The sequence below is a fragment of the Streptomyces sp. NPDC033131 genome (genome assembly GCF_055578365.1).
Genome location: NZ_JBVIPA010000012.1, coordinates 114,462 through 169,039, shown reverse-complemented (window position 1 = coordinate 169,039; position 54,578 = coordinate 114,462). Strand labels below are relative to the sequence as shown.

The 54,578-nt window shown below is 70.5% G+C and carries 51 protein-coding genes and 4 pseudogenes (1 of these 55 only partly in view); 24 read left to right on the top strand and 31 right to left on the bottom strand.

Features of this window, described 5'->3' with window-relative positions; all coding sequences use genetic code 11:
• Positions 1-1,045, top strand: the 3' portion of a protein-coding gene (locus ACZ5XS_RS18000; RefSeq protein WP_468652314.1) for an endonuclease NucS domain-containing protein. The gene continues 575 nt to the left of window position 1, outside the view; only the last 1,045 of its 1,620 coding nucleotides appear in the window; its start codon lies beyond the left edge, outside the window; the stop codon is at positions 1,043-1,045.
• 118 nt (positions 1,046-1,163) lie between these two features.
• Positions 1,164-1,316 carry a transposase gene (locus ACZ5XS_RS17995; protein WP_468652313.1) on the top strand — a complete coding sequence of 51 codons (153 nt, stop codon included), beginning with the start codon at positions 1,164-1,166 and terminating at the stop codon, positions 1,314-1,316.
• A gap of 471 nt (positions 1,317-1,787) precedes the next feature.
• Here the strand turns inward: ACZ5XS_RS17995 and ACZ5XS_RS17990 are convergent, their stop codons facing one another.
• Both ACZ5XS_RS17990 and ACZ5XS_RS17985 read right to left on the bottom strand, forming a co-directional pair.
• A complete protein-coding gene (locus ACZ5XS_RS17990) occupies positions 1,788-2,003 on the bottom strand; it encodes a DUF397 domain-containing protein (RefSeq protein ID WP_468652312.1) in 216 nt (71 codons plus the stop codon).
• Positions 2,000-2,926 carry a helix-turn-helix domain-containing protein gene (locus ACZ5XS_RS17985; protein ID WP_468652311.1) on the bottom strand — a complete coding sequence of 309 codons (927 nt, stop codon included), beginning with the start codon at positions 2,924-2,926 and terminating at the stop codon, positions 2,000-2,002. The genes ACZ5XS_RS17990 and ACZ5XS_RS17985 overlap by 4 nt, the downstream gene beginning before the upstream one ends.
• Positions 2,927-3,073: 147 nt before the next feature.
• Between ACZ5XS_RS17985 and ACZ5XS_RS17980 the strand changes: the two genes are divergently transcribed.
• Positions 3,074-3,613 carry an ATP-binding protein gene (locus tag ACZ5XS_RS17980; RefSeq protein ID WP_468652310.1) on the top strand — a complete coding sequence of 180 codons (540 nt, stop codon included), beginning with the start codon at positions 3,074-3,076 and terminating at the stop codon, positions 3,611-3,613.
• A 164-nt stretch (positions 3,614-3,777) separates the two neighbouring features.
• On the opposite strand, the gene ACZ5XS_RS17975 is transcribed toward ACZ5XS_RS17980, so the two are convergent.
• Entirely contained in the window at positions 3,778-4,089 is a 312-nt protein-coding gene (locus ACZ5XS_RS17975; protein ID WP_468652308.1) for a hypothetical protein, read from the bottom strand.
• Positions 4,089-4,629 (bottom strand): annotated as a pseudogene (locus ACZ5XS_RS17970) (hypothetical protein); the annotation flags it as partial. The gene ACZ5XS_RS17975 and the pseudogene ACZ5XS_RS17970, both read right to left, overlap by 1 nt.
• 649 nt (positions 4,630-5,278) lie before the next feature.
• Between ACZ5XS_RS17970 and ACZ5XS_RS17965 the strand changes: the two are divergent.
• On the top strand, positions 5,279-6,304 hold the full coding sequence (locus ACZ5XS_RS17965; RefSeq protein ID WP_468652306.1) for a hypothetical protein: 1,026 nt from the start codon (positions 5,279-5,281) through the stop codon (positions 6,302-6,304).
• 246 nt (positions 6,305-6,550) lie between these two features.
• On the opposite strand, the gene ACZ5XS_RS17960 is transcribed toward ACZ5XS_RS17965, so the two are convergent.
• Together ACZ5XS_RS17960 and ACZ5XS_RS17955 are read right to left on the bottom strand one after the other, a co-directional pair.
• On the bottom strand, positions 6,551-7,612 hold the full coding sequence (locus ACZ5XS_RS17960) for a sugar ABC transporter substrate-binding protein (protein WP_468652420.1): 1,062 nt from the start codon (positions 7,610-7,612) through the stop codon (positions 6,551-6,553).
• A 471-nt stretch (positions 7,613-8,083) separates the two neighbouring features.
• A complete protein-coding gene (locus ACZ5XS_RS17955; protein WP_217240641.1) occupies positions 8,084-8,497 on the bottom strand; it encodes a VOC family protein in 414 nt (137 codons plus the stop codon).
• Between the two features lie 254 nt (positions 8,498-8,751).
• Between ACZ5XS_RS17955 and ACZ5XS_RS17950 the strand changes: the two are divergent.
• Positions 8,752-9,605, top strand: a pseudogene (locus ACZ5XS_RS17950) (NAD(P)-binding protein).
• Here the strand turns inward: ACZ5XS_RS17950 and ACZ5XS_RS17945 are convergent.
• Positions 9,602-9,997, bottom strand: coding sequence for a MazG-like family protein (locus ACZ5XS_RS17945; protein ID WP_468652304.1), 396 nt, complete (start codon positions 9,995-9,997; stop codon positions 9,602-9,604). The pseudogene ACZ5XS_RS17950 and the gene ACZ5XS_RS17945 overlap by 4 nt on opposite strands.
• A gap of 53 nt (positions 9,998-10,050) precedes the next feature.
• Positions 10,051-10,608, bottom strand: a complete 558-nt coding sequence (locus tag ACZ5XS_RS17940) for a DoxX family protein (protein WP_468652303.1) — start codon at positions 10,606-10,608, stop codon at positions 10,051-10,053.
• Positions 10,609-10,750: 142 nt separating this feature from the next.
• Between ACZ5XS_RS17940 and ACZ5XS_RS17935 the strand changes: the two genes are divergently transcribed.
• Together ACZ5XS_RS17935 and ACZ5XS_RS17930 are read left to right on the top strand one after the other, a co-directional pair.
• Positions 10,751-11,077 (top strand): nuclear transport factor 2 family protein, encoded by a 327-nt coding sequence (locus tag ACZ5XS_RS17935; RefSeq protein WP_468652302.1) that lies wholly within the window; start codon positions 10,751-10,753, stop codon positions 11,075-11,077.
• A 95-nt stretch (positions 11,078-11,172) separates the two neighbouring features.
• On the top strand, positions 11,173-12,189 hold the full coding sequence (locus ACZ5XS_RS17930; RefSeq protein ID WP_468652300.1) for an aldo/keto reductase: 1,017 nt from the start codon (positions 11,173-11,175) through the stop codon (positions 12,187-12,189).
• 237 nt (positions 12,190-12,426) lie between these two features.
• Here the strand turns inward: ACZ5XS_RS17930 and ACZ5XS_RS17925 are convergent, their stop codons facing one another.
• On the bottom strand, positions 12,427-13,215 hold the full coding sequence (locus ACZ5XS_RS17925; protein WP_468652298.1) for an SDR family oxidoreductase: 789 nt from the start codon (positions 13,213-13,215) through the stop codon (positions 12,427-12,429).
• Between the two features lie 145 nt (positions 13,216-13,360).
• Here ACZ5XS_RS17925 and ACZ5XS_RS17920 point away from each other — a divergent pair, with 145 nt between their 5' ends.
• On the top strand, positions 13,361-15,001 hold the full coding sequence (locus tag ACZ5XS_RS17920; protein WP_468652296.1) for an alkaline phosphatase D family protein: 1,641 nt from the start codon (positions 13,361-13,363) through the stop codon (positions 14,999-15,001).
• Here the strand turns inward: ACZ5XS_RS17920 and ACZ5XS_RS17915 are convergent.
• Positions 14,988-16,028: a Gfo/Idh/MocA family protein gene (locus ACZ5XS_RS17915; RefSeq protein ID WP_468652294.1), complete on the bottom strand. Its 1,041-nt coding sequence runs from the start codon at positions 16,026-16,028 to the stop codon at positions 14,988-14,990. The two genes, ACZ5XS_RS17920 and ACZ5XS_RS17915, sit on opposite strands and share 14 nt — an antisense overlap.
• A gap of 87 nt (positions 16,029-16,115) precedes the next feature.
• On the opposite strand from ACZ5XS_RS17915, the gene ACZ5XS_RS17910 reads away from it, so the two are divergent.
• The 4 genes from ACZ5XS_RS17910 to ACZ5XS_RS17895 all read left to right on the top strand — a co-directional run bounded on the left by ACZ5XS_RS17910 (position 16,116) and on the right by ACZ5XS_RS17895 (position 20,426).
• Positions 16,116-17,411, top strand: coding sequence for a multidrug effflux MFS transporter (locus tag ACZ5XS_RS17910; protein WP_468652292.1), 1,296 nt, complete (start codon positions 16,116-16,118; stop codon positions 17,409-17,411).
• A complete protein-coding gene (locus ACZ5XS_RS17905; RefSeq protein ID WP_468652290.1) occupies positions 17,363-18,538 on the top strand; it encodes a serine hydrolase domain-containing protein in 1,176 nt (391 codons plus the stop codon). Before ACZ5XS_RS17910 ends, ACZ5XS_RS17905 begins: the two co-directional genes overlap by 49 nt.
• A gap of 75 nt (positions 18,539-18,613) precedes the next feature.
• The gene (locus ACZ5XS_RS17900) at positions 18,614-19,597 is read left to right on the top strand and encodes a small ribosomal subunit Rsm22 family protein (protein WP_468652288.1); all 984 of its coding nucleotides are present in this window, start codon (positions 18,614-18,616) and stop codon (positions 19,595-19,597) included.
• A 211-nt stretch (positions 19,598-19,808) separates the two neighbouring features.
• Positions 19,809-20,426, top strand: coding sequence for a TetR/AcrR family transcriptional regulator (locus ACZ5XS_RS17895; protein WP_468652287.1), 618 nt, complete (start codon positions 19,809-19,811; stop codon positions 20,424-20,426).
• Here the strand turns inward: ACZ5XS_RS17895 and ACZ5XS_RS17890 are convergent.
• Entirely contained in the window at positions 20,396-21,262 is an 867-nt protein-coding gene (locus ACZ5XS_RS17890; RefSeq protein ID WP_468652285.1) for a glycerophosphodiester phosphodiesterase, read from the bottom strand. The genes ACZ5XS_RS17895 and ACZ5XS_RS17890 overlap by 31 nt on opposite strands.
• A 170-nt stretch (positions 21,263-21,432) precedes the next feature.
• Between ACZ5XS_RS17890 and ACZ5XS_RS17885 the strand changes: the two genes are divergently transcribed.
• Together ACZ5XS_RS17885 and ACZ5XS_RS17880 are read left to right on the top strand one after the other, a co-directional pair.
• On the top strand, positions 21,433-22,167 hold the full coding sequence (locus tag ACZ5XS_RS17885; RefSeq protein ID WP_468652284.1) for a bifunctional DNA primase/polymerase: 735 nt from the start codon (positions 21,433-21,435) through the stop codon (positions 22,165-22,167).
• A gap of 41 nt (positions 22,168-22,208) precedes the next feature.
• Positions 22,209-22,853 (top strand): CatB-related O-acetyltransferase, encoded by a 645-nt coding sequence (locus ACZ5XS_RS17880; protein WP_468652282.1) that lies wholly within the window; start codon positions 22,209-22,211, stop codon positions 22,851-22,853.
• 15 nt (positions 22,854-22,868) lie between these two features.
• Here ACZ5XS_RS17880 and ACZ5XS_RS17875 read toward each other — a convergent pair whose 3' ends face one another.
• The 5 genes and pseudogenes from ACZ5XS_RS17875 to ACZ5XS_RS17855 form a co-directional block, all read right to left on the bottom strand.
• Positions 22,869-23,870, bottom strand: a complete 1,002-nt coding sequence (locus ACZ5XS_RS17875; RefSeq protein ID WP_468652280.1) for an SCO2278 family lipoprotein — start codon at positions 23,868-23,870, stop codon at positions 22,869-22,871.
• Positions 23,830-24,702, bottom strand: a complete 873-nt coding sequence (gene efeU, locus ACZ5XS_RS17870; protein WP_468652279.1) for an iron uptake transporter permease EfeU — start codon at positions 24,700-24,702, stop codon at positions 23,830-23,832. The genes ACZ5XS_RS17875 and efeU overlap by 41 nt, the downstream gene beginning before the upstream one ends.
• Before the next feature lie 3 nt (positions 24,703-24,705).
• Positions 24,706-25,959, bottom strand: a complete 1,254-nt coding sequence (gene efeB / locus ACZ5XS_RS17865) for an iron uptake transporter deferrochelatase/peroxidase subunit (protein WP_468652277.1) — start codon at positions 25,957-25,959, stop codon at positions 24,706-24,708.
• A 9-nt stretch (positions 25,960-25,968) separates the two neighbouring features.
• The gene (gene efeO / locus ACZ5XS_RS17860; RefSeq protein ID WP_468652275.1) at positions 25,969-27,111 is read right to left on the bottom strand and encodes an iron uptake system protein EfeO; all 1,143 of its coding nucleotides are present in this window, start codon (positions 27,109-27,111) and stop codon (positions 25,969-25,971) included.
• Between the two features lie 187 nt (positions 27,112-27,298).
• Positions 27,299-27,693 (bottom strand): annotated as a pseudogene (locus ACZ5XS_RS17855) (ATP-binding cassette domain-containing protein); the annotation flags it as partial.
• 101 nt (positions 27,694-27,794) lie between these two features.
• Between ACZ5XS_RS17855 and ACZ5XS_RS17850 the strand changes: the two are divergent.
• Positions 27,795-28,439: a PhzF family phenazine biosynthesis protein gene (locus ACZ5XS_RS17850; protein WP_468652273.1), complete on the top strand. Its 645-nt coding sequence runs from the start codon at positions 27,795-27,797 to the stop codon at positions 28,437-28,439.
• A gap of 3 nt (positions 28,440-28,442) precedes the next feature.
• Here the strand turns inward: ACZ5XS_RS17850 and ACZ5XS_RS17845 are convergent, their stop codons facing one another.
• Positions 28,443-29,090, bottom strand: a complete 648-nt coding sequence (locus ACZ5XS_RS17845) for a biliverdin-producing heme oxygenase (protein ID WP_468652271.1) — start codon at positions 29,088-29,090, stop codon at positions 28,443-28,445.
• Positions 29,091-29,272: 182 nt separating this feature from the next.
• Positions 29,273-30,130 (bottom strand): type I methionyl aminopeptidase, encoded by an 858-nt coding sequence (gene map / locus ACZ5XS_RS17840; RefSeq protein ID WP_468652269.1) that lies wholly within the window; start codon positions 30,128-30,130, stop codon positions 29,273-29,275.
• Positions 30,131-30,188: 58 nt separating this feature from the next.
• Between map and ACZ5XS_RS17835 the strand changes: the two genes are divergently transcribed.
• Entirely contained in the window at positions 30,189-30,419 is a 231-nt protein-coding gene (locus ACZ5XS_RS17835; RefSeq protein WP_468652268.1) for a hypothetical protein, read from the top strand.
• Positions 30,420-30,479: 60 nt separating this feature from the next.
• Here ACZ5XS_RS17835 and ACZ5XS_RS17830 read toward each other — a convergent pair whose 3' ends face one another.
• Positions 30,480-31,082, bottom strand: coding sequence for a phosphoheptose isomerase family protein (locus ACZ5XS_RS17830; RefSeq protein ID WP_468652266.1), 603 nt, complete (start codon positions 31,080-31,082; stop codon positions 30,480-30,482).
• Positions 31,083-31,280: 198 nt separating this feature from the next.
• Here ACZ5XS_RS17830 and npdG point away from each other — a divergent pair, with 198 nt between their 5' ends.
• The gene (gene npdG / locus ACZ5XS_RS17825; RefSeq protein ID WP_468652264.1) at positions 31,281-31,985 is read left to right on the top strand and encodes an NADPH-dependent F420 reductase; all 705 of its coding nucleotides are present in this window, start codon (positions 31,281-31,283) and stop codon (positions 31,983-31,985) included.
• A 68-nt stretch (positions 31,986-32,053) separates the two neighbouring features.
• Positions 32,054-32,233: a hypothetical protein gene (locus ACZ5XS_RS17820; protein WP_468652262.1), complete on the top strand. Its 180-nt coding sequence runs from the start codon at positions 32,054-32,056 to the stop codon at positions 32,231-32,233.
• Here the strand turns inward: ACZ5XS_RS17820 and ACZ5XS_RS17815 are convergent.
• The 3 genes and pseudogenes from ACZ5XS_RS17815 to ACZ5XS_RS17805 form a co-directional block, all read right to left on the bottom strand.
• The gene (locus ACZ5XS_RS17815; protein WP_468652261.1) at positions 32,223-33,020 is read right to left on the bottom strand and encodes a site-2 protease family protein; all 798 of its coding nucleotides are present in this window, start codon (positions 33,018-33,020) and stop codon (positions 32,223-32,225) included. The two genes, ACZ5XS_RS17820 and ACZ5XS_RS17815, sit on opposite strands and share 11 nt — an antisense overlap.
• A gap of 138 nt (positions 33,021-33,158) precedes the next feature.
• Positions 33,159-33,983 (bottom strand): recombinase family protein, encoded by an 825-nt coding sequence (locus tag ACZ5XS_RS17810; protein ID WP_468652259.1) that lies wholly within the window; start codon positions 33,981-33,983, stop codon positions 33,159-33,161.
• Between the two features lie 191 nt (positions 33,984-34,174).
• Positions 34,175-34,561: pseudogene (locus tag ACZ5XS_RS17805) on the bottom strand (recombinase family protein); the annotation flags it as partial.
• Between the two features lie 115 nt (positions 34,562-34,676).
• On the opposite strand from ACZ5XS_RS17805, the gene ACZ5XS_RS17800 reads away from it, so the two are divergent.
• Complete coding sequence (locus tag ACZ5XS_RS17800) at positions 34,677-38,063, top strand: AfsR/SARP family transcriptional regulator (RefSeq protein ID WP_468652257.1); 3,387 nt, start codon at positions 34,677-34,679, stop codon at positions 38,061-38,063.
• Positions 38,064-38,092: 29 nt separating this feature from the next.
• Here the strand turns inward: ACZ5XS_RS17800 and ACZ5XS_RS17795 are convergent, their stop codons facing one another.
• The 3 genes from ACZ5XS_RS17795 to panB all read right to left on the bottom strand — a co-directional run bounded on the left by ACZ5XS_RS17795 (position 38,093) and on the right by panB (position 41,041).
• The gene (locus ACZ5XS_RS17795) at positions 38,093-38,914 is read right to left on the bottom strand and encodes an ABC transporter permease (RefSeq protein ID WP_468652255.1); all 822 of its coding nucleotides are present in this window, start codon (positions 38,912-38,914) and stop codon (positions 38,093-38,095) included.
• Entirely contained in the window at positions 38,911-39,936 is a 1,026-nt protein-coding gene (locus ACZ5XS_RS17790; RefSeq protein WP_468652253.1) for an ATP-binding cassette domain-containing protein, read from the bottom strand. Before ACZ5XS_RS17790 ends, ACZ5XS_RS17795 begins: the two co-directional genes overlap by 4 nt.
• A 229-nt stretch (positions 39,937-40,165) precedes the next feature.
• Positions 40,166-41,041: a 3-methyl-2-oxobutanoate hydroxymethyltransferase gene (panB, locus tag ACZ5XS_RS17785; RefSeq protein ID WP_468652251.1), complete on the bottom strand. Its 876-nt coding sequence runs from the start codon at positions 41,039-41,041 to the stop codon at positions 40,166-40,168.
• Between the two features lie 214 nt (positions 41,042-41,255).
• Here panB and ACZ5XS_RS17780 point away from each other — a divergent pair, with 214 nt between their 5' ends.
• The 4 genes from ACZ5XS_RS17780 to ACZ5XS_RS17765 all read left to right on the top strand — a co-directional run bounded on the left by ACZ5XS_RS17780 (position 41,256) and on the right by ACZ5XS_RS17765 (position 46,087).
• The gene (locus ACZ5XS_RS17780; RefSeq protein WP_468652249.1) at positions 41,256-42,818 is read left to right on the top strand and encodes an MFS transporter; all 1,563 of its coding nucleotides are present in this window, start codon (positions 41,256-41,258) and stop codon (positions 42,816-42,818) included.
• A 67-nt stretch (positions 42,819-42,885) separates the two neighbouring features.
• Positions 42,886-43,530, top strand: a complete 645-nt coding sequence (locus tag ACZ5XS_RS17775) for a TetR/AcrR family transcriptional regulator (RefSeq protein ID WP_468652247.1) — start codon at positions 42,886-42,888, stop codon at positions 43,528-43,530.
• 276 nt (positions 43,531-43,806) lie between these two features.
• Entirely contained in the window at positions 43,807-44,775 is a 969-nt protein-coding gene (locus ACZ5XS_RS17770; RefSeq protein ID WP_468652418.1) for an endonuclease/exonuclease/phosphatase family protein, read from the top strand.
• A 100-nt stretch (positions 44,776-44,875) separates the two neighbouring features.
• Entirely contained in the window at positions 44,876-46,087 is a 1,212-nt protein-coding gene (locus ACZ5XS_RS17765; protein ID WP_468652245.1) for an MFS transporter, read from the top strand.
• 112 nt (positions 46,088-46,199) lie between these two features.
• Here the strand turns inward: ACZ5XS_RS17765 and ACZ5XS_RS17760 are convergent, their stop codons facing one another.
• The 4 genes from ACZ5XS_RS17760 to ACZ5XS_RS17745 form a co-directional block, all read right to left on the bottom strand.
• On the bottom strand, positions 46,200-47,954 hold the full coding sequence (locus tag ACZ5XS_RS17760; protein ID WP_468652243.1) for an NAD+ synthase: 1,755 nt from the start codon (positions 47,952-47,954) through the stop codon (positions 46,200-46,202).
• Positions 47,955-48,329: 375 nt separating this feature from the next.
• Positions 48,330-50,270: a S53 family peptidase gene (locus ACZ5XS_RS17755; RefSeq protein WP_468652242.1), complete on the bottom strand. Its 1,941-nt coding sequence runs from the start codon at positions 50,268-50,270 to the stop codon at positions 48,330-48,332.
• Positions 50,271-50,406: 136 nt separating this feature from the next.
• Complete coding sequence (locus ACZ5XS_RS17750) at positions 50,407-51,024, bottom strand: DUF305 domain-containing protein (protein ID WP_468652240.1); 618 nt, start codon at positions 51,022-51,024, stop codon at positions 50,407-50,409.
• The gene (locus ACZ5XS_RS17745; protein ID WP_217237103.1) at positions 51,021-51,683 is read right to left on the bottom strand and encodes a DUF3105 domain-containing protein; all 663 of its coding nucleotides are present in this window, start codon (positions 51,681-51,683) and stop codon (positions 51,021-51,023) included. The genes ACZ5XS_RS17750 and ACZ5XS_RS17745 overlap by 4 nt, the downstream gene beginning before the upstream one ends.
• 364 nt (positions 51,684-52,047) lie before the next feature.
• Between ACZ5XS_RS17745 and ACZ5XS_RS17740 the strand changes: the two genes are divergently transcribed.
• Entirely contained in the window at positions 52,048-53,409 is a 1,362-nt protein-coding gene (locus tag ACZ5XS_RS17740; protein WP_217237104.1) for a glutamine synthetase family protein, read from the top strand.
• 100 nt (positions 53,410-53,509) lie between these two features.
• On the opposite strand, the gene ACZ5XS_RS17735 is transcribed toward ACZ5XS_RS17740, so the two are convergent.
• Positions 53,510-53,950 (bottom strand): VOC family protein, encoded by a 441-nt coding sequence (locus ACZ5XS_RS17735; protein ID WP_468652237.1) that lies wholly within the window; start codon positions 53,948-53,950, stop codon positions 53,510-53,512.
• Between the two features lie 43 nt (positions 53,951-53,993).
• Entirely contained in the window at positions 53,994-54,518 is a 525-nt protein-coding gene (locus ACZ5XS_RS17730; protein WP_468652235.1) for a pyridoxamine 5'-phosphate oxidase family protein, read from the bottom strand.
• Positions 54,519-54,578 lie beyond the last annotated feature (60 nt).

Here is a 54,578-nt window from a genome sequence, read left to right as displayed (position 1 = left end):
AGTCGCGGAGAAGCAACGCATTCCTGCACCCTTCGGCCTGTACCTGGCGGTAGGCCGGGTCAACGAGGCACGCGCATCAGCGGACCTCCTGAGGGGTTACGACGGGCCGGAGCCGTTTGCCGCCGAGCACCCTGCTGAGTACCTGGCCCTGTCCGCGATCTGCAACCGCCTTGCCCGCAGCGAGATGCGCGGTATGAACATGGAAGGTGCTCTACCGGGGCTGCTGAACAATCTCGCTGACGATCCCCACTGGGCCATTCGAGACTTCCGAGGCACCGGAGCCTTCGATGACACGGCGGCCTTCGAAGAGCGGGACCTGTTCCGATTCCTCACCGGGGGCGATCGAGGTGACAGCCAGCTTCTCTACACAGGCTCCGCAAGCCCGCAGGTTACGAGCCGCTGGGAAGGGTTCCGGAAGGAGATCCGACAGAGTTTGGCTGGCAACCAGGAGTGGGAGTTGCTGGTTGATGGTTGGCTCGATGAGGCGAGTGGGAGGGTCGGGGACGGAGATGTCGGGCTACACATCTACAACCCCTGCAACCTCCTGCAAGCGATCATCCACGGGTGGCCGGATCGGATGGAGGAGTTCCTGCCCATGGTCATGGGCGAAGCCGTATCCGATCAGGGACAGCCGAGCTCAGTGCGTGGTGCCTTGTGCTGGAACGGGCGAGGTATGTCGCTCCCCGAGGCAGTACGGCTCGTCCATCGGGACCCCCTGTTCCTGATGAGCAACATGTATGGCGGGACCGTGTGGGAGCGTGACCAAGAACTGCTGGACCTCCTCGGGCTTCAGTACGTGCTCTTGGAGAAGATTGGCCCCAGCCGTGGCAAGGCATCTGCGATCGACGAGCGGCGCATCTGGGCGCGACACGAGCGGGGTGTTCGCGCCTACTCCTCACTCGCACACCCCTATGCGTACGCACAGGCGTACGCAGACATAGCAGCCGACGGCGAGATCGTCTCCGTCGCGCAGTACCTCAACAGGCATCCTCGTGAGGTGGAATTGGTGGCCAGGGAGTACCGTTCCTTCGTTCATGCCGTTTAGCGGACAACGGTCGCGACCGAGCCGATCGCGACACTGAGGGTCTCGGTGACGCGTTGCCGGTCGGGTGTGTCGCTCCCTCGTCGTGCGAAGGCCGTGACTGCAGGGGAAGTTGGGAGTCATGGCGGAGAAGCGACGGACGTTCGATCCGGAGTTCTGCGAGGGGGCCGTATGCATTGTGACGGAGACCGGCAAGCCGATCGCCGAGGTCGCGAAGGACCTGTGCATCAACGAGACCTCCCTGGCCAGCCGTGTCGCGGGCCCGCCGAGCTGAGACGGCGCCGGCCGGTGAGTGGCGAGCTGGAGCGGCCGCGGCGGGAGAATGCTCAGCTCAAGCGGGACAACAAGGAACTGGTCATGGAGCATGATGTTCAAATGCTGCATGGTCCTGTGGGTGAAGTAGCCGAGGCGGACCCGTTGATCGGCGGCCTCCGAAGTAACCTTCCTCGACTCAACGGGCGTCACGTCCTCGCGAAATCGGATGCACGTGTCCCTTGACCTCTGGTGCCCAGTCCACCAGTGCACGTTTTTTAACGCCCGCCCGTTATGACCACTGTCCCGTCGGGGTGGACCAGTTCCGAACTGCCCCCCGCGTGCCTGAGCGAGCGCGGTCCTGGCGCGCCCGGGGAGAGTGACCGGCAGGTCGGCGCCGAGGAGGAGACGCCGACGGCTGACTAGACACCCCGCCTGGACGAGCGCCCTGCCGTCCACAGGAACCGGCAGGGCTCTCGCGGTCGTACGAGCGTCATACGCCCCGCCTCGACGAGGCCAACCCGACGAGCCCCGACCACGCCTCCCGCGACACCGTAACGACGGGCCCGGCGGCGGCCTTGGAGTCCCGGACGTGCACAACTGCCGTAGCAGCCGCGATCTCTACACAATCGCCGCCCTCAGTTCCGCTGTAGCTGCTCTTGAACCAGGCGAGGCCGGAGGCGTCGGTCGAGGACCCAGCGTTGTTCATAGCTCTCCCAGCAACCCTTCGACGAACTCCAGTGACTCTCGCGGACTGAGAGCCTGTGATCGGATAATCCCATAGCGGGCGGCGGCGAGACCCGCCCGTTCGGGGTCGGTCTGAAGGGTGCTGGTTCCCTCCGCCTCGGCGTACACGAAGGCCTTGCCGTCTTTGCGCCTGACGACAGTGAACGGCCCGTTCACGCCCGCGTTGTCCTCGCACTCGGTCGGCATAACCTGGATTTCGACGTTCCGCTTCTGCCCGATCAGGAGGAGGTGCTCCAACTGACCCCGCAGCACTTCCTTTCCGCCGTACCGGTGCCGCAACACCGACTCGTCCATCACGAAGCTCAGCAGCGGCGAGGGCCGCCGGTCGAAGATGTCCTGTCGGGCCAGCCGTGCGGCCACCCGTTGCTCGATCGTCTCCTGGTCCAGTGGCGGACGACGCATGTCAAGCAGCGCCCTCATGTACTCCTCGGTCTGGAGCAACCCCTTGACCACAAGGGCGTCGTACGACAGCAGCTCAATGGCCTCCTTCTCCAAGGCCGCCATCCCTTGAAAGAACGCCGGATACTGGGCCCGCTCCACCTGCTCCTTCCACAGGCACAGCAACCCGCTCGCCCTCAGCAGCTCATCCGCCCGCTCGATCGTCCGAGGCGACGGAATCCTCCGCCCCTGCTCGAACGACGCGATCGTGGACGCCGAATAGCCGAGCTGCCTTCCGAACTCCTCCCGCTCCATGCCCTCACGCACCCGCAGCGTCTTCATGGTCTGCCCGAACGCCGTGACGACGCCGCGTCCGGCATCACCTTCCGGCCGTTGTCCGCCCCCGTCGTCGTTCTCCCAACCGTCCGCGAGACTTACGACCGCCTCGCTGTCACTGACTGGCGTCCCCTCGGCCCCCGTCGCCGTACTCGCCGTAACATCCGTCATCGACCACCGCCTCCCCGGCCCAACGTCCCCGCAGGGAACGCCGTAACGCCGCGCGCCTCGTACTCGTACCGACACCGCGCGTACAGCCGGTCAGCGTCGGTGCGTCACCACTGGTCACGCTACGCCACCAACGGGACCGTTAACGGCATGACGACCAAGCCCGACAGCCCCACCGCCCCCGCTCAACTCACCCCTCACACTCCGTACTTGATCTCCGCCTCCGAAGCGCGCGGCGACCGCACCTTCGAGATGCGCTTCACCTCCACACCCCGCGGTGCCCGACTCGCACGCCGACTGACGGCCGTACGCCTGGACGCGTGGGGCATCCCGTACGACGCAGCACCCCACGACGAGATCGTGCTGATCGTGGCCGAGTTGACCGCGAACGCCGTGCGGCACGGCCACGTTGCCGGTCGCGACTTCCACCTCCGCGTGTACGCGCCGGCCGACAGCCGCACAGTTCGTGTCGAGGTCACCGACACTCGCGCCGAACGCGTCCCTCGGCGTCCCGCCGTCGCCGACATCGCTCGTGGCGAAGAGACGGGCCGCGGGTTGCTCCTCGTATCGCATCTGGCTGCGTGCTGGGACTGGCAATCGCGCTCCGACGGTCCGGGCAAGACTGTCTGGGCGGAGTACGTTCTTCCTGGGAGAACCGCTGCTGCGGCGAACGGTATGAGCGCCGGTTAGCACGGCTTCGAAGCCGATCGTTCTCGTGCCGCCTGACGATGTGCCGACCTGCTGGAAGCGGACGGTCCGGTTGGAGCGCATCCAGGTGGCGTCGGCGTGGTCGGACGCGTCGTGGTCTTCGGGCGGTGAACCTGTCCGGGCGGATGCCACACGCGACGGTGGGCCTAACCGCCCACCGCCCATCGCGCTGCTGCGACCACGCTCAACAGCAGGGCGGGAAGTATCCACCACCACGGCATGGCCCTGCGCACCGAAGGCACCAGCCACAGCGCCGCCGCGGCTCCGGCTGCCGCGATGGTGACGACGCACGACATAACGATTCCGGCGTAGGCATCGTCGTCCCAGGTGCCGGACGGCGTGATGGTCAGGGCCGTCCAGCAGAAGTACGCGGCGATGAGGGTGAGCAGGGTGAGGGGTACGGCGAGGACCACGCGGAGGCAGCCGCGGTCGTCGTCCACGTGGGAAGGGCTGGTCATCAGCGCAGTGCGTTCCTTGCCTCGTCCAGATTGTTCGCGAACCCACGCCCGTATGACTGGGCGTCGTCGGTCTCCCAGTACGGCCCGCCGTTGTAACGCGCGGCGAGCTCCTGGAACTGGGCGGGTGTCATCTCCTCGGCCGGCACATCGGCGAACTCGCTCTCCGCCGAGCTGGGCCAGGTACTCCGAAGCGATGAAGATGTTCTGCGCGGGGTCCTGCAGGGCTGTTTCCACCGTGCCGCGCTGCTGGTCGGTGAGGTGTTCGGGGTCGTAACCGAGGACCTCGGCGCCCCGTCGCACCTGGATGGCGATGGGGCCCATGGACGTGTTGTCCGGGTCACCGCCGAGTCGCCAGGGCAGGCTCTCAGGAGCGATGGGGCTCAAGGGAGAGTCCGCCTGTTCGCGGATGGTGTCGGTCATGTCGTCCAGGATGCCGGGCTGTCCGCCGACCTCCTGCCACGCGATTCCGGCGACCATGTCCGGCGGCAGCCCCGAATTCCGTGCCGCGGCCTTGATGATCTCCTTGTTGGCCGCTATCCACGGGCCGACCCTCATGGAGAAAACCCGTGATCTCGATCAGCAGATTCGCGTTGCCATTGATCGACTCGGCCTTGGCGACCAGGGAACCGGTAGCCGGGCGACGGCCCCGCCGCCGCTGTCTGCCGGCAGCTGATCGATCTGCATGCCGGTCTGCTGACGCGCCAGGGCGTCGGCCTTCAACTGGGCCCATTCCTCGTCGAAAGACAACCTGTTCCCCCTCCAAGCCCGTCACCTCGAACGGCCAATCGATCATGCCATTGGAGTGACGCGTACCGGAACCTCGCCACTCCGCCCGGGGGCTGGTTCGCACACCGTCTTGGCCAGTTGCGCACAACCTGGTTCGCGTGCAGGGGCGTTGGAGCGTTGACGGGCCGGTGACGGGTTATCTGCCCAGCTCGGTACCGGCACGCGGGATCCCGCGACTCGGTCGTGCGCGACGTTCTTTAAAGCCTTTGGGGAAACAACCAGACCCACCAAACCCGGCCTGGGCGTACGCGAGTTGGGGCGCCACTCGTTCGAGTGATGGGACCGTCAGTGGGTCGCGCGGGTGGGGTACGGTCGCCGCACACAACCGCAAACAGAGAACGGCCCCCGGCAGGACTGCAATCCCGGCGAGGGCCTGACCAACCAGGAAGATACGAGCTTCCCAATGGCTGATCCGCAGTCTAACGCGGCCCTGCCCGCGTACCCGTCGCCCGAGCACTCGCCGCCCGCGCCTCCGGAACTCCCGCCGGACGCGCCCCGCGCCGGAGTTCTCCACGTACGGCACCGCCACACCGAGCGCTACACCGTCGTCGGCAACCACCTCGCCCAGCACCCCCGCCTCTCCGCCACGGCGATCGGTATCGGCGTCCACATCCAGTCCCTGCCGGATGGTGCCTCGGTCACCATCAAGGCGCTCACCCTGCGCTTCCCGGAGGGCGAGGTGACGATCGGCAGGGCGTTGCGCGAGCTGGAGGCGGCCGGGTATCTCGTCCGCCGCCGGGTGCCGCTCGGGGGTGGCCGTATCGCCACGCGTACGTTCTTTCTCGATCGTCCGGGGGTGGCCGTTCGAGCCTCGGTGCGGGGCAGCGGGTCGGAGGCTGTCGCCGCGCCTGCCCCGTCCCCCGCCTCGCAGGATGAGGCCGAGCCTCGTCCTGCTCCTGCTCCTGCTCCTGCTCCGGCGCCGGTGGCTGTTCAGGGTCTGGCGGAGGGCTCGCGGCCTGACTCACCGACGACTTCTGTACGTACGAGGAACGCTTGCCCCGAACCCGTGACCTTGCCCGACGGACCGGCGGCCGACCTGCTTGCGCGGCTACGTCTCGCCGACGCCCGGCTGTTGTTGTCCGAACGGGACGTTCAGCGGCTCGCGCCCGCTGTCGAGTCCTGGCTAGCGCGTTCCGCGACGCCGGACCAGATCACCCGCACGCTCACCGCGGGCCTTCCGTCCGAGGCCGAGCTCATCCGCAATCCGGCCCGGCTCCTCGAATACCGCCTGACCACCCTTCTCCCACCGCCGTTGCCGCCGGGACCTGCCCGTACGGCGACGGTGACGTCCCCATCGCAACCCGTACCGCTGGTCACCTGCGACGGCTGTGAACGCGCCTTCCGCTCGCAGGATCCGCACGCACTCTGCCGGGAGTGCAGGGAACGCCACGGCCGACACGAGGCCGAACCCGTCGACTCGGCCGCCTGAGCCGGGTAACGGCGGTGAGGACTTGTGCGGGTGGACGTTCGAGGTTCGGCGGTGTGGTGAGGGTGTGCTTTCCAGCGGGGCGTCGGCGGTACGGGCGGTGCAGGTGAGCCGACTTCGACGCCGAGTTCTCGCCCCCGGAGGCGGCCGCGCGCGCCGCAGCCGCCTGTGTGAGGGAGGCGGGACTCACCTCCGACCAGGCAAGGTCTCCTCGACGTCTTCGCCGAGGAGCTGTCTTCCTGGCCTTCGTTACTTCAGCCCGATCTCCGCGCAGTCCGCCGCGTACTTGGGAGTGCAGATGTCCTTGACGGTGTAGACGCCGTCCCGGATCACCGTCTCCTTGATGTTGTCCTTCGTGACGGCGACCACCGGGACCAGGTTGGACCGGATGTCCTTCTCTGTCGGGCTGTCGACGGCGTCGGGGGTCAGCGCGTCGAACTCGAGTGAGCGGCCCTGGACCTTGGCCACGGCCAGCTCCGCCGCGTTGTGCGCCTCCAGCAGGAACGGCTTGTAGACGGTCATGTACTGCTCGCCGGAGACGATCCGCTGGAGCGCGGCCAGATCCGCGTCCTGGCCGGTCACCGGCGGGATCTTGCTCGCTCCGGCCTCCTTCAGGGCTTCGATGACAGCGCCCGCCATGCCGTCGTTCGCCGAGTAGACGGCGGCTATGTTGTCGAGGCCGAGGGTCTGGATCGCCTTCGCCATGTTCGCCTTGGCGACCGACGGCAGCCACTCCTTGGTGTCGTACTGCTTGGCGATGATGACGTTGCCGTCCAGCTCGCTGAGCGCGCCCTGCTTGAAGAGGGCCGTGTTCGGGTCGGCGAGCGAGCCGTTCATCATGACGATCTTGCTGGTCTTGGATTCCTCGCCGAGTGCCCCGACGATGGCGCGGCCCTGCACCTGGCCGACGAGCTCGTTGTCGTGCGAGACGTACGCGTCGATCGGGCCCTGAGCGAGCCGGTCGTAGGCGATGACGGGGATGTCCGCGTCCTTGGCCTTCTGGACGTCCGACGCGATGGCCTTGGCGTCGACCGAGTCCACCAGGATCACGTCCACCTTGGCGTCGATCATCTGCTGGAACTGTTGGCTCTGCTTGGCCGCGCTCGCGCCGGCGTTGGCGTAGCGGACCGTGCCCTTCTTGTTGGTGAGGGAAGCGACCTTTTCCTTGATGAGGGGATAGTCGAACTTCTCGAAGCGCCTCGTGTCCTTGTCGGGCAGCAGGAGACCCACCGTGATGTCGTCGCCCTTCTTCGGGCTCACGGAGCTGCTGCTCCCGGCTATGCCCTCGATGGCGCCGCACCCGGCGAGCATCAGGGTCGAGGTGGAAACGGCCACGACGAGGGGGAAACGACGTGCGGCGGAGCGGAGGATGGGTGAAGCGTTCACTGCAGGTGCCTTCCGGGGCTAGAGAGCAGCCTGGTGACCAGGTGGTGAAAGCCAACGCGTAAGCGCGTTCAGCGTCAAGGGTTCCAGTTAACGAGATCGCAACAGCAATCATGTGTAACACCCGTCGGCGCCAGGCCCGTCAGCGCCAGGCCCGTCGGCGCTCGTCCTGCAAGTTCCGGCGGATGACGTGCACTTGTCGGTCTGCCTTGCCGGGCCTGCTTGCCGGTCCACCTTGTCGGTCCGCCTTGTCGGTCGGTGACAGCTCAGTCTTGGCTGCCGGTCGCCGCCGCTCCGGACTCTCGGCAAATCCAAGTCATCCGGTCCCGGGTTCCGTCGACGGTTCAGTCGGTGGAACCCGGGGATTCAGGCGTGCGCGGTCGTCCCGGTGGGGCTCCGTCAGCCCTGTGGCTGGACGATGTTGACCATCCACGGGATGCCGAAGCGGTCCGTGCACATGCCGAACACGTCGCCCCACATCTGCTTGTCGAGCGGGACGGAGACGGAACCGCCGGCGGACAGCTTCTCCCAGTAGCCGCGCAGTTCGGTTTCGTCGTCGCCGCTGAGGCTCACCGAGAAGGTGTTGCCCGGCGTGTGTTCCATGCCGGGCGGGTTGTCCGCGCCCATCAGAGTGAAGCCGCTCGGCGTCTCCAGCATGCCGTGCATGATCTTGTCCGCGTCCGGGGTGCCCGGCTGGCCGAACTCCCCGTAGGTGTTGAGCTTGAGGGTGCCGCCGAAGACCTCCTTGTAGAACTCCATCGCCTGCCGGGCGTCGCCGTCGAAGCTGAGATACGGGTTGAGGCGTGAGGCCATCAATACCTCCCGAAGTGATCGAAATGCTCGAAATGAGCTGAACTGTCGGACGGACGCAGACTAGCGCGGGCCCCTGACAACGGCCCGGCGTGTGGGCGTCGAGCGGCGTCGCGTCGCGTCGTCGACAGGGGCACGGCCTCGGTACGGCCGACCGCTCGATTGGCCGGAAGCTGTCAGGGAACCGTCAGGTCAGTTCGATTGAGTGCCTCTCAGCTGCCCCTGTCCCGTCCTCCCCGACCGAGGAGAGAAGAGACATGAACGACCGCCGCATCCGGCCCGACGGCCGCGCTCGGTACCGCGTCACCAGCGGCGAGTTGGGCTCGTACGACGAAGGCCCCTACGCCGACCGGGAGTTCACGCCGCAGCCGCTGCACGACCGGGTCGAGGCGGTGGTCGTCGGTGGTGGGTTCGGCGGGCTGCTCGCCGGGGCTCGGCTGCGGCAGGCCGGGGTCGCGTCGGTCCGGTTGATCGAGAAGGGCGGGGACTTCGGCGGCACCTGGTACTGGAACCGGTACCCCGGCATCCACTGCGACATCGAGGCGTACGTGTCGTCGTCGGTGGCACGGAGTACGACGTCGACTGCGTCATCTTCGCCACCGGCTTCGCGGTCGGGGTGTCGGGACTGGTGTCCGGGCAGCTGCCGGCCTATGGACGTGGCGGTGTCGCCCTGCTGGACCGGTGGAAGGAGGGCGGCCCGCGTACCCTCCACGGCTTGTGCACCCACGGCTTCCCGAACCTCTTCCAGCTCGGGTCGCTGCAAAACGCCGCCGCGGTCAACTTCGTCCATGTCCTCGACGAACAGGCCACCCACATCGGTGCCGTCGTCGCCGAGGCGCGCAGGCGCGGTGCGCGGTGCGTCGAGCCCAGCGCCGATGCCGAGGCGGCCTGGGTGGCGACGATCCGCGAGAAGGCACCCGACCAGTACCGGTTCCGGTTCCATGTCGAGTGCACCCCGGGCTACTACAACAACGAGGGGCGCCCCCGGGAGCGCAGCGAACAGTTCGGCGACGGGCCCGTCGTCTTTCACGAACTGCTCGCCCGCCGGCGCGCGGAGGGCGGTACGGAGGACGTCCTCGTCGACGCCGACCGGAGCGGGCGGCTTCCCTAGGGCGCCGGGGCCGTTCCCAGGGAGCGTTCCGTCACGCGGGCCAGATGGCGGGCGAAGACCTCGCGGGTGTCCGGGGTGAGCGTGCGCAGGGCCACCAGGGCCGTGATCACGACGTCGCACAGTTCGCCCTGGACGTCGTCCCAGGTGTGGGTGACGCCCTTGCGCGGGTTCTGGCCGGTCGCCCCGATCACCGCCTGGGCGACCTCCCCGACCTCCTCGGAGAGCTTCAGCATGCGCAGCAGCAGGCCGTCCTGGTCGCCGTCGATCGGGCGGTTCGCCTCCAGCCACGTCCACAGCGCGTCGATGGAACTCCACAGGTCCGCGGTCGATTCCGCGGTCGTTTCGGCGGTCGTTTCGGCAGTCGTCGGGGGAGAGGTGGCCTGATCAGTCATGCGGGAAGCCTGTCACGCTGCCCGCGGAACACCAGGCCCCATGTCCCTCCTCGTCACTCGTCGAACGTCTCCTCGAACAGCGCCTGCTGCTCGCCCTCCTCCGTCTTCCGCAGCCGCCGGTTCCGCGCGCCCACGACCAGTGCCGTCACCAGTCCGGTCGCCGCGAACGCCGCCGGGACCATCCAGCCGCGGTTGACCGCGTGCCGCAGCGAGTGGTCCAGGGAAAGCCGGCCGGGGCCGGCGACGGCGAGGCCCGCCGCGGTCAGGCCCAGGGACGCCGCGTACTCGTAGCCGCCGCTCTGGTTGAAGAAGCCGTTCGGGGTGTGCACCGCGGCCGCACCCGCCATCGCACCGGCCGCCGCCGCACCGGCCGCCGGGGTCGCCAGGCCCAGGGCCAGCAGGGTGCCGCCGCCGGCCTCGGCCAGCCCGGCCGCCGCGGCGCTCTGCTTCCCGGGCGCGTAGCCGACGGACTCGAAGAACTGGCCGGTGCCCTCCAGTCCGTGTCCGCCGAACCACCCGAACAGCTTCTGCGTGCCATGCGCGGCCAGCACTCCGCCGGCGCCCAGCCGGAGCAGCAGCAGGCCCAGATCACGTCGGTCGTAAGAGCTCACGATGACTCCCGGTACTGACAGAAGAGGTGAAGAGGTAGGAACACCCCACGCGTTTCCACCGTCGCACCCCTCACACCCCCCGGCTCCGCCCGCCGTGCCGTTCGGGTGGCGCTCCCGCGACGGCGGTGTGACTCTGACTGCCATGACGATTCAGACAGCCAAGCTGAGCGACCCGGCCGTCCGCGCCTTCGTCACCGCCGTCAACGCCCACGACCGCGAGGCCTTCGTGAAGCTTCTCGCCCCTGGCGCGACCATGGCGGACGACGGGGCCGACCGCGACCTCGACGAGTGGATCGACCGTGAGATCTTCACCTCGCACGGCCACATGGAGGTCGACAACGAGTCTTGGGGCGGCCGTGCCCTCCTCGCCCGCTACAGCAACGACACCTGGGGCGAGATGCGCACCCGGTGGAGCTTCACGGTCGAGGACGACGGCAGGATCTCCCGCTTCGAGACCGGTCAGGCCTGAAAGCCTCGTACGGCAACTCGCAGAAACCCCTCGCAGAAGCCCCTCGCAGAAACCCCTTGCCCTAGAGTGCACTCCAACTCCTAGCGTGCTACGCCATGGAGACCACGCAGTCCACTGAGACCACGCAGAGCGCGCAGACCACCCGGACACTGGGCCGCACCGGCATCGAGGTCAGCCCCCTCGGCTTCGGCTGCTGGGCGATCGGCGGCGAATGGCAGGACGCGGACGGGCAGCCGCTCGGCTGGGGCAAGGTCGACGACGAGGAGTCCGTACGGGCGGTCCGGCGTGCCCTCGATCTCGGCGTCACCTTCTTCGACACCGCCGACACCTACGGCGCCGGGCACAGCGAGCGCGTCCTCGGCCGGGCGCTCGGCAAGCGCCGGGACGACGTGGTCCTCGCCACCAAGTGGGGCAACGTCTTCGACGAGGCCACCCGCACGCTCACGGGCGGCGACGACACCCCGGCCTACGCCCGCCGGGCCCTGACGGCATCCCTCGCCCGCCTGGGCACCGACCACGTCGACCTCTACCAGCTGCACCTCTCGGACGCCGACCCGGAGCGTGCCGCCGAACTGCGTGACACCTGCGAGGAGTTCGTGCGGGAGGGGCTGATCCGGGCGTACGCCTGGAGCACCGACGACCCGGCCCGTGCCGCCGTGTTCGCGGAGGGGGAGCACTGTGCGGCCGTGCAGCACGCGATCAACGTGCTGCAGGACGCGCCCGACATGCTCGCGCTGTGCGAGGAGTTGGACCTGGCGAGCATCAACCGCAGCCCGCTCGCCATGGGGTTGCTGACCGGCAAGCGGCACGGGGCCCTGGAGGCCGGTGACATCAGGAGCCGTCCGCCGGAGTGGCTGCAGGGGTTCGAGGAGGGCTCCGGTGCCGCTCCCGACTGGGTCGCCCGCGTCGACGCGCTGAGGGACGTCCTCACCAGCGGCGGCCGTACGCCCGCCCAGGGTGCCCTCGCCTGGCTGTGGGCGCGCAGCCCGCGCACGGTCCCGATTCCCGGCTTCCGTTCGGTCGCCCAGGCCGAGCAGAACGCGGGCGCCATCGAGAAGGGGCCGCTCACCGCGGAGCAGTTGGCGGAGGTCGAGCGCATCCTCGGGCGGTGAGCTGCCGCTCCGGCGGATCGACGCGGCAGCCGTTCCGCGCATCGGTGCGTACCCCGCAGCCCCTCGCGGGATCCACCCCCACCCGACGCGGTGGAACGGCTGCCGCCACCCCCCTCGGGTGCGGTTGTGGAATCCGGTTCCTCCAAGTGTGAAGCTCTCGTGGAGGAGATGAAGAGCATAAGGCTTCCACCGGCACTTATGGTGCGGAGTCTCGAATTCCGGTTGTGCAGGTTGTGCTCAGCCGCGGCCCACGTACGGCATCGTCGTCGCCAGTACCGTCGCGAACTGCACGTTCGCCTCCAGCGGCAGCTCCGCCATGTGCCGCACGGTCCGCGCGACGTCGGCGACGTCCATCACCGGCTCGGGCGCCATCTCCCCGTTGGCCTGAAGCGCCCCGGTCCGCATCCGCTCGGTCATGTCGGTCGCCGCGTTGCCGATGTCGATCTGCCCGACCGCGATGCCGTACGGGCGCCCGTCGAGGGACAGTGCCTTGGTCAGCCCCGTCAGCGCGTGCTTGGTCGCGGTGTAGGCGACGGAGTGCGGCCGGGGTGTGTGCGCGGAGATGGAGCCGTTGTTGATGATCCGGCCGCCCGGCGGGTCCTGCTCCTTCATCTGCCGGTACGCCGCCTGCGCGCACAGGAACGCCCCGTTGAGGTTGGTGTCCACCACGTGCCGCCAGGCGTCGTACGGCAGTTCCTCGACGGGCACCCCGCCCGGCCCGAAGGTCCCCGCGTTGTTGAAGAGCAGGTCGACGCGCCCGAAGCGGTCCACGGTGGCGGCGAACAGCGCGGCCACGTCGTCCGGCTGTGAAACGTCGGTGCGTACGGCGATCGCGGCGGCCGCGGCGCCCTCGGTGCCGTTGGGCGCCAGCGCCGCCGTCCCCTCCAGCGTCTCCGTCCGGCGGCCCGCCAGCGCCACCGACCAGCCCGCTCGCAGCAACTCCACGGCGACCGCGCGGCCGATGCCGGAGCCGGCGCCGGTCACCACCGCGATCCTCGAATCCTTCGCAGTTCGCATGGCATTCATGGGCCCGCAGCGTACGGGAGGGGCCGGACGGGGGCCGCCGTACGGAACTCATCCGTCCGCCATCTGAGTGTTGTGTACGTGCCAATCGGATGTCGTCCCCGGCCACTCCAATGGCTCCTGCACTCACCAGTCAGGGGAGGACCGGATGACACTCGACACCCACCCGTCACAGCACGCCCCCGAACTTCGCGCCGTCGCCCGCCACGTGAACCGCCGCCGCTTCCTGACCGTCACCGGCGCGGCCGCCGCGCTCGCGTTCTCCGTGAACCTGCCCGCCGCCGGCACGGCGAGCGCCGCCGAGCTCGACGCCGCGAGGATCACCGAGAACCCCTTCACCCTCGGCGTCGGATCGGGCGACCCGCTGCCCGACTCCGTGCTCCTGTGGACCCGGCTCGCCCCCGCCCCGTACCAGCCCGACGGCGGACTTCCGGCCGAACGCGTCCTGGTCCACTGGGAGGTGGCCCACGACGAGAGATTCCGCCGGATCGCCAGACGCGGCACGGCCGTGGCACACCCCGAGTTCCACCACACCGTCCACGCCGAGGTCGCCCACCTCGCCTCCGGCCGCGTCTTCTACTACCGCTTCCGCGCGGGCAGTTGGATCAGCCCCGTCGGCCGCACCCGCACCGCACCGGCCCCCGGCAGCCGCACCTCGGCGCTCACCTTCGCCGCCGTGTCCTGCCAGGCGTACACCGACGGCTACTTCACCCCGTACGGCCATCTCGCCGCCGAGGACGTCGACGTGGTCTTCCACCTCGGGGACTACCTGTACGAGTACGCGGTCAACTCGGTGGGCGGCTACCGGAACTACACCGACCGCACCCTCCCCGCGGTGTTCAACCGCGAGACGGTCACCCTGGAGGACTACCGCCTGCGCTACGCCCTCTACAAGTCCGACCCCGACCTGATGGCCGCGCACGCCGCGCACCCCTTCGTCGTCACCTGGGACGACCACGAGACCGAGAACAACTACGCCGACGAGATCCCCGAGAACAGCGTCCCGCCGGAGGAGTTCCTGCTGCGCCGCGCCGCCGCCTACCGCGCCTACTGGGAGAACCAGCCGCTGCGCCGCCCGCAGCAGCCCGCGGGACCGGACATGCGGCTCTACCGGCGTCTGCACTGGGGCCGGCTCGCCCAGTTCGACGTCCTCGACACCCGTCAGTACCGCTCCGACCAGGCCTACGGCGACGGCCTCGACCTGCCCGGCCCCGAGATCGACGACCCGGCACGCACGATGACCGGCGAGACCCAGGAGCGGTGGCTGCTCGACGGCTGGCGCGACTCACGGGCCCTGTGGAACGTCGTACCGCAGCAGGTGAACTTCTCGCAGCGCAAGCTCGACCTGACCGACCCGGCACGGCTGTCGATGGACGCCTGGGACGGCTACCGGGCCTCGCGCCGCCGGATCCTCGACGGGGCCAAGGCGGCCGGCATCGACAACCTGATGGTCCTCACCGGTGACGTGCACGTCGCGTACGCCTACGACATCAAGGACGACTTCGACGACCCCGCCTCCCGCACCCTGGGCACGGAGATCGTCGGATCGTCGATCTCCAGCGGCCGGGACGGCGCCGACAAGCCCGCGACCTGGGACACGTACACCCGGGCCAACCCGCACATGAAGTTCTACAACGGGCTGCGCGGCTACGTGACCGTCGAGCTGGGCCGCGAGCGGGCCCGGGCCGACTTCAGAAGCGTGCCGTACGTGACCAGGCCCGGGGCGCCGATCGCGACGGCCGCGTCCTTCGTGACCCAGGTGGGGGAGCAGGGGCTCACGCCGGCGTGAGCCCGGCCGCCGGCTCCACCGGCTCCACCGGGTCCTCGCCGGGATAGCGGACGCCGACGCGCTCCCGTATCGCGTCGAGCGTCCGCATCACCGCGAGGGTGCCGTCCAGCGGGACGAGCGGGGACTCGGTCTCGCCGGCCCGCAGGGCGCGCATGACCTCCAGGGCCTCGTGCCGGAGGCTGCCCCGGGGACCGTCCGCCGGGTCGGCGGCGAACTCCTGCGGGTCGCGGCCGTCGCGGTGCAGCACGAACCGGTCGGTGTGGAAGAAGCCGTACGGGATGTCGATGCGGCCCAGCGAGCCCGTGACGGATGCGGTGGTGGCCGTGCCGCCGATGACGGAACAGTGCACCGAGGCGAGCGCGCCGCCGTCCCAGGAGAGCAGCGCGCTCGTCTGCAGGTCGACGCCCTCGTCGGACAGGGTGGCGCGTGCCGCGATGTCCGACGGCTCGCCGAGCAGCAGGTGGGCGAAGGACACCGGGTAGACGCCGAGGTCGAGCAGCGCGCCGCCGCCCTGCTGCGGGTCACGCAGCCGGTGGGTGGGCGGGAAGGGACCGGCAAGCCCGAAGTCGGCCTGCACATTGCGTACTTCGCCGATCGCGCCGTCCCGCACCAGGTCGGCGAGGCGCCGGATGAGCGGGTTGCAGTACATCCACATGGCCTCCATCAGGAAGCTCCCGCGCTTCCTCGCCAGCGCGACCAGTTCCTCGGCCTCGCGGGAGTTCAGCGTGAACGCCTTCTCGCACAGGACGTTCCGCCCGGCCTCCAGACACAGGCCCGCGGCCGCGCGGTGTGCCGAGTGCGGGGTGGCGACGTACACGACGTCGACGTCCTCGTCCCGCGCGAGCGCCTCCCAGCCGCCGTACGCGCGCGGGATGCCGAACCGCTCCGCGAACGCCTTCGCCGACTCCTCGGTCCGCGAGGCCACCGCCACGACCTCCGCGTCCGGCAGATCCACCAGGTCGGCGGTGAACGCCGCCGCGATCCCGCCCGTCGCCAGGATCCCCCAGCGCACCTTCTGCTCCGTCATCCCGGCCCCACCCTCGCTTCACCGCACCTCGGCACTCTGTACGAGCTGAGAGCATAGGCGGCGGATCACTCGGAGAGGGAGGGGCACATGCCCGAGCACGGGGCGTCGACACCGGACACGTCACAGGCAGCGGCACCCGGCACGGACATCCCGGTCCGGGCGGTGCGCCGCACCGGCCTGCTCGTCACCTTCGTCCTCGGCGGCCTCACCGCCACGCCCCCGCTGGCCATGGACATGTACCTTCCCGCGCTCCCGGAGGTCACCGACTCCCTGCACGCGACCGCCGCGACCGTCCAGCTCACGCTCACCGCCTGCCTGATCGGCATGGCGCTCGGACAGATAGTGGTCGGCCCGATGAGCGACAAGTGGGGCCGCAGACGCCCCCTGCTCGTCGGACTCGTCATCTACGTCGCCGCCACCGCCGTGTGCGCCTTCGCGCCCACCGTCGAGCTCCTGGTCGCCTTCCGGCTGGCCCAGGGCCTCGCCGGCGCGGCCGGGATAGTGATCGCGCGGGCCGTCGTACGGGACATGTACGACGGCGTGGCCATGGCCCGCTTCTTCTCCAACCTCATGCTGATCTCCGGGGTCGCCCCGATCGCGGCGCCGCTCGTCGGCGGGCAGATCCTGCGGGTGACGGACTGGCGCGGGGTGTTCGTGGTGCTGACGGTCATCGGGGCCGCGCTCACGGTCCTCGTCTGGCTGCGGCTGCCCGAGACCCTGGCACCGGCCGACCGGCACGGCGGCGGCTTCGGCGAGGCCGTGCGCTCCATGCGCGCCCTGCTCGCCGACCGTGTCTTCTCGGGCTACGTCCTCACCGGCAGCTTCGCCTTCGTCGTCGTCTTCGCCTACATCTCGGCGTCGCCGTTCGTCGTCCAGGAGATCTACGGCGCCTCCCCGCAGACCTTCAGCCTGCTGTTCGGCGTCAACTCCGTGGGGCTGGTGATCACCGGGCAGATCAACGGAAAGCTGCTGGTCGGCCGGGTCAGCCTCGACAAGGTGCTCGCCGTCGGCCTCGTCCTGCTCGGGGTCGCCGCGACCGCGCTGCTGCTGATGTCGGCGGGCGTGTTCGGCGAGGTGGGGCTCGTCCCGATCGCCGCCGGACTGTTCCTGGTGATGTCCGCGATCGCCCTGACCATGCCCAACGCCCAGGCACTGGCCCTGATGCGTGTCGAGCACTCGGCCGGCGCCGCTTCCGCGCTGCTCGGCACCTCGTCCTTCCTCATCGGCGCGGTCGCGGCACCGCTGGTCGGGATCGCCGGCGAGGACACCGCCGTACCGATGGCACTCGTCCAACTGGGTGCCGTACTGGTGGCGGGTGCCTGCTTCGTGGTTATGTGCCGTCCTTGGAACAGACGTGCGAGCGCGGAGGGAGCGGAGAGCTGAGCGCGCCGAGACTGCGCAGCGACACCCCGGAACGGGCCGGGCTCGACCCCGAGGAACTCCGACACCTCGTCCAGCACGTCCACGACCTCACCGCCGGCGAGCGCCCCTGGGCGGCGGGTGCCGTCGTGGTCGCCGGACGCGGCCCGGTGATCGCCGTGGAGGAGGCGGCGGGCTGGGCCGTCCGGTACGCCTCGTACGACCCCGCGACCGACCAGGGCGTGGAACTGCCGCGCAAGGCCCGCGTTCCCATGACCGTCGACACCCCCTTCGACCTGGCCTCCCTCACCAAGCTGTTCACGTCGGTCGCGGCCGTGCAGCAGATCGAGCGGGGCACGCTCGGCATCGACGCCCGCGTCGGCGCCTACCTCCCGGACTTCCGGGCGGCCGCCGAGCACGGCATCACCGTACGAGAGCTGCTCACCCACACCTCCGGCCTGCGGCCCGACCTCCCCCTGTACGAGCGTGCCGACGACGCGGAACGCCTGGCCATGCTGCGGGCGGAGCCCCCGATGGGCGTGCCCGGCACCTACACCTACTCCGACCTGAACCTGCTCCTGCTCCAGCACGTCCTGGAACGCATCACCGGCCGCACCCTCGACGTCCTCGTCCACGACGGCATCACCCGCCCCCTCGGCATGACGTCCACCGGCTTCGGCCCGAGTCCCGGCGCGGCCGCCACGGAGGACCAGCGCAGGCCGTGGGCCAAGGCGGACCGGGGGATGCTGAGGGGCGTGGTCCACGACGAGAACGCCTGGGCGCTGGGCGGCGTGGCCGGCCACGCGGGCCTGTTCTCGACCGGCCGGGACCTCGCCGTCTTCTGCCGTGCGTTACTCGCGGGCGGCGCATACGGCCCCGCCCGCATCCTCGGCCCGGACTTCGTGGAACTGATGCTGACCCCGCCGGGCCTGGGCTTCGCTCTCGACCAGCCCTGGTTCATGGGGGAGCTGGCGGGCAGGGGAGCGGCGGGCCACACGGGCTTCACGGGAACCTCGCTGGTGATGGACCAGGCGACGGACACGTTCCTGGTCCTGCTGGCGAACACGGTCCATCCCCGAAGACGGCCCCCGGACAGCAGACCGCGGGCGAGGGCGGCGACGTGGGTGGCGCGGGCGGTACGGGAGACGTAGGCGGGCGCCTGTCCGTCCGACCGCGGAGCCCCCGGCAAGGCCCGCACCGACACGCGGCGCCCATAGAATCGCCGGGTGAACGCCCCCGCACCCCCGGCCGCCGAAACCCTGCGCACCGCCCTCGCCGCCCTGCTCGACGGCCTCCCGCCCCGGCAGGCGGCACAGGCCGTCGACCGGCTGATCAGCAACTACCGGGGCGCCACCCCCACCAACGCCCCCATCCTCCGGGACCGCGCCGACGTGGCCGCCTACGCCGCCTACCGGATGCCCGCCACCTTCGAGGCCGTGCGCTCCGCGCTGGAGGCGTTCGCGCAGGCCGCCCCGGACTGGGCACCCGGCAGCCACGTCGACGTCGGCGGCGGCACCGGCGCCGCGACCTGGGCCGTCAGCGCCACCTGGCCCGGCGAGCGACCCGTCACCGTCCTCGACTGGGCCGAACCCGCGCTCGCCCTCGGCCGGGAGATCGCCGCCACCAACCCGGCGCTGCGCACCGCGCACTGGCAGCGCGCCCGCATCGGCTCGGCGCTCACCCTCGACAGCACCGACCTGGTCACCGTGTCGTACGTCCTCAACGAGCTCACCGCCCCCGACCGGGTCGCGCTCGTCGACGCCGCCGCGCACGCCGCCCGGGCCGTCGTCATCGTCGAACCCGGCACCCCCGACGGCTACGCCCGCGTCATCGAGGCCCGCGACCGTCTGATCGCCGCCGGATTCCGGGTGGCGGCGCCCTGTCCGCACAGTGCCGCCTGCCCCATCGTCCCGGGTGAGGACTGGTGCCACTTCTCGGCCCGGGTGAGCCGCTCCTCCCTCCACCGGCAGGTCAAGGGCGGCTCCCTCCCGTACGAGGACGAGAAGTTCGCGTACGTCGCGGCTGCCCGTTTCCCCGCTGCTCCGGCGGCCTCGCGCGTGGTGCGGCGGCCGCAGATCCGCAAGGGTCAGGTGCTTCTGGACCTGTGCGAGCCCGAGGAGCACCTGTCCCGCCGTACGGTCACCAAGCGCCACGGGGACCTGTACAAGGCGGCCCGCGACACGGACTGGGGCGACCCCTGGCCGCCGTGAGCTTGTCTCGCCCCCGCCGCCCCTTCCCGTCCCGTCCCTGGGGGCTGCGCCCCCAGACCCCCGTGTCGCGCTTCGCGCTCGTCCTCAAACGCCGGACGGGCTGAAAATCCAGCCCCTCCGGCGTTTGAGGAGCGGGGGTTTGGGGGCGGCGGGGGCGGGACAAGGGCGCCCGACGAGACGGGCCGTCTCATCTGCCTGCTACCGTCGGCACATGGTCAAGCAGCCCGTCCCCGACACCGCCCGCCGCAGCGAGAGGTCCCGCCGCGCCATCTACGACGCCGCCCTCGCGCTCGTCGCCGAGGTCGGCTACCCCAGGACCACCATCGAGGGCATCGCCGCCCGCGCCGGCGTCGGCAAGCAGACGATCTACCGGTGGTGGTCGTCGAAGGCGGACGTGCTGCTGGAGGCGTTCCTCGACCTGAGCGAACAGGCGGCGCGGGAGGCGGACCCGCAGGACGTGTACGTCATCCCGGACACCGGCGACCTCGCCGCCGACCTCAAGGCCGTGCTGCGGGCCACCGTCGACCAGCTCCAGGACCCCCGGTTCGACGCCCCGTCCCGCGCCCTGGCCGCCGAGGGCGTGGTCGACGAGCAGCTCGGCCGGGTCATGGTCGGCAAGCTCCTCGAACCGTCGCTCCAGCTGTACGTGGACCGGCTGCGCGCCGCGCAGGAGGCGGGGCAGGTCCGCCAGGGGATCGACCCGCGCATCGCCCTCGAACTCTTCGTCTCCCCGCTGGCGCAGCGCTGGCTGCAGTACACCGGCCCGATCTCGTACGAGTACACCGACACCCTGGTCGACTACGCCCTCCACGGACTCGCGCCCGGGTGAGTTTTCCGGGCGGGCCGCCGTGCCAGCCGCCCCGGCGCGTCCGTGACGATCCCGTCGCAGCCCAGCGCCAGGGCCCGGTCCCGCTGGGCGGGCGTGAGCACGGTGTGCGCCCAGACGCGGGGGATGCCGGAGCGCACCGCCCGCGCGATGTCGGCGTCCCGCGCCCGGTGGTCGACGTCGAGCAGGTCGACGAAGGGGCGCCAGCGCTCGGGACGGTCCCGCCGCAGCTGCCCGGCCGTGCGCCACAGCTGGGAGAGCAGACCCAGACGATGGGTCCGCCGGGCCACCTCGGGATCGTTGGAGTTGACGAAGACGGAGCGGGTCAGGCCCCGGGCGCGGATCAGCCCGGCCAGCCCGTCGAGGCCGCGCGGGTCCTTCGCCTCCAGCATCAGGACGATCCGTCCGCCGAGGCGGTCCAGGACCTCGGCCACCGTCGGCGGGCGTTCCGACCGCCAGCTCCCGGGCAGCGAGGCCCGCGGCCGCAGCCGCACCCCCTGCCACTCCGGCGCGCTCAGCCCGCGGACCTCGCCGCCGAGGAACGTCGTGCGGTTCAGGGTGGGGTCGTGCAGCACGACGAGCGTGCCGTCGCGCAGCATCTGCGTGTCGAGGTCCAGCACCTGGGCCGTACCGCGCCGGTAGGCCGCCATCAGCCCCGACATGCTGTTCTCGGGCACCTCACGGGCTCCGCCGCGATGAGCGACGTACGTCACGCGGGGCAGCGAGTCCACGGTCAGCGGCCCGGCGCCCCACTCCAGCGGGGCCGTCGGCCCCGTGAGGGTCAGCGAGACCACGGAAGCGGCGGAGGCCAGACCGGTCAACGTGATCCATGTGACCATGCCGACCACGGTAGGGGCGTAAATCATGACAAAGCGCGCAATGACACTCGATCCCGGTGACGGGCCCGTCTCGCCCCAGCCATCCCGGTTGTCGGCTCCGGCCCCCCGAAGCGCGGGAAAGTGGGACCATAGGGCATGCTGTTCCGCACGACAGCGAGGCGAGGGGATAGATGAGCGCGGAGTTCGGCGGTCGTACCGGCCGGCAGGGCAAAATCTCCCAATGGCTGCGTGGACGCCGCCCGAAGGAGGCCGTCGGGGACGACGGCCGTGAGGCCCTGCTGCTCGCCGCCGCCGAGGTGGGGCTGCCGCTGGCGCCCGCCGCGTATCCCGCCCCCGGCTACGGCTGTTCCTGCGACCGCGTCGGATGTCCCACCCCGGCCCGGCACCCCGTGTCGTTCGCCTGGCAGACCCAGTCGACCACCGACCGCGGGCAGATCGAACGCTGGGCCCGGCACCAGCCGCAGGCCAACTTCATCACCGCGACCGGCATGGTGCACGACGTCCTCGACGTGCCGCTGGAGGTCGGACGCGAAGCGCTGGAGCGGCTGCTCGAGTCCGGCATCGAGGTCGGCCCGGTCGCCGAGAGCGGCGGTGACCGGCTGCTCTTCTTCACCCTCACCCGCGGCACCCCCGAGGACGAGGACGAGTGGTGGCCGTGCGAGCTGGACTGCCACCCCGAGACGATGGACGAGCACCCCGGCCTGCGCTGGCACTGCCGCGGCTCCTACGTCCTCGTCCCGCCCGCCCGGCTGCCCGGTGACGACCGGTCCGTGTACTGGATCCGCGGCCTGGAGCACCCCCTGCCCGACCCGCTGACCCTCCTGGAAGTCCTCACCGACGCCTGCGCCCGCTACATCGGCGAGGAATCCGACCACGCCAACGCAGCCTGGCCCACGCGCCGCTGAGCCCCGCCTCCGCCAGGAACCGCCGCAAGGGACCGCCTGCCATGCCGTTACCCCCCGACCCGGCCGTGCTGCACCCGATGCCCGAGCAGCCGCGGGTGGTGCTGCTCAGGCCGCTGGTCACGTCGCCGCTGATCGAGGTGGGGGAGTACTCCTACTACGACGACCCGGACGACCCCACCGCGTTCGAGACGCGGAACGTGCTCTACCACTACGGGCCGGAGAAGCTGATCATCGGCAGGTTCTGCGCCCTGGGCACGGGGACCCGGTTCATCATGAACGGCGCCAACCACCGCATGGACGGCCCCTCGACCTTCCCCTTCCCCACCATGGGCGGCTCCTGGGCCGAGCACTTCGACCTGCTCACCGGCCTGCCCGGCCGCGGCGACACCGTCGTGGGCCACGACGTCTGGTTCGGCCACGGCACCACAGTGCTGCCGGGCGTACGCATCGGACACGGCGCGATCATCGGCACCGGCGCCGTGGTCACCGCCGACGTACCCGACTACGGCATCGTCGGCGGCAACCCGGCCCGCCTGATCCGCATGCGCTTCGGCGAGCCGGACATCGCCCGGCTCCTGGCCGTGGCCTGGTGGGACTGGCCGGCCGAGCACATCACCGGGCATGTGCGCACGATCATGTCGGGCAGCGTCGACGACCTGGAAGCCGCCGCCCCCGGGCCGGCGTAGGCGTCCCGGCCGCTCCTACTCACCCTGCGCCGACGTCAGTCCCTGGATCCGGCCCAGCACCGCCACCTTCTGGTCGCCCGAGCCCTTCGCCGGGTCAAGCGCCACCTCGTTGGAGACGAACTGCATGGTGAGCGACTGCTTGATCTCACCGGTGGTCAGGGCGAGGACGTCCTTGTTGGGCGTCGGCACCGACGTGCCCTGAGCGGCCGTCTGCTTCTCGTAGTGGTGCGTGGTGAAGAACACCAGCGCCCCGCCGTCCTTCGTACGCAGCGCCAGCGGCGCGTAGGCGCCGCTCGTCAGGGGCTCGTCGATGTACTGGGTGACCAGGCCCGGCTTCTTCGCGTTCTTCTTGCGGGCCGTACGCCACTGGTCGGTGTTCAGGCCGTCGGCGAAGCCGTCCCCGCCGGTCCTGAGGTACGAGGTGTAGTCCTTGCTCAGGTTCCCGGGCGCCACGGCCACGTCGGTCGAGTTCACGGGCACGGGCTCGGCGAAGCCGTCCGCGTCCTTCTTGAACTCCGGCACCTTCTCCGGTGCGACCAGCGTCAGATACGCCACCTGCCACGGCTCGTCGAGGCCGCCCCGCGTGAACACGAGCAGCCAGCGCGAGGTGCCGCCCTTGTTGCCGGCCGCGTCGGCGAGGAACCAGCGCGGCCAGCCCGCCTTCTTCGGGATCGTGTACTTCGCGTCCGTCAGGGTCAGCTCGGTGTGCGTCGGGTTGCCGTCCGGGTTGTTCGCGGCGCCCGCCTTCAGCCTGGCCCGGTCGATGTCCTCCAGGGCGCCGGTGACGAAGTCCGCGTCCAGGGAACTGTCGTACTCCTTGTCGGCCTCGTTGTACGCGTTCGTGAACTGCTGGAGTGCCTTGGCGGCCTCCGCCTGCGTGGCCGCGGGAAGCACCTCCCGCTCCCCGTGCACCACCATGCATCCGCTCGCCGTCAGCGACAAAGCGGTCACTGAGGCTGCTATCAGTGCGCTCCGGTCAAGACTGCGGAGCCTTCGAGGGCCGCGATCCTGGCTCATCAGGTTCCTTCACCTTCCCCTTCCCGGAGGCGAACCCTACCGGGGCGAGGAAAAGCGCGAGCGTCGGGACCAAGTACAGCAGCCACACCGTGACCTGAAGGACCGTCGGGTCGGGCTGGAAGTTGAGGACGCCCTTGAGGACAGTGCCGTACCAGCTGTCCGGGGGGATGGTGCCGGTGATGTCGAAGGCCTTGTTCGTCAGGCCCGGAACCAGGTCGGCCTCCTGGAGGTCGTGGACGCCGTACGCCAGCACGCCCGCCGCCACCACGACCAGCATGCCGCCGGTCCAGGTGAAGAACCTGGCGAGGTTGATGCGCACCGCGCCCCGGTAGAACAGCCAGCCCAGGAACACCGCCGTCGCGATGCCCAGACCGACGCCGACCAGCGGGCGCGGGGTGCCGTCGCTCGCCGCGTGCACCGACGCCCACACGAACAGGGCGGTCTCCAGGCCCTCCCGGCCGACCGCGAGGAAGGCGGTGGCGACCAGGGCGCCGGTGCCCATCTGCAGCGCGGCGTCCAGCTTGCCGTGCAGCTCCGACCTGAGGTGCCGGGCGGTGCGCCGCATCCAGAACACCATCCACGTCACCAGGCCCACCGCGAGGATCGACAGGGTGCCGCCGAGCGCCTCCTGCGCCTCGAACGTCAGCTCCTGGGAGCCGAATTCCAGCGCGGAGCCGAAGCCGAGGGCCAGGGCGACCGCGACGCCGATGCCGATCCAGATGGGCTTCAGCGCGTCCCGGCGGTCCGTCTTGACCAGGTAGGCGATGAGGATGCAGACGACGAGGCTGGCTTCCAGCCCCTCGCGCAGGCCGATCAGGTAGTTGGAGAACACGGCTCAGGCCTCCTCGGTCAGCAGGGTGCTGCCCCACCAGTCGTCCTTGCCGCGGACGCCGGGCGGGACCGCGAACACCGCGGAACCCACGTGCTGGATGTACTCGTTGAGGGTGTCCGTGGCCAGGTTGCGCTGGATCTGGACGAAGCCCTTGCGGACGTCCCGCTGGTAGGCCAGGAAGAACAGACCGGCGTCGAGACGGCCGAGACCGTCGGTGCCGTCGGTGAAGGAGTAGCCGCGGCGCAGAAGGGTCGCCCCGTGGTTGGAGTCGGGGTGCGCGAGCCGCACGTGCGCGTCGGGCAGCATCGCCTTCAGGAACGGCTCGTCGCGTTCCCTCGCCTTGCCGACCGGGGCGCCCTCGCCCTTGTCGCGGCCGAAGATGTCCTCCTGCTCCTGCAGCGAGGTGCGGTCCCAGGTCTCGATGTGCATGCGGATGCGGCGGGCGACGAGGTAGGAGCCGCCGGCCATCCAGTCGGGACCGTCCTTCCGGTCCACCCAGACGAACTTCTCCAGGCGGTCGGTCTCCGTGCCCGCGATGTTGCGGGTGCCGTCCTTGAAGCCCATCAGGTTGCGCGGGGTCTGCGCGTCGGGCGTGGTGGACGAGGTCTTGCCGAAGCCGAGCTGCGACCAGCGGATGACGACCTTGCCGAAGCCGATCCGGGCGAGGTTGCGGATCGCGTGCACGGCGACCTGGGGGTCGTCCGCGCACGCCTGGATGCACAGGTCGCCGCCGCTGCGGTTCCTGTCGAGGTTGTCGCCGGCGAACTGGGGGAGGTCGATCAGGGCGTCGGGCCGCTTGTCCTGGAGCCCGAACCTCTCGAACAGCGACGGCCCGAACCCGATCGTCAGGGTCAGCCGCGACGGCTTCAGCCCCAGCGCCTCGCCGGTGTCGTCCGGCGGGGCCTCGGGGAGACCGCCGTACGCGCCCTCGCCGACCGCGTGCCCGGCGGTCAGCTGCCGCGCGGCCTCGGTCCAGTCCTTCAGCATCTGCACGAAGGCGGCGCGGTCGTCGGTGGTCACGTCGAACGCGGCGAAGTGCAGCCGGTCCTGGACGGGTGTCGAGATGCCCGCCTGATGGGTGCCGTGGAAGGCGATCGCGGCGCCCGTCGAGGCGCCGGCCGGGTCGGCGTCGTCGCCGGCGTTCGTCATCGCGACCGTGCCGCCGGCCGCGACGGCACCGAGCGCCAGCCCGGCACCGCCCCAGCCGATCAGCGCGCGCCGGGAGGGAACCGCGGCCTGTGCGGAGTCGTCGGTCATGGCCCGCCCCTACTTCACGACGACGGCGGCGGCGAGCTTGGACAGCGGTTCCGCGAGCGCGTTGACGCCGTCCGACAGCTCCTTGCGGTCGGCGTCGCCGACCTTGTCGTAGGAGGTGAAGTCGTACGACGACGTGTTGGCCCGGTACTTGTCGAGCAGCGTGTTCAGCGCGGCGAACTGCTTGTCCAGCTCGGTGACCAGCGCGGCGTCGTTCTCCTTCGCCACCGGCTTCAGCAGCGCGTACGACTTCTCGGCGCCCTCGACGTTGGCCTTGAAGTCGACGAGGTCGGTGTGCGAGTAGCGCTCCTCCTCGCCGGTGACCTTGCCGGTGGCGACCTCGTCGAGGAGTTCCTTGGCGCCGTTGGCCATGGACGTCGGGGTGATGTCGGCCTTGCCGACCCGCTTCTGCCAGTCCTTGAGGTCGGTGATCAGCTGGTCGGCGAAGGTCTTCTCCGCGGCGCCGATCTTCTTGTCCTGCCAGAGCGCCTTCTCCAGGCGGTGCCAGCCGGTGAACTCCTGGCCCTCCTCCAGGCCGTCCGCGCGGACGTCGACCTTCGGGTCGATGTCGCCGAACGACTCGGCGACCGGCTCGGTCCGCTCCCAGCCGATGCGGGAGGTCGCGTAGGCCTTCTTGGCGGCCTCCAGGTCGCCGTCCTTGACCGCCTTGGCGAAGGTCTCGGCGAGCGGCAGCGTCTCGTCGGCCTGCGCCTGCACGTACGCGCGGTAGGAGGCGACGGCCTTGTCGAGGCGCGGGTCGCGCTTGGCGACCGTGCCGCCGGTGGCCTTGACGTCCTGGCGGATGCCGTCGCCCTTCATGCCGGGCTTGCAGGCGATCTGGTAGTCGCCCGCCTTCACCTCGGCGGTGACCCGCTGCTTCGTGCCGGGGCCTATGTTCTCGCGCTCGGTCACGATCCGGTCGTCCGGGAACAGGACGTAGACCTCGGTGACCTTGGAGCCCTTGTTCTCGATGGCGAGCTCCACGTGGCCGGCCGGGAACTCCGTCTTCGACACCTCGCACTTGTCGTCCGTCGCCGTCACCTCGATGACCCGGTCGCTGCTCCCCGAACTGCCCTTCTCGGTGCAGCCGGTGACGGCGGCGAGGGCCGCCGCGGTGGCGGCAGCGGTGAGAGCGGAGAATCTGACGGCTCGCATGCGGGCTCCAGGGAATGGCCGAAAAATACGCGTGACGCGCCTCACATAAGGTGAGGCTAGCCTAACGTACCTAAGGTTTTCCCGTGTTCGACCCCCTCAAGCGGTGATTCAGCTCTCACGGACGCCCTATGAGCACGACCTGATCACGGTGGCCAAAACTGGATCTCAGGAACAGGTCAAGAACCGGTCAAGCATCCCGGCGCGGAGTCACCAGGACCTCTCCCGTGCGTGGATGCGGAAGCACCTCGACCGGCTGGTCGTGACCTCCGTCAGCAGCCGGTCGGAGACCACCTCGGCGGGCGGCCCCTCGGCGGCCACCCGGCCTGCGTGCAGGATCGCCACCCGGTGCGCGTAGGCAGCCGCGAGACCCAGGTCGTGCAGGACCACCACCACGGCGTCCCCGGCCCGCTCGCCGCCGCCGAGCGCGGAGAACGGCCACAGGGCGAAGGCGGTCACCTCGGTCGCGGCCATCGCCTCGGCCACGACCACGTCGTCGTCCTGCGCGCCGAGCGCGGCCCAGGGCGCCCGGCCCATGCGGACGACGTCCTCGACCCGGAAGGGGAAGGACAGCGCCGCCGACCGGGCGTCCCCGATCGGCGCGGCGCCTGGTCAACCGCCTTGTCCAGTACGGTCATGGCATTCTCCTGTGGGATCGCCGAGCCACTCAGGGCACAATGCCCCGCGTGACTGACTACGACGTGCTCCGTGTCTTCTGCGGAGCGAACGGCGGATACGGCAACGAACTCGGTGTCGTCCGCGAGGGCTCCCTGCTGCCCGACCCCGGCGAACGGCAGGCGTTCGCCGGAAAGCTGGGCTTCAGCGAGACCGTGTTCGTCGACGACCCCGAGCGCGGCGTCATCGACATCTACACGCCCACCCTGCGCCTGCCCTTCGCCGGCCACCCCTGCGTCGGTGCGGCCTGGCTGCTCGACGTGCCCGAACTGGTCACCCCGGCCGGGGTGGTGGGCACCCGTCTGGACGGCGAGTTCAGCTGGATCGAGGCGCTGGCGGAGTGGGTGCCGCCGCGCACGCTGCGCCAGTACCCCACGGCGGCGGAGGTCGACGACCTGCCGGTCCCGCCGAAGGGGGAGTGGATCTACGCCTGGGCCTGGGAGGACGAGGCGGCCGGACGCGTCCGCGCCCGCGCCTTCCCCGGCCGGGACGACGGCATCGAGGAGGACGAGGCGACGGGCGCGGCGGCACTCCTGCTCACGGACCGGCTGGGCCGCGCCCTGAACATCACGCAGGGCGCGGGCTCGCAGATCCTCACGGCTCCGCAGCCGGGGGGCTGGGTGGAGGTCGGCGGGCGGGTCTTCCTGGAGCGCTGACGGTCAGGCGCTCAGCGGAAACTCGTCCCCGAGTGCCCGGAGGACGCCGATGTTCAGGGCGAACGCCTTCCGGCACTCCGCCACGATCCGCTGCCTCTCCAGATCGTCCGCGTCGACGGCGTCCAGCAGCCCGCGGTAACCCCGCTTGAACGCGGCCGGGTTGGAGATCTCCTCGAAGACGTAGAAACGGACGCCGTCCCCCTTCTGCGCGAAGCCCCAGGTCGTCTCCGCCTTGTCGCGGATGATCTGGCCGCCGGACAGGTCGCCGAGGTAGCGCGTGTAGTGGTGGGCGATGTAGCCGGCCGGCCACTGCTCGACGCACTCCCGCACCCGCTCGACGTACGCCCCCGTCGCCGGCAGCGCGGACATCCGCGCCCGCCAGTCCGGGCCGCGCAGATGCGCGAGGTCCCGCTCCAGCGCGGTCAGCCGGAACAGCTCGGGCCGGACGAAGGGCCCCGCCACCGGGTCCGACGCCAGCTTCTCGGCCCCGCTCTCCAGCGCCTCGTACACGAACCACAGCTGCTCGGTGTAGCGCGCGTACGCGTCGACGCCGAGTCCGCCGCCGAGCAGGTCGCTGATGAACGTCGAGGTGTTCGCCTCCTCGTGCTGCTCATGGGAGGCGGTGCGGATGAGTGTCGAGAAGGAGTCCATGGCCCCGATTTCCTATGGTTAGGCAACCTAAGTCAATGCTTTGCCGACTCTCTGTCGGTAAAACCGTACCCGGAAAAGCCGGGCCCCACATGCAGGAAGCTCGCCCTCCGAAGAGAGCGGGCTCGGGCGAGCGGCAGGGCTGCGCAGGGCTGCCGCGGTCCTGCCGCGGTCCTGCGACGGGGCTACGGCAGGGTCAGGACCTCCGCGCCCGTCTCCGTCACCACCAGCGTGTGCTCGAACTGGGCCGTGCGCTTGCGGTCCTTCGTCACGACCGTCCACCCGTCGTCCCACATGTCGTACTCGTGGGTCCCGAGGGTCAGCATCGGCTCGATCGTGAACGTCATGCCGGGCTGGATCACGGTCGTCGCGTGCGGGCTGTCGTAGTGCGGGATGATCAGCCCGGAGTGGAACGACGAGTTGATCCCGTGGCCGGTGAAGTCCCGCACCACCCCGTACCCGAACCTCTTCGCGTACGACTCGATGACCCGCCCGATGATGTTGATCTGCCGGCCCGGCTTGACCGCCTTGATCGCGCGCTCGAGGGACTCCCGGGTCCGCTCCACCAGCAGCCGGCTCTCCTCGTCGACGTCCCCCACCAGGTACGTGGCGTTGTTGTCGCCGTGCACCCCGCCGATGTACGCCGTCACGTCCAGGTTGACGATGTCGCCGTCGGCCAGGACCGTCGAGTCGGGGATGCCGTGGCAGATGACCTCGTTGACGGACGTGCACAGGGACTTGGGGAAGCCGCGGTAGCCCAGCGTCGACGGGTAGGCGCCGTGGTCGCACATGTAGTCGTGCGCCACCTTGTCCAGCTCGTCGGTGGTGACACCCGGCGCGATCAGCTTCGCGGCCTCCGCCATCGCCCGAGCGGCGATCCGGCCGGCAACGCGCATCGCCTCGATCGTCTCGGGCGTCTGCACCTCCGGGCCGGTGTACGGCGTCGGCGCGGGCTTGCCGACGTACTCGGGGCGGCGGATGTTTCCGGGCACGGAACGGGTGGGGGACAGCTCCCCTGGGACGAGCAGCGACTGGCCAGACATGCCAGCGAGTCTAACCAGCGGCCATGGGGGAACATGTCGGTGGCGAGAGGAGCTGGTCATGGCCCTGTTCAAGAAGCGGACGGTCGGCAAACCGGGCGAGTGGTACTACTGCCTGCAGCACCAGAAGGTCGAGGAGGGGCCGGAGTGCCCCGCCAAGGACCGGTTCGGGCCGTACGCCACCCGCAAGGAGGCCGAGCACGCGATGGCGACGGCCCGCGAGCGCAACCTCGAATGGGAGAACGACCCCAAGTGGCACGACGCCCCGGCGGCCAACCGGGACGACGACTGAGCGGATCGAGCCTGGGTCCGTGCCCTGTGCCGGGTCCGTGCCCCGCCCGGCCGGTGGAGGTCACCAGCGGGCGGGGGGCGGTGCCGTGAGCTCGTCCGCCAGCCTGGAGAGGCGGTCGCGCAAGCGGCGGTGACCGCGCGGCGTCGGCAGGGAGTTCTCGCCGGCCGCCGCGCTCACCAGGTGCTGCACGCTGTCCAGGTCCAGTTCCGCCCCGTCGGGCACGGCAAGCGACTCGTGCGCCATCGCCGTCAGCTCGCCCCCGCCGTCGCCCAGCGCCAGCACCGTCGCCCCGGCCCGCCGCGCGTCGTGCACCCGCTCCAGCAGCGGAGCACCCGGCCCGTCGGGAGACACGACCAGCAACGTTTCCCCCCGCCGCGCCGCGGCCAACCGCCCCGGCCCGACCGACAGATGCGCGGGGTCGGACGCCCGCGCGTCGTGCCGGACGAGGGTCGGGGCCAGCTCCGGCGTCCCCGACCACGCCGCCTCGTCCACCAGGTGGGCCGCGAGATGCCACGGCTCGTACCGAGCCGTGCCCACGAGCAGCAGTCCGCCCCCGTGCGACACCACGGACCCCCGCAGCGCCCCCGCGAACCGCCGCGTGGCCCCCAACCACTCGGTTCCGGCGAGCACTTCGCGCAGCAACGCGACCCGTACGGCATCCATGCGACCGCATCCTGCCGCAACCGGCGCCCTCCGGCACCCGGTTCACCCCGAATTCGCCCGACTCGGGTACAGAACGGGCCCGCTGTCCGGTCGGCGTGTTCCGGTTCCGGCCAGGGCGGCCCCTCGTCCCACCGGTAGCTCCCGTGATGCCGCCCACCTGAGACTTCGCCGTGGGCAAGGCGGACGTAAAGTCGGGCCATGACCTCTACCGACAGTGCACAGAAGGCCCCCGCCAAGGACCCCTGGGACCTGCCCGACGTCTCCGGACTCGTCGTCGGCGTGCTCGGCGGCACCGGCCCGCAGGGCAAGGGCCTCGCCTACCGGCTCGCCAAGGCCGGCCAGAAGGTGATCATCGGCTCGCGGGCCGCGGACCGTGCCCGGGCCGCCGCCGATGAGCTCGGCCACGGCGTCGAGGGCGCCGACAACGCCGAGACCGCCCGGCGCAGCGACATCGTGATCGTCGCCGTGCCGTGGGACGGCCACGGCAAGACCCTGGAGTCGCTGGGCGAGGAACTGGCGGGCAAGCTCGTCGTGGACTGCGTCAACCCGCTCGGCTTCGACAAGAAGGGCGCGTACGCGCTGAAGCCGGAGGAGGGCAGTGCCGCCGAGCAGGCCGCCGCCCTGCTGCCGGACTCACGGGTGACGGCCGCCTTCCACCACCTGTCGGCGGTCCTGCTCCAGGACCCGGAAGTCGACGAGATCGACACCGACGTGATGGTGCTGGGAGAGGTACGCGCCGACGTGGAGATCGTCCAGGCGCTGGCCGGCCGTATCCCCGGCATGCGCGGCATCTTCGCCGGGCGACTGCGCAACGCCCACCAGGTGGAGTCGCTGGTCGCGAACCTGATCTCCGTGAACCGCCGGTACAAGGCGCACGCGGGACTCCGTATCACCGACGTGTGAGGGCACGGGGGTATGGGGGACACTGTTCGGTACAGCAGCGCAGTGCCCCCCGACAGGAGATCCACCCCATGCCCCGCCTCGCCCTCTACGCCCTCGCCGTCTGCGTCCTCGCCGTGGCCGCGGCGGTCGTCTCCTTCGTCCAGGGCAGCTTTCTGGGGATCGTGTGGGTGCTCATGGCGGGACTGTCGTCCAACATGTGCTGGTACTACGTGAAGCGCGCGCAGGTCCGCAAGTCCGTCACTGACTGACCTGGCAGAACTCGTTCGTGCCCTGCCAGAAGCGGAACAGCTCCTGCCCGCAGTAGCTGTCGAAGTCGCTGATCCCGAGGCTCTTCAGGATCGAGTCGACCACGTCGAAGAACACGCCGTTGACCGCGGGCAGCCACAGCAGCGCGAACACGAACAGCAGGCCGAAGGGCGCGAACGGCTCCACCTGGCGCTTGACGTTGTACGACAGCCAGGGCTCGAGGATGCCGTAGCCGTCCAGGCCCGGAACCGGCAGGAAGTTCAGGATCGCCGCGGTGACCTGGAGCAGGGCGAGGAAGGCGAGGGCGAACCGGAAGTCGCGCGGGACGCCGTCCAGGGCGTCCAGCCAGAACGGGGCCGTGCAGACGATCGCGAACAGGACGTTCGTCAGCGGACCGGACGCCGAGATCAGGCTGTGCCGCCAGCGGCCCTGGATCCGGCCCCGCTCGATGAAGACGGCACCGCCGGGAAGACCGATGCCGCCCATGATCACGAAGATCACGGGGAGCACGATGCTCAGCAGGGCGTGTGTATAGGCGAGAGGATTGAGGGTCAGGTAGCCCTTCGCGCCCACGGTGATGTCACCGCTGTGCAGGGCGGTGCGAGCATGGGCGTATTCGTGCAGACAGAGGGAGACGATCCACGCGGCGGTCACGAACAGGAACACGGCCAGACCGGGCTGCTCGGCGAAGCCGGTCCAGGTGGCCCAGCCGGTCACCGCTGTGACAGCGAGGATTCCGAGGAACACAGGGCTGACCCGCTGGTTGCTCGCGCGAGAAATCGTGGTCATGGGCAGGGCTCCTGGGAGGTGGCGGCCGATCTGGGAAGCCTCGACCGTAACGGTGACGTGGGGACAACGTTTCGCGAGGCTGTGAGTTTCCGGGAGAAGACCGTCGTGAGGTTGTGCACATGCCTCGTGAGAGCTCGGCTACGCCAGGAACTTCGCTAGCCGTTCCTGGAAGTCTTCGGGAATCCCCAGGACGTGGCCGCCGCGTTCGCGTGGGTGACATCTGATCGTGATGCCGGCACGGATCAGATCCTCGCCGATCTCTGCGATGCCCAGAGTCCGCCACCGCTCGCCGAAGGTTGTACCGAGCGGGACGAACCGCCAGTGATCTTCGTCGGCATCGCGTGACGGATGCGTGGCCTCGCCCTTGGCCCTTGCCCGTTGGACGTATTCCCGGCGGGCGACGGGAACATCTCCGACTGCGTGGGCCAGCATCCCCCGCACTGGCGTGACGATCTCCTCGTCGGGCAGGAAAACGTAGCCAGGGCAGGCCGGGGAGCCGACGCGTGACAGGCAACGGATCTTCTCGGTGATCCGGTAAGTCCCGTCCTGGCGACGTTTCCGGGTCGTGTGCAGCTGAAGGTTCTTGCCGCACCCACCGCACTTGATCACGTCCAGGAGCGGCGTCCTGGGCGCGGCTGAACGGCGGCCGGTCGCGGAGGCGGACTCGGCCAGGACGTCCTGAAGACGGTCGAATGCCTCCTGGCCCAGCACCCCTTCGGCGACGCGAACGGGATGGCCATGTTGATCGTGGACCAGGACGCGCTTCTTGTATTTTTTGCCGGGAACATCCTCACTGCGTGTCTTCCAGCCCAGCAGGGTGGGGGAGGTGAGGATCCCCTTCAGCGTGCGGGGATGCCAGACGAAGTCCTTGCCCGACTTGTTGCGCTGATATGTATCCGCAGGGGAGGGGACCCCCCGCTCTTCGAAGTCTCGACAGATGGCGTTGAGTGATTCGCCGTCCATGACACGTGAGCGGCTTCCCGGACGATGGCCGCCGTCTCCGGACTGACCTCCAGGTATCGGGCGCCGTCTCTCGCGTAGGTGCGATAGCCGAAGGGTGGTGAACTCCCGCCCCACCGCGTGGATGTGAGGAGGTGCGCACGCGCCGAGGCAACACGCTCGGCGGCGGCGTTCGCTTCCATCTGAGCAAAAGTGGCAATCATGGTGGCTGTCGCTTTTCCCGTCGGACTCGTGAGATCGAACGGCTCGGTGGCGGACACCAACCCCTTGTCCCCATGGCTCTCAGCCCACTCGATCATCCGGTGCAGGTCACCGACTCGGCGAACGAACCGATCGAGGCGCCAGAAGACGACGACGTCGAATTCGGGGGCACGATCATCCAGCCATTGGGATAGTTCCGGACGCTTCCACGGTGGCACTGCGGTGGCAGAGACAGAGAGATCTCTGGCGACACCGATCACCTTCCAGCCGCGCCGCTCACAGAACGACGTGCACTCTGCGACCTGCCGTTCGGGGCTGGTCGACGATTCCGTCTCGATGGTGAGCCGGACGGTAATGAGCGCCCTTGGAGATCTTTCCATGGAATCGGAGGTTAACTTGGTCTGTATCTAAGTTTCTTAGACTTTCGGCGGTTAACCCCTTGGGGGTGGGGGGGTCGTGCTAGGGAGATCCCCAGGAACCATCGGGCAAGCGAGAATGGACCCCGTGCGCTACCGCATCCTCGGCACCACCCAGGCACTCCGCCCCGACGGCGCGAGCGTCCCCGTAGGCGGGGCGCGGCTGCGTGCGCTGTTGACCGTGCTGGCGCTGCGGGCCGGCCGGACCGTGCCCGCGGGGCTTCTGGTCGAGGAGGTGTGGGGGGACGGCGACCCGCCCGCCGACGCGACGGGCGCGCTGCAGGCGCTGGTCGGGCGGCTGCGCCGGGCGCTCGGTGCGGCCGCGATCGCCTCGGTGGACGGCGGCTACCGTCTCACCGCCGCGCCCGACGACGTCGACCTGCACCGTTTCGAGCGGCTGGTCGGCGAGGGCACGCGGGCGCTGGCCGACGGCGACCCCGCGAAGGCGGCCGTCGTCCTCGACGACGCCCTCACCCTGTGGCGCGGTCCCGTCCTCGCCGATCTGCCCGACCGCACCGCCGAGGCGGCCCGCCGCCAGGCCCGGCACCTCGACGCCCTGCGCGCCCGCCACACCGCCGCCCTCGCCCTCGGCCACGCCGAACAGTCCCTGCCCGAACTGACCGCCCTGTGCGACACCCACCCCCTGGACGAACCCCTCCAGTCCCTGCGCCTTCGCGCCCTGCGCGACGCCGGCCGCACGGCGGAGGCACTGGGCGCCTACGAGGCCGTACGACAGCTGCTGGCGGAGCGGCTCGGCGTGGACCCGGGCCCGGAACTGAGGGCGCTGCACGGCGAGTTGCTGCGACCCGACGGCTCCGGCGCGCCTGCGACCGGGACGTCCCGCACGGCTGACAGAGGCGCCGGGATCGCCGGGGGTGGCGCGCAGGGCTTGGCCGGCCGTGGGGCGACAGTCCACACCCCCGGCGGACCACTGACCAGCCCCGTACCCCCGCCCCCCGGCAACCTCCGTGCCCGTCTCACCTCCTTCGTCGGTCGGGAGGGCGACATCGACGCCATCCGGGGGGATCTCGGCGTCGCCCGGCTCGTGACGCTGCTCGGGCCCGGTGGCGCGGGGAAGACGCGGCTCTCGCAGGAGGCCGCCGAGGCTGTGGGGGAGTCGGCGGGGGACGGGGTGTGGCTGGCCGAGCTCGCGCCGGTGGACGACCCGGCCGCCGTACCGGAGGCCGTGCTGACCGCCGTGGGGGCGCGGGAGACCGTGCTGTACGGCGCCGGGGCCGAGGCCATGCGGGCCGGGGGCGAGCGGCACGACGACCCCGTCGAGCGGCTCGCCGAGCGCTGCGGCAGGCGCCGGATGCTGCTGATCCTCGACAACTGCGAGCACGTCGTCGAGGCCGCCGCCCGGCTGGTCGAGGAGTTGCTGGAGCGCTGCCCCGGTCTGACGGTGCTGGCCACCAGCCGTGAACCCCTCGGCGTACCGGGAGAGTTGGTGCGCCCTGTGGAACCGCTGCCGGAGCCGGTCGCGCTGCGGCTGTTCGCCGAGCGCGGGGCCGCCGCCCGGCCCGGCTTCCGGGTGGAGGACGATCCCGACGTCTGCGCCGAGATCTGCCGGCGCCTCGACGGGCTGCCTCTCGCCATCGAACTCGCCGCCGCCCGGCTGCGGATGCTCACCCCGCGTCAGATCGCCGACCGGCTCGACGACCGTTTCCGTCTGCTCACCTCCGGCAGCCGTACCGTCCTGCCCCGCCAGCAGACGCTCAGGGCGGTCGTCGACTGGTCCTGGGAACTGCTCGACGAGGGCGAGCGGGACGTGCTGCGGCGGCTGTCCGTCTTCGCCGGCGGCTGCGACCTGGCCGCCGCCGAGGCCCTCTGCGGCCCCGCCGCCTTCGACGCGCTCGGCTCGCTCGTCGACAAGTCCCTTGTCGTGGCCGCGCCTTCGGGCGACGACGGCATGCGCTACCGGCTCCTGGAGACCGTCGGCGAGTACGCGGGTGAACGGCTCGACGAGGCCGGTGACCGCGACGACGCCGAGCGCGCGCATCTGACGTACTACCGCGAACTCGCCCGCGCCACCGACCCGTTGCTGCGCGGCTCCGGCCAACTCGCCGCCATCGGGCGGCTGGAGCGGGAGAGCGAGAACATCCGCGCCGCCCTGCAACGCGCCGTCGCCGCGCGCGACGAGCAGGAGGTGCTGTGCCTGGTGCTGTCGATGGCCTGGTACTGGCAGATGCGCGACCTGCGCCTGGTGGCCCGCAACTGGTCCCGCGAGGCCCAGACCCTCGGCCCCGACCCCTTCGCCCCGCCCGGACGCCGCGCCGCCCCGGTGTGGGAGCGCTGCACGGACGTGCCGATGCCGTGGACCGGTGAGGTCCTCGAAGAGGCCAGGCGTGGCGCCCACCTCGTCCATCTCGCCTGCATGGACACGGAGTTGGACGCATGGCAGACCCCGCGGGCGAAGGAGAAGCTGCGTGTCATCGCCGGGACCTACGAGCCCGGCATGCCGCAGAGCTGCCGCATCCCCGGGTCCTTCTGTTTCTTCGCCGTGATGATGACCGGCGACGTGGCGCGGCTGCGCGAGGTCATCGACGCCACCGTCGACACCTGCCGCAGCGCGCCCGGCTTCGAATGGGAGCTCGCCGCCGGCCTCCATATGCGCGCCAACCTGCTCGCCAACCGCACCGACTGGGCGGGCGACGCGACCCGTGACGCCGACGAGTCGCTGGAGATCTACCGGCGCCTCGGGGACCTGTGGGGCACGGCCGAGGCCCTCTCCGCCCGCGGCGAGGCCCATGAGCGACAGGGTGAGTACCGGCTCGCCGCGGCCGACTACGAGGCCGCGATCGAGCACGCCGAACGCATCGGTGCCCGCGCCCAGGTGGCCGTGCTCACCGCCCGCCTGGGCAGTGCGCTGCTGGAGGCCGGTGACGCCGGTGACGCCGAGCGCGGCGAGCGCCTGCTGCGGGAGGTGATCGTCAGCCAGGACGGTGCCGGTCAGGATGCGATGGCCGCCGCCCGGCTCTTCCTGGCGGCCTGGCTCGGCATGACCGACCGGGTGCCGGAGGCCCGCGAGCAACTCCGGCTGCTGCGCGAGGAGTTCAACATCTCCCACTTTGTCGTCTTCGACGCGTTCATCCTCGGGGCGGAGGCCTGGGCGGACACCCTCGACGGCCGGTACGAGCAGGCCCTCACCAAGGTCCGGCAGGCCCTGGAGCGGGGCGACGACCCCCTGTCCCTGGCCATCGCGCCGCACATGCGCTCCGGCTACCTGGTCATCGCCGCGATGGCCCTCGCCGGTGCCGACGGCGGGCGCCGCGCCCGTGACGCCGCCCGATGCCTCGGCGCCGCCGCGGCCCTGCTGCCGCCCCGCCACGCCCGGTCCGGCATGGAGCGCGAGGTCCTGGACCGAGCCGTGGCGCGGACCCGCGCCGCGCTCGACGACGAGGCGTACGAGGCGGCGTACGCCGAGGGCGGCGGCCTCTCCTTCGCGGAGGCCGCCGCCCTGGTCTGACGCGCACCGCCCGTGCCGTGGGCGCCGGGTCAGACCTTGGTCCGGAACTTGTGGATCGCGACCGGCGCCATCACCGCGGTGATCGCCGCCGACCAGGCGAGGGTCACCCACACGTCGTGCGCGGCCGGACCGCCCACCATCAGTCCGCGTGCCGCGTCCGCGAGCGAGGACAGCGGGTTGTAGTCGGTGAAGTTCTGCAGCCAGCCCGGCATCGACTGCGTCGGCGCGAAGATCGACGAGCCGAACTGCAGCGGCATCAGCACCAGGAAGCCCATGGCCTGCACGGACTGCGCGTTCTTCATCACCACGCCCAGGGTGAGGAAGACCCACATCAGGGCGGTGCCGAAGACGGCGGACAGCCCCACGGAGGCGAGCAGACCGGTCCAGTTGGTGATGTCGAAGCCCACCAGCACGCCGACGACCATCAGGACCCCGGTCGCGAACAGCATCCGCATCAGCTCGACCGCGATCTTGGCGAACAGCACCGAGCCGCGCCCGATCGGCAGGGACCGGAAGCGGTCCATGACACCGGTGTTGAAGTCCTGGTTGAAGCCCGTGCCGACCCCCTGGGCCATGTTCATGCCCATCATGGCCATCAGGCCGGGCACGACGTACTGCACGTACGCGTCCTGGCCGCCGCCGAGCGACTGCCCGATGGAGCCGCCGAAGACGTACACGAACAGCAGCGTGAAGACGACCGGGAACAGGATGGCGTCGAACATCGACTCCGGGTCCTGGCGGATCCACAGCAGATTGCGGCGGACCAGCGCGCCGGTGTGGCGCAGGTGGCCGCGCAGCGGGATCCGGGCGTCCGGCCCGAGGTCGGTGGGGGCGAGTGCGGTGGCGCTCATACGGCGACCTCCTGGCGGTCGTCGGCGGGCGCGGCCTCCTGCGGGGCACTGGCACGGTGGCCGGTGAGGGACAGGAACACCTCGTCCAGGCTGGGCAGTTCGGTGCTGATGGAGGAGAGCGTGATGCCGCGCGCGGTGACCGCGCCGACCACGGCGGTCAGCTGCTCGTCGCTGAGGATCGGGACGAGGGCGGCACCGCGTTCGGCGTCCACGGTGGTGGACGCGAGGCCGGTGATGCCCAGCTCGTCGAGGTAGGCGGCGAGCGGCCGCAGCTGCAGCGGGTCGAGTGGGCGGATGCGCAGGGTACGGCCGCCGACCTTCGCCTTCAGCTCCTCGATGGCGCCGTTCGCGATCACCTTGCCGCGGTCGACGACCGTCAGCTCGGAGGCGAGCTGCTCGGCCTCCTCCATGTACTGGGTGGTGAGCAGGACGGTGACGCCGTCGCCGACCATCCGCTTGACCTCGTCCCACACCTCGTTGCGGGTACGCGGGTCGAGACCGGTCGTCGGTTCGTCCAGGTAGAGCACGGCCGGGTGTCCGATCAGCGACGCGGCCAGGTCGAGCCGCCGCCGCATGCCGCCCGAGTACGTCGCCGCGGGCCGCTTGGCCGCCTCGGTGAGCGAGAACCGCTCCAGCAGTTCGTCGGCCCGCGCGCGGGCGTCCTTGCGGGGCAGGTCGAGGAGCCGGCCGATCATGTAGAGGTTCTCCCAGCCGGGGAGCTTCTCGTCCACGGAGGCGTACTGTCCGGTCAGCCCGATCACCCGGCGCAGCTGCCGGGGCTGCCGTACGACGTCGTAGCCGGCGACGGTCGCCCGGCCGGCGTCGGGCTGGATGAGGGTGGACAGGATCCGCACGAGGGTGGTCTTCCCGGCCCCGTTCGGCCCGAGCACACCCATCACGGTGCCTTCGCGCACGTCCAGGTCGACCCCGTCCAGCGCCTTGGTCTCGCCGTAGTGCTTGACCATCCCCCGTACGGTCACGGCGCTGCCCGCGCCACTGGGGTTCTTGTCGGTTCGCGTCATGGGGACGACGTTGTCAGGGCCCACCGACAAACGACCGACAGTCCGCCGACAGCCACCGACAGCCACCGACAGCCACCGACGACTGAATTTGTTGGTGCACCTCTCGGCCGGCCGAGAGGTGGGTGGACGCGGCGGGGGTCTGGGGGCGGTCGGAGCCGAGTGCGGCAGCAGCCCGCCGACGGGGGAAGATCGGCGGGCTGCCTGTGGTGCCGCAATGGCTCAGCTCGGGTCAGTGCACCGAGTGCTCCTCCAGCGGGAACGTTCCGCCGACGACGTCCTCCGCGAACGCCTTGGCCGCGTTCCCCATGACCTCACGCAGGTTCGCGTACTGCTTCACGAACTTCGGCATCCGCCCACCGGTCAGCCCGAGCATGTCGGTCCACACCAGCACCTGGGCGTCGGTGTCCGGTCCCGCGCCGATGCCGACCGTCGGAATGTGCAGCACGCGCGTGACCTCGGCCGCCAGCTCCGCCGGGACCAGTTCGAGGACCACCGCGAACGCACCCGCGTCCTGCACGGCCTTCGCGTCCCGCAGCAACTGCTGGGCGGCTTCCTCGCCGCGGCCCTGGACGCGGTAGCCCATGGAGTTCACGGACTGCGGGGTCAGCCCGATGTGGGCCATCACGGGGATCCCGGACTCCACCAGCAGTTCGATCTGCCGGTGCGAGCGTTCGCCGCCCTCCAGCTTCACGGCCCCGACCCCGGCCTCCTTCACCAGCCGGGTCGCCGAGCGCAGCGCCTGCACCGGACCCTCCTGGTAGGAGCCGAAGGGCAGGTCGCCGACGATCAGGGCGCGCTGTGTGCCCCGTACGACCGCCGCGGAGAGCATGGTCATCTCGTCGAGGGTGACGGGCACGGTGGTCTCGTACCCGAGGTGACAGTTGCCCGCCGAGTCCCCGACCAGCATGACCGGGATGCCGGCCTCGTCGAAGACGGACGCGGTCATCGCGTCGTAGGCGGTGAGCATGGGCCACTTCTCGCCGCGCTCCTTGGCGGCGGCGATGTCGCGCACGGTGATACGGCGCGTGCCCTTGCCCCCGTACAGCGTCTTGCTGCCGTCGGAGGTGTTCTGCTGCGCAGGCTGGGCAGCCGAAAGCTGCGTCATTGCAACGGCTCCTTCGTCATCTCGAGGCGCCCTGACGGCGTCCCCGGACCACGTCCATGGTGGCACCTCGTGCCGGAGAGGGCCAGGGGACCCCCATGTGATCCCCGCGTGCGCACGATCTGTGCAGGACCTGTGACGGCGGCGTACGTAAGAACACGGTAAAGAAATTCCGATACGGTACCGTCTCGTATCGTAAATCGTTAGCCTCGAAACCATGACAACTCCTGCCACGGTTCACCGGCGCCGCTGGGCGATCCTCGGCGTCCTGATGCTGAGCCTGCTGATCGTGGTGCTCGACAACTCGATCCTGAACGTCGCCATCAAGGCGATCTCGACCCCCGCCCCGACCGGCCTGGGCGCCACCCAGGGCGAACTGGAGTGGGCGATCAACGCCTACACCCTGGTCTTCGCCGGCCTGCTGTTCAGTGCCGGTCTGCTCGGCGACCGCCTCGGCCGCAAGAAGGTGCTGCTCGGCGGGCTCGTCGTGTTCGGCATCGGCTCCGCCCTCGCCGCCTCCTCCGGCACGCCGGGCGAGCTGATCGCCTTCCGCGCGCTGATGGGTCTCGGTGCCGCCTTCGTGATGCCGGCCACCCTCGCCGTCCTGATGAACGTCTTCGAGCGCGAGGAGCAGCCCAAGGCCATCGGGATCTGGGCGGGCGGCGTGGGCCTCGCCATCGCCATCGGCCCGATCACCGGCGGCATCCTGCTCGACCACTTCTGGTGGGGCTCGGTCTTCCTCATCAACGTGCCGATCGTGGTCGTCGTGGTCGCCCTCATGCTCTGGCTGGTGCCCGACTCCCGCGACCCGAACCCGGGCCGGCTCGACCCCGTCGGCGTCGCCCTGTCGGTCGTCGGCCTCGTCCTGCTCGTCTACGGCATCATCAAGGGCGGCCAGAAGGCCGACTTCACCGACGCCACCGTCCTGGCGACCATCGCCGCCGGAGTCCTGGTCCTCGTCGCCTTCGTGGTGTTCGAAAAGCGCAGTGACCATCCGTCCGTCGACGTCACGTACTTCAAGAACAAGGTCTTCTCCGCCGCGATCGCCGCCATCGCGCTGGTCTTCTTCGCCCTGATGGGCGTGACCTTCTTCTCGGTCTTCTACACCCAGAGCGTGCGCGGCTACTCGCCGCTCCAGACCGGTCTGCTGTTGCTGCCGCTGGCCGCCGCCCAGATGATCTTCGCGCCGCGCGCCCGGCTGGTCGTCGACCGCTTCGGCTACAAGGCCACCACCACGGCCGGCCTGGTGGTCATCGCGGCGATGCTGGCCGCCTTCGCCACGCTGGAGGCGGACACCCCGATCTGGATCCTCGAGGTGATCTTCTTCCTGATGGGCACCGGCATGGCGCACATCATGACCCCGGTCAGCGTCGTGATCATGCAGACCCTGCCCCGCGAGAAGGCCGGCTCCGCCTCCGCGCTCAGCAACACCTTCCGCCAGGTCGGCGGCGCACTGGGCATCGCCGTCCTCGGCTCGGTGCTGTCGACGGCGTACCGCGGCGGCATCGAGGACCGGCTCGGCGCGGTGCCCGCGGGCCTGCGCCACACCGCCGGGGAGTCCATCGAGGCGACCCTGGGCGTCGCCGCGAAGCTCGGCCCCAGGGGCGACGCGCTCATCGGCCCGGCCAACGACGCGTTCCTGCACGCCATGCACGTCACCGCGCTGTGGGGAGCGGGCGTCGCGGTGATCGGCGCGGTGACCGTGGCGCTGTTCCTGCCGGGGAAGGAGCCGGCGCGCCAGGAGGGCGAGGAGGAGCAGGAGTTGGTGTCGGCGGAGTAGGGCTCGTCCTGGGGCGGGCAGGCGGTGGGGGAGAATCCCCCCAGGGCGACCGAAGGGACGGGACAACGTGAGCCTTGCCGAAAGCCGGCCTCGCAGAGACGGCCCCGCCAAGGGCCGGCCGCGCAGCGAGGCCGTGGAGCGCGCCATCGTCGAGGGCGTGATGCGGCTCCTGGAAGAGGGCGTACCGCTCGCCGAACTGTCCATCGAGCGCATCGCCCGTACCGCCGGCGTCGGCAAGGCCACCATCTACCGGCGCTGGAGCGGCAAGGAGGAACTCTTCGTCGACGTCGTGCGCACGGCGGAGCCACCGGACCCGGAACTCCCCGGCACGTCGCTGCGCGACGACCTCGTGGCCCTCCTCGAACAATTGCGCCAGCGCGGGCTGATGACCCGGTCGTCGGCGCTCCTGCACAACGTCTACGCCCAGATGAAGAGCAGCCCGAAAGTCTGGACGGCGTACCACGCCACCGTCGTCGAGCCGCGGCGCCGGCGCCAGATCGAGCTGCTGCGCCGCGGACAGCGCGACGGCGAACTGCGCACGGACGTCGACGTCGAGCTGATGAACGACATGTTCACCAGCCCCATGCTCTTCCGCACCGTCATGCGGCCGGACGCCGAACTCCCGGCCGGCCTGTCCGAACAGATCGTCGACACGGTGCTCGAAGGGCTACGGCCCGTCAGTTCACCGCCCGTCAGTTCGCCGTCGCCGTAGGGCTGGTCCGGCCACGTGTGCGCGTTTCGTCACAGAGGGCGCTTTCCCCGCAGGCCACCGGAACTCCGTGCGCCCGCTCGTACGTCCTCGTGCCCGTACGGCCGTCGCGGGACGGCAGGAACAGGGCGGATCATCCCCTAGGGTCGTAGGACACGGGGGGCGAACGGTGTGCACGGCAGGCAGTGAGGCAACGGTATGGCGCAGCAGGCGTACATGACGGAAACGGACAACGGAGGCTCGGGACCCGAGCGCCGGGGAGCCCGGTTCCGGCGCCTGATGAACCGCCTCGGCGCCGGCTGGCGCGGTGACCGGCGGGTCTGGCGCCGTGGCCTCGTCGTCGCCGGGCTCGCGGTCCTGGCCGCCCTGATCATGCTGCTGCACGCGCAGATCCCCAACCGCGTCGGCAACCTCGGCAGCCTCATCGAGACCTTCCTGCCCTGGCTGGGTCTCGCGGTGCCGGTGCTGCTGGTCCTCGCTCTCGTGCGGAAGTCGGCGACCGCCCTGGTCGCGGTGCTGCTCCTGTCGGCCGTCTGGTTCAACATCTTCGGCAGCCTCCTCACCGACAAGGCCGCCACCGGCGGCGACCTCACCGTGGCCACGCACAACGTCAACGCCGACAACCCCGACCCCGCCGGCACCGCCCGCGACGTGGCCGCCTCCGGCGCGGACGTGGTCGCCCTGGAGGAGCTGACGGAGGGGGCGGTCCCGACGTACGAGAAGGCCCTGGCGTCGACGTACCGGTACCACTCGGTGCAGGGCACGGTCGGGCTGTGGAGCAAGTACCCGCTGACCGGCGTCAAGCCCGTCGACATCAAGCTGGGCTGGACGCGCGCCATGCGCGCCACGGTGACCGCGCCCGCCGGGCAGGTCGCGGTGTACGTCGCCCACCTGCCGTCGGTACGGGTGAAGGTGGAGGCCGGGTTCACGGCCCGGCAGCGCGACAAGAGCGCCGACGCGCTCGGCGAGGCCATCGCCGACGAGAGGCTGACCAGGGTCGTGCTGCTCGGTGACCTGAACGGCACCATGAACGACCGCGCGCTCAACGCCGTCACCTCCCAGCTGCGCTCCACGCAGGGCGCGGCGGGCAGTGGCTTCGGGTTCAGCTGGCCGGCGTCGTTCCCGATGGCGCGGATCGACCAGATCCTGGTGAAGGGCGTCGAGCCGGAGAGCTCCTGGGCGCTGCCGGAGACCGGAAGCGACCACCTTCCGGTGGCCGCGCGTGTGAACGTCGCCACGTCGAACTGATCCGACCTGCCGGAATACCGGGGGCGGGCGTCTTTGTTCCGTAACTGAACATACGCTGGTACGGAACTCCGCTCTCCCCTGAAAGGCAATGGTTTTCTTCATGCCCGTGGCCCTGCTCGCCCTCGCCGTGGGCGCCTTCGGCATCGGTACGACCGAATTCGTGATGATGGGCCTGCTGCCCGATGTCGCGGACGACCTGAACATCTCCCTCCCCGAGGCCGGCCACCTGGTCTCGGCCTACGCGCTGGGCGTCGTCGTCGGCGCCCCGCTGCTCGCCGCGGTCACCGCGCGCATGTCCCGCCGCAAGGTCCTGATCGGTCTGATGGCCCTGTTCGTGGCCGGCAACGCGCTGTCCGCCTTCGCCCCCGACCACCACTGGCTCCTGGCGGCCCGCTTCCTCAGCGGCCTCCCGCACGGTGCCTTCTTCGGCGTGGGTGCCGTCGTCGCCACGGCGATGGTCGCGCCGGAGCGCAAGGCCCGCTCGGTGTCCATGATGTTCCTCGGCCTCACGGTCGCCAACATCGCGGGCGTTCCCGTCGCCACCCTCATGGGGCAGCAGATGGGCTGGCGGGCGACCTTCCTCGGCGTCAGCGCGATCGGCCTGGTGGCGATCGCGGCCCTGGCCCGGCTCATCCCCCACGACGACGCCCACGCCCCGCGCGCCGGCATCCGAGGCGAGCTCGCCGCCCTGCGCTCCCTGCCGGTCTGGCTGGCGCTCGGTACGACCGTCGCCGGCTTCGGCGCCCTGTTCGCCGCGTACAGCTACGTCACGCCGATGCTCACCGACGCGGCCGGCTTCGCCGACTCCAGCGTGACGGTGCTGCTCGCGCTGTTCGGCGTCGGCGCGACGGCTGGCAACCTGCTGGGCGGACGGCTCGCCGACCACTCCCTGCGGGGCACGCTGTTCGGCGGGCTCACCGCTCTGGTGGCCGTGCTGGCGCTGTTCCCGCTGCTGATGAGCGCGGAGTGGAGCGCCGGGCCGGCCGTCGCGCTGCTCGGCATGGCGGCGTTCGTGACCGGCTCGCCCCTGCAACTGATGGTGATGGAGAAGGCGTCGGCCGCCCCTGCGCTGGCCTCGTCCGCGAACCAGGCCGCGTTCAACCTGGCCAACGCCGGGGGTGCGTGGATCGGGGGTGTCGCACTGGCCGCGGGCTTCGGCGTGACGTCTCCGGCGATCGCCGGGGCGGCACTGGCTGTCCTGGGCCTGGTCGTCGCGGCCACGGCGGCCGTGGTGGACCGGCGACGGGTCGCCCCTCGGGGGCGGCTGGTCGCGACGCACGTGCCGGGCGTGTCGGAGCCGGTGCGGTCGTAAACGTGCAAGGGGCGCCGCCCCTCCGCTCCCGTGCCAGGGGGCTCCGCCCCCTGGCCCCCCGGCCTTCGCCCACCCACCACCCGACTCGGTCGGACAAGAGGTGGGCGAACCGTCAGACCGACTCGCGCCAGCCGTTGGTGATCGGCAGCCGGCGGTCCTTGCCGAACCCCTTCGCCGAGATCTTCGTACCCGGCGGATACTGCCGCCGCTTGTACTCCGCGGTGTCGACCATCCGCAGTGTCTTCACGACCAGCTCCCGGTCGTACCCGGCGGCCACGATCGCGTCGGCGCCCTGGTCCCGGTCGACGTACAGCTCGAGGATCCCGTCCAGCACCGGATAGTCCGGCAGCGAGTCCGTGTCGACCTGCCCCGGCCGCAGCTCCGCGCTCGGCGGCTTGGTGATCGAGTTCTCCGGGATGGGCGGGGTCTGGCCCCGCCCGGCCGCCGCCTCGTTGCGCCACTGGGCCAGCCGGAAGATCCACGTCTTGTACACGTCCTTGATGGGCCCGTACGCGCCCACCGAGTCGCCGTACAGCGTCGAGTACCCCACCGCCAGCTCCGACTTGTTGCCGGGCGCGAGCACGATGTGGCCCTCCTGGTTGGAGATCGCCATCAGCATCGTGCCCCGCAGCCGGGACTGGAGGTTCTCCTCCGCGAGCCCGGACAGCCCCAGCGAGCCCATGTACGCGTCGAACATCGGCTCGATCGGCACGGTACGGAAGTTCAGCCCCGTCCGCCGGGCCATCTCCGCCGCGTCCCCCTTCGAGTGCTCGGAGGAGTACTTCGACGGCATCGACACGCCGTACACGTTCTGCGCGCCCACCGCGTCGCACGCGATCGCCGCGACCAGCGCCGAGTCGATACCGCCGGACATGCCGATCAGGACCGACGTGAAGCCGTTCTTCGCCACGTACGCCCGCAGGCCCACGACCAGCGCGGAGTAGATCTCCTCGGCGTCGTCGAGACGGTCCGCGTAACCTCCCGCGAGTTCCGGCTCGTAGGCCGGCAGGGGGTCCTCGGACAGCACCACCCGCTCGATGCGCAGCCCGTCGTCCACGACCCCCGTGGGCGCGTCGGCCGACGCGGCCGGCAGGTCGAGGTCCAGCACCACGCAGCCCTCCGCGAACTGCGGCGCCCGCGCGACGACCTCGCCGTTCTTGTCGACGACGATCGAGTCGCCGTCGAAGACCAGCTCGTCCTGCCCGCCCATCATGGCGAGGTAGGCGGTGGTGCAGCCCGCCTCCTGGGCGCGCTTGCGGACCAGTTCCAGGCGGGTGTCGTCCTTGTCGCGCTCGTACGGCGAGGCGTTGATCGACAGCAGCAGCCCGGCCTCGGCGGAGCGCGCCGCCGGGACACGGCCGCCGTCCTGCCACAGGTCCTCGCAGATGGCGAGGGCCACGTCGATGCCGTGCACGCGCACGACCGGCATGGTGTCGCCCTGCACGAAGTAGCGGAACTCGTCGAAGACGCCGTAGTTCGGCAGGTGGTGCTTGGCGTAGTTCAGGACCACCTCGCCGCGGTGCAGCACCGCCCCCGCGTTGCGGGGCGCGCCGACGGGCTGGCCGAACCGCGGCTGGGCGGACTCGGACCGGTCGAGGTAGCCGACGACCACCGGCAGCTCCCCGAAACCCTCCTCGGCGAGCCGTGCGGCGAGGCCGCGCAGGGCCGCGCGGGACGCCTCCACGAAGGACGAGCGCAGGGCCAGGTCCTCGACGGGATACCCGGTCAGGGCCATCTCGGGGAACGCCACGAGATGCGCTCCCTGCTCGGCGGAGTGCCGGGTCCAGCGGAGGATCGTCTCGGTGTTCCCGGCGAGGTCACCGACGCGTGAGTCGATCTGGTTCAGGGCGAGACGTAGTTGAGGCACGGGCCCAGTGTAATCGTCAGTGCGACGCGATGGGGTGGCGAGTGGGTGTGGGGCGCTTCACGCTCCCCGCGACGACGCGGTAGCACAATCCCAGCGAAACCGTCCCCGTTCCTGCCGAACCCGGTCGGGCCCGCCTTCCCCTGCCTTACGACTGAGGCCCGACGACTGAGACCCGACGACGACCGGAACACCGCACCAGGGGATCGATGACCGACTGGCTCCTGCTCGCCGCCGCGTTCACCGCCGCCGCGGCGAGCAATCTGGCCTTCGCCCTCGCTCGCAGGCACCGCCTGAGTCGAAGGGCCCGGACAGGAAAGCGCCCGCCTCCCGACGAACTGTGCCGGGAAGCGGGCGCGCCGTGCTGCCCCGCCGTGGTCAGCGGCGGCGGTACGACTCCACGTAGCCGCCCGCCGGTGTTCCCACGCCGGTGACGTCGTCGTAGCCCTTCACGGCCTGGAGCGAGCTGTCGGCGCCGAGGGTGCGCACCGAGGTGAGGAGACCGCCCGAGGCGTCGAAGCTGTTGGTGTAGTCGACGCGGGCCACCGCGAGACCGGAGCCCGTGGGGTTGTCCGTGACGTCGTGGTACGCCTTCGTCCCGTACTTCGCGTAGATCGTCGGGTTGGCGAAACCGATCGCCTTGCCGCCGCGCGCCTGCTGGGCGAGGGCCTGGACGGCCGCGATGACCGGCGCGGCCAGCGAGGTGCCGCCGATGCGGTACTCGCTGTACTGCTGCGACCCGTCCGGGAAGGTCTGCGTCTGGCCGACCTTGAAGCCGGTGTTGGGGTCGGCGATCGCCGAGATGTCCGGGACCACGCGGTTGCCGGCGGCGCTGTTGGCCGTGGCGAGCGCGGCCGGGACGACACCCTGCTGGTAGTACGGCTCGGCGACCGTCGCGCTGGTGCCGCCGCCCGCGCCCGAGGTGAACGCGCCGGGGAAGTCGGTCCAGCTCTTGCCGTCCGCGGACAGCATGGCCTTCTCGGTGCCCCAGCCGGTCTCCCACAGGTACTTGTCGCCCTTGCCGACGGCCAGCGAGGTGCCGCCGACCGCGGTCACCCACGCCGAGTTGGCCGGGGTGTCGACCTGCTTCGTGCCGGTGTCGGCGACCTCGTCGCCGTGGTCGCCGGAGGAGAAGTAGAAGCCGATGCCCTCGACCGCGCCGAACTGGAAGACCTGGTCGTAGGCGGCCGCGAGATCCGGCGTCTGCGCCGCCTCGATGCTGCCCCACGAGTTGGACACGATGTCGGCCAGGTGCCCGTCGACGACCTTGCTGAGCGAGTCGAGCAGATCGTCGTCGTAGCAGGACGCGCCGCCGACGTACGTGATGTCCGCGGCGGGCGCGACCGCGTGCACGGCCTCGACGTCGAGGGTCTCCTCGCCGTACCAGCCGGCCGCCCCGCACTCCTCGGTGTGGGCGTACTTCTTGGGCAGGACCTGGCGCAGCCGGCCGCTGGTGTAGGCCGCGTCGCCGTGCTTCTTCGCGTAGGTGGCCGCGTCGTGGGCGATGGTCGGGGAGGCGTACGCGTCGGTGATGGCGACCCGGACCCCCTTGCCCGTGTAGCTGCCCGCGCCGTACGCGGCCCGCAGCTGCTTGCCGGTGTAGCCCTGGACGGCGTACGGGATCTTCCCGCCGTAGGCGTCCGGCAGCGTGGTCGCCACGTTGGAGCCGTAGTACGAGGAGAACGGCCCGGAGTTCTTGAACACGGCGTCCGGCGGCGGCAGCGTGTCGCTGTGGGTCGCCTTGTGCGGCGCGTTGTCCAGGCCGGTGACGGTCAGGACGGCACCGTTCAGGCCGTCCGGTGCGGAGGCTGTTCCGGCGGGCGCGCGGTAGATCTTGGCACCCTTGGCGTAGTTGTGCAGCTGGGTGCCGAAGGCCCGCTCGGCGGCGGACACGTCACCGGAGACGGAGACGTAGTGCCGCGTGACGCCCGTGACCTTCAGACCGGCCGACGTCAGCCAGGACCTCACCGCCGCGACCTGCGCCTCGGTCGCGCCGAAGCGGGCCTGCGCCTGCTGCGCGCCGAGGTACTTGCCGTACGACGCGGAGGACGGGTCGGACACGGCCTTCGCGTACGCGGCGAGGCCGGCGGCGTCCCGGCCCGCGAGGTAGACCCGGGCGGAGACCTGGTTGCTGTCGGCGGTCGCGCCCTTGTCGGCCCTGGCCGTGGCCCACGCGGGCTTGGTCCCGGCCAGTGTGTCCCGGCCCGGGCCGCCCGCAGCGTGCGCCGCGGGTATGCCGAGCGCCAGCGCGCCCGCGAGCATCGGCAGTGTCGCTGCCATGCTCACCCCGGCGCGCATCTTGGCGCGGTTGGATCTCATGGAACCCCCTGTGCGGTTCGTCGCGAGTGGATCACTCGACGGTGGCCACTCTGGCGACGAACCGTTCACGCCGGGGGAATGCGCATGCCAAGAAGAACTCAATTAACCTAATGACAAGGCCATTTGGAGGTTTCGCCTACGAACGCGGCTCGACGCCCCGCTCCTTGAGCATGTCCGACATCAGGTCGATCTCCGACTCCTGCGCGTTGACCATTCCCTGCGCGAGCCGCTTCTCCACGCCGACCGTGCACCGGTCGACACAGCCCTCGGCCATGTGGACCCCGCCCTGGTGATGGGCCGTCATCAGCTGAAGGTAGAAGACCTCGGCCTGCTTGCCGCTCAGGGTGTCCAGCTTCTTCATCTGGGTGTTGGTCGCCATGCCCGGCATCAGCGCCCCGTCCTTGCCGGAGGGCATGTCACCCATGTCCATCCAGGTCATCGGCGGGTTGGCCGACACCTTCGGAAGGCCCCACAGGTCGAGCCAGCCCAGCATCATGCCGCGCTGGTTGGCCTGCGTCTGCGCGATGTCGTACGCGAGACGCCGCACGTCCTCGTCGTCGGTACGGTCGCGCACGATGTACGACATCTCGACGGCCTGCTGGTGGTGCACCGCCATGTCCCGCGCGAACCCCGCGTCCGCGGAGTCGGCGGTGGGAACCGTGCTCGAACCGTCGTCCTCGGCGACGGCGTAGGTGATGGCGCCGGCCGCGACGAGCACGCCCGCCGCGGCGACCGCCACTGAGACGAGCCTCACTTCGACAGACCACCCGTGCACGCCGCGCCCGGCTCGGGCGTCTGCTTGCCCTGCACGAACTTCTCGAAGAACTTGGCGACGTTCGGGTCGTCGGCACCGGTCACCGTGCGCTGGCTCCCCCACGCGGTGAGCATGATCGGGTCGGCCTGCTTCTCGTCCGGGCTCATCAGCGTGTACGGCGTCGCCTTCACCTTCGCCGCCAGCGCCTCCACGTCCGCCTTCGCGGCCTTGCTCGTGTACGTCACCCAGACCGCGCCGTGCTCCAGGGAGTGCACGGCGTTCATGTTGTTGATCGCCTCGGTGTACACGTCGCCGTTGCAGTTCATCCAGACCTGGTTGTGGTCACCGCCGACCGGGGGCTCCGTCGAGTACTTCACGGTCTTGGTGACGTGGGTCTGGCTCAGCTTGCCCTTCCAGGTCTTCACCCCGTCCGCGCCGGTGACGAAGCTGCCGGTGTTCTTCGCGTCGACCGCGGCGCTGTCGTCGTCGGACTGCGAGTTCACGAGCACCACACCGCCGACCACGAGACCGGCGACGACCACCGCGCTGGCGGCGACGGTGAGGATCCGGTTGCGGCGCTCACGGGACTGCTCGGCGCGCCGCATCTCCTCTATTCGCGCCTTGCGGGCGGCGCTGCTGCTTTTCTTGGCGGAGCCCATGCGTGTGTCCTTCTGGGGAAAAGGTGCCGGTCGGGTTCGCTGATCGTAATGGGGGAGCAGTGCACTCTCGTAGCGAGGGCACAGGAATGGCCGAAGACCGGATACCCGGGGAAGATCGGGTACCCGGCCGACCGGCCCCGGGAGGTTGCGGGAGTCCCGGCATTACGTATGTCGGTCCGAGCAGGCAAGATGGGCGGCAGAGCAGTACACCTGCCCTACGTGAGGCGTTCACTCCGAGGTCGGCCGGACGATCAAGGTGCGCAACACTGGTGAAATGGTGTTGTGGTGGGATGCCCAGGTGCCCGACCGCCTCCCGTGGTAGGGGAGACAGGCGGCCTGACCAGCAAGGATGGGGAAGCGCAAGATGGACAAGCAGCAGGAGTTCGTGCTCCGGACGTTGGAGGAGCGTGACATCCGGTTCGTACGCCTGTGGTTCACGGACGTGCTGGGCTTCCTCAAGTCCGTCGCCGTGGCCCCGGCCGAGCTGGAACAGGCCTTCGACGAGGGCATCGGCTTCGACGGCTCGGCGATCGAGGGCTTCGCCCGCGTATACGAATCCGACATGATCGCCAAGCCCGACCCGTCGACCTTCCAGGTCCTGCCGTGGCGTGCGGAGGCCCCCGGTACCGCCCGGATGTTCTGCGACATCCTCATGCCGGACGGCTCCCCGTCCTTCGCGGACCCGAGGTACGTGCTCAAGCGCGCCCTCGCCCGCACCTCCGACCTGGGCTTCACCTTCTACACCCACCCGGAGATCGAGTTCTTCCTGCTGAAGGACAAGCCGCTGGACGGCACCCGGCCGACCCCGGCCGACAACTCCGGCTACTTCGACCACACCCCGCAGAACATCGGCATGGACTTCCGCCGCCAGGCGATCACCATGCTGGAGTCGATGGGCATCTCGGTCGAGTTCTCCCACCACGAGGGCGCCCCGGGCCAGCAGGAGATCGACCTGCGCTACGCGGACGCGCTCTCCACGGCGGACAACATCATGACGTTCCGCCTGGTCATGAAGCAGGTGGCGCTGGAGCAGGGCGTCCAGGCGACCTTCATGCCGAAGCCGTTCTCCGAGCACCCCGGCAGCGGCATGCACACGCACCTGTCCCTCTTCGAGGGCGACCGCAACGCCTTCTACGAGTCGGGCGCGGAGTACCAGCTCTCCAAGGTCGGCCGCTCCTTCATCGCGGGCCTGCTCAAGCACGCGGCGGAGATCGCCGCGGTCACCAACCAGTGGGTGAACTCCTACAAGCGCATCTGGGGCGGCTCGGAGCGCACGGCGGGCGCCGGCGGCGAGGCCCCCTCCTACATCTGCTGGGGCCACAACAACCGCTCGGCCCTGGTCCGCGTCCCGATGTACAAGCCCGGCAAGACCGGCTCGGCCCGCATCGAGGTCCGGTCCATCGACTCCGGCGCCAACCCGTACCTGGCGTACGCGATGCTCCTGGCCGCCGGCCTCAAGGGCGTCGAGGAGGGCTACGAGCTCCCGCCGGGCGCCGAGGACGACGTCTGGGCCCTGTCCGACGCCGAGCGCCGCGCGATGGGCATCGAGCCCCTGCCCCAGAACCTGGGCGAGGCGCTGACGCTGATGGAGCGGAGCGACCTGGTCGCCGAGACACTGGGCGAGCACGTGTTCGACTTCTTCCTGCGCAACAAGCGCCAGGAGTGGGAGGAGTACCGCAGCGAGGTCACGGCCTTCGAGCTGCGGAAGAACCTGCCGGTGCTGTAGTGCTGTAGTGCTGTAGGGATTCGCCGTGGGGCGCGGCGTCGTGCGGACCGTGCGGCCCGGTGGGGGCTGGTCGCGCAGTTCCCCGCGCCCCTTGGCGGCGCTACTGCTGCGCGAGCTTCGCCAGTACCTGATGCAGTGGCTCCGTGACCCGGCGCCGGTACTCCTGGATCGCCCAGCCGTTGCCGTCCGGGTCCTGGAAGTACATGAAGGTCGCGCCGTCGTCAGGGGCGTACTGGACCGGCTCGGAGACCTCCAGGCCGCGCTCGACCAGCTCGGCGTGGGCGGCCTTGATGTCGGTCACGCAGAGCTGGAGGCCCTGGTAGGAGCCGGGGGCGGGGCGCCGGCCCTGGACCATCTCCCAGATGCTGTCGCCGAGGGCGATCGAGCAGCCGGAGCCCGGAGGGGTCAGCTGGACGATCCGCATGCCCGGCATCACCTCCTGGTCGATGTCCACGTGAAAACCGACCCTGTCCCGGTAGAAGTCGCGGGCCCGGTCGATGTCGCTCACGGGCAGCGGGATCACTTCGAGGGTGAACTCCATCGCTGGTCTCCAAGTCGCCGTTGACGGGAGTGGCAGGTGAGTGTCAGACGAACCGCCAGCGCGTCTGGCTGAACGGCTCCCCCTTACCGAAGCCGAAAACCGTGCGCGGCGCCAGCGCGAAGACGACGGCGTGGCCAGGACCGTGGTGGAAATACCCCTCCCGTACCTCGAAGCGCCAGAATTCGCCGTACTTCGTCTCCCACGCGGCGGCCAGCTCCCGCAGCCTGCCGTCGTCGGAGACGCGCACCGCCTCGCCCTCCACCACCAGGTCGTAGCCCTTGTCCCAGGTGTTGGTGCCGGTGGTCAGCACGACGTTCGGATTGTGCGCGAGGTTCTTCGCCTTGCGTTCGTCGGGCCCGGTGCAGAAGTGCAGCGCGCCGTGCGCCCACACGGCGGGTAGTGGGGTCACGTGCGGCCGCCCGTCCGGCCGCACCGTCGAGATCCAGAACAGCTCGGCCGAGGAGAGCAGCGCCTCGGCCGAGGGCCAGGAGATCGCGGTGGCGGCCTCGTCGCTGTAGCGGGGGTCGAGACGGGCCTCGGGTGCCCTCTCGGTTTCCTTGTCGGTCATCAGCAGCCCTCCAGAGGTGTCTCCTCCCAGGGTTCCCCGTGAACACCCGGAAACCCCCGG

What these genes read in the sequence shown, in the direction of transcription:
- ACZ5XS_RS17990 (WP_468652312.1), bottom strand. Translation starts at nt 2,003, where the DNA reads ATGAACAACGCTGGGTCCTCGACCGACGCCTCCGGCCTCGCCTGGTTC.
- ACZ5XS_RS17920 (WP_468652296.1), top strand. Translation starts at nt 13,361, where the DNA reads ATGACACTCGACACCCACCCGTCACAGCACGCCCCCGAACTTCGCGCC.
- ACZ5XS_RS17795 (WP_468652255.1), bottom strand. Translation starts at nt 38,914, where the DNA reads ATGAGCGCCACCGCACTCGCCCCCACCGACCTCGGGCCGGACGCCCGG.
- ACZ5XS_RS17885 (WP_468652284.1), top strand. Translation starts at nt 21,433, where the DNA reads ATGAGCGCGGAGTTCGGCGGTCGTACCGGCCGGCAGGGCAAAATCTCC.
- ACZ5XS_RS17945 (WP_468652304.1), bottom strand. Translation starts at nt 9,997, where the DNA reads ATGACTGATCAGGCCACCTCTCCCCCGACGACTGCCGAAACGACCGCC.
- ACZ5XS_RS17930 (WP_468652300.1), top strand. Translation starts at nt 11,173, where the DNA reads ATGGAGACCACGCAGTCCACTGAGACCACGCAGAGCGCGCAGACCACC.
- ACZ5XS_RS17975 (WP_468652308.1), bottom strand. Translation starts at nt 4,089, where the DNA reads ATGACCAGCCCTTCCCACGTGGACGACGACCGCGGCTGCCTCCGCGTG.
- ACZ5XS_RS17780 (WP_468652249.1), top strand. Translation starts at nt 41,256, where the DNA reads ATGACAACTCCTGCCACGGTTCACCGGCGCCGCTGGGCGATCCTCGGC.
- ACZ5XS_RS17770 (WP_468652418.1), top strand. Translation starts at nt 43,807, where the DNA reads ATGAACCGCCTCGGCGCCGGCTGGCGCGGTGACCGGCGGGTCTGGCGC.
- ACZ5XS_RS17845 (WP_468652271.1), bottom strand. Translation starts at nt 29,090, where the DNA reads ATGGACTCCTTCTCGACACTCATCCGCACCGCCTCCCATGAGCAGCAC.
- ACZ5XS_RS17815 (WP_468652261.1), bottom strand. Translation starts at nt 33,020, where the DNA reads ATGACCACGATTTCTCGCGCGAGCAACCAGCGGGTCAGCCCTGTGTTC.
- npdG (WP_468652264.1), top strand. Translation starts at nt 31,281, where the DNA reads ATGACCTCTACCGACAGTGCACAGAAGGCCCCCGCCAAGGACCCCTGG.
- ACZ5XS_RS17735 (WP_468652237.1), bottom strand. Translation starts at nt 53,950, where the DNA reads ATGGAGTTCACCCTCGAAGTGATCCCGCTGCCCGTGAGCGACATCGAC.
- ACZ5XS_RS17995 (WP_468652313.1), top strand. Translation starts at nt 1,164, where the DNA reads ATGGCGGAGAAGCGACGGACGTTCGATCCGGAGTTCTGCGAGGGGGCC.
- ACZ5XS_RS17800 (WP_468652257.1), top strand. Translation starts at nt 34,677, where the DNA reads ATGGACCCCGTGCGCTACCGCATCCTCGGCACCACCCAGGCACTCCGC.
- map (WP_468652269.1), bottom strand. Translation starts at nt 30,130, where the DNA reads ATGTCTGGCCAGTCGCTGCTCGTCCCAGGGGAGCTGTCCCCCACCCGT.
- ACZ5XS_RS17980 (WP_468652310.1), top strand. Translation starts at nt 3,074, where the DNA reads ATGACGACCAAGCCCGACAGCCCCACCGCCCCCGCTCAACTCACCCCT.
- ACZ5XS_RS17835 (WP_468652268.1), top strand. Translation starts at nt 30,189, where the DNA reads ATGGCCCTGTTCAAGAAGCGGACGGTCGGCAAACCGGGCGAGTGGTAC.
- ACZ5XS_RS17965 (WP_468652306.1), top strand. Translation starts at nt 5,279, where the DNA reads ATGGCTGATCCGCAGTCTAACGCGGCCCTGCCCGCGTACCCGTCGCCC.
- efeB (WP_468652277.1), bottom strand. Translation starts at nt 25,959, where the DNA reads ATGACCGACGACTCCGCACAGGCCGCGGTTCCCTCCCGGCGCGCGCTG.
- ACZ5XS_RS17935 (WP_468652302.1), top strand. Translation starts at nt 10,751, where the DNA reads ATGACGATTCAGACAGCCAAGCTGAGCGACCCGGCCGTCCGCGCCTTC.
- ACZ5XS_RS17740 (WP_217237104.1), top strand. Translation starts at nt 52,048, where the DNA reads ATGGACAAGCAGCAGGAGTTCGTGCTCCGGACGTTGGAGGAGCGTGAC.
- ACZ5XS_RS17985 (WP_468652311.1), bottom strand. Translation starts at nt 2,926, where the DNA reads ATGACGGATGTTACGGCGAGTACGGCGACGGGGGCCGAGGGGACGCCA.
- ACZ5XS_RS17810 (WP_468652259.1), bottom strand. Translation starts at nt 33,983, where the DNA reads ATGGACGGCGAATCACTCAACGCCATCTGTCGAGACTTCGAAGAGCGG.
- ACZ5XS_RS17820 (WP_468652262.1), top strand. Translation starts at nt 32,054, where the DNA reads ATGCCCCGCCTCGCCCTCTACGCCCTCGCCGTCTGCGTCCTCGCCGTG.
- ACZ5XS_RS17960 (WP_468652420.1), bottom strand. Translation starts at nt 7,612, where the DNA reads ATGCTCGCCGGGTGCGGCGCCATCGAGGGCATAGCCGGGAGCAGCAGC.
- ACZ5XS_RS17890 (WP_468652285.1), bottom strand. Translation starts at nt 21,262, where the DNA reads ATGGTCACATGGATCACGTTGACCGGTCTGGCCTCCGCCGCTTCCGTG.
- efeO (WP_468652275.1), bottom strand. Translation starts at nt 27,111, where the DNA reads ATGCGAGCCGTCAGATTCTCCGCTCTCACCGCTGCCGCCACCGCGGCG.
- ACZ5XS_RS17925 (WP_468652298.1), bottom strand. Translation starts at nt 13,215, where the DNA reads ATGAATGCCATGCGAACTGCGAAGGATTCGAGGATCGCGGTGGTGACC.
- ACZ5XS_RS17955 (WP_217240641.1), bottom strand. Translation starts at nt 8,497, where the DNA reads ATGGCCTCACGCCTCAACCCGTATCTCAGCTTCGACGGCGACGCCCGG.
- ACZ5XS_RS17745 (WP_217237103.1), bottom strand. Translation starts at nt 51,683, where the DNA reads ATGGGCTCCGCCAAGAAAAGCAGCAGCGCCGCCCGCAAGGCGCGAATA.
- ACZ5XS_RS17830 (WP_468652266.1), bottom strand. Translation starts at nt 31,082, where the DNA reads ATGGATGCCGTACGGGTCGCGTTGCTGCGCGAAGTGCTCGCCGGAACC.
- ACZ5XS_RS17910 (WP_468652292.1), top strand. Translation starts at nt 16,116, where the DNA reads ATGCCCGAGCACGGGGCGTCGACACCGGACACGTCACAGGCAGCGGCA.
- ACZ5XS_RS17755 (WP_468652242.1), bottom strand. Translation starts at nt 50,270, where the DNA reads ATGAGATCCAACCGCGCCAAGATGCGCGCCGGGGTGAGCATGGCAGCG.
- ACZ5XS_RS17765 (WP_468652245.1), top strand. Translation starts at nt 44,876, where the DNA reads ATGCCCGTGGCCCTGCTCGCCCTCGCCGTGGGCGCCTTCGGCATCGGT.
- ACZ5XS_RS17915 (WP_468652294.1), bottom strand. Translation starts at nt 16,028, where the DNA reads ATGACGGAGCAGAAGGTGCGCTGGGGGATCCTGGCGACGGGCGGGATC.
- ACZ5XS_RS17880 (WP_468652282.1), top strand. Translation starts at nt 22,209, where the DNA reads ATGCCGTTACCCCCCGACCCGGCCGTGCTGCACCCGATGCCCGAGCAG.
- ACZ5XS_RS17790 (WP_468652253.1), bottom strand. Translation starts at nt 39,936, where the DNA reads ATGACGCGAACCGACAAGAACCCCAGTGGCGCGGGCAGCGCCGTGACC.
- ACZ5XS_RS17875 (WP_468652280.1), bottom strand. Translation starts at nt 23,870, where the DNA reads ATGAGCCAGGATCGCGGCCCTCGAAGGCTCCGCAGTCTTGACCGGAGC.
- panB (WP_468652251.1), bottom strand. Translation starts at nt 41,041, where the DNA reads ATGACGCAGCTTTCGGCTGCCCAGCCTGCGCAGCAGAACACCTCCGAC.
- ACZ5XS_RS17895 (WP_468652287.1), top strand. Translation starts at nt 19,809, where the DNA reads ATGGTCAAGCAGCCCGTCCCCGACACCGCCCGCCGCAGCGAGAGGTCC.
- ACZ5XS_RS17730 (WP_468652235.1), bottom strand. Translation starts at nt 54,518, where the DNA reads ATGACCGACAAGGAAACCGAGAGGGCACCCGAGGCCCGTCTCGACCCC.